General features: G+C 64.0%; 53 protein-coding genes and 1 pseudogene. 20 read left to right on the forward strand and 34 right to left on the reverse strand.

Annotated elements, in window-relative coordinates; translation table 11 throughout:
- The 3 genes from CVM52_RS07170 to hslO form a co-directional block, all read right to left on the reverse strand.
- The coding region (locus CVM52_RS07170; RefSeq protein ID WP_100161827.1) for a CCA tRNA nucleotidyltransferase at nt 1-864 on the reverse strand (864 nt) is incomplete at its 3' end.
- Nucleotides 864-1,457 (reverse strand): CoA pyrophosphatase, encoded by a 594-nt coding sequence (locus tag CVM52_RS07175; protein WP_100161874.1) that lies wholly within the window; start codon nt 1,455-1,457, stop codon nt 864-866. The genes CVM52_RS07170 and CVM52_RS07175, both read right to left, overlap by 1 nt.
- Complete coding sequence (gene hslO, locus CVM52_RS07180) at nt 1,450-2,436, reverse strand: Hsp33 family molecular chaperone HslO (protein ID WP_100161828.1); 987 nt, start codon at nt 2,434-2,436, stop codon at nt 1,450-1,452. Before hslO ends, CVM52_RS07175 begins: the two co-directional genes overlap by 8 nt.
- Before the next feature lie 77 nt (nt 2,437-2,513).
- Here hslO and CVM52_RS07185 point away from each other — a divergent pair, with 77 nt between their 5' ends.
- Nucleotides 2,514-2,969 (forward strand): NUDIX domain-containing protein, encoded by a 456-nt coding sequence (locus tag CVM52_RS07185; protein ID WP_100161829.1) that lies wholly within the window; start codon nt 2,514-2,516, stop codon nt 2,967-2,969.
- Here CVM52_RS07185 and CVM52_RS07190 read toward each other — a convergent pair.
- Complete coding sequence (locus CVM52_RS07190) at nt 2,956-4,227, reverse strand: PP2C family protein-serine/threonine phosphatase (RefSeq protein ID WP_100161830.1); 1,272 nt, start codon at nt 4,225-4,227, stop codon at nt 2,956-2,958. The genes CVM52_RS07185 and CVM52_RS07190 overlap by 14 nt on opposite strands.
- Before the next feature lie 157 nt (nt 4,228-4,384).
- Between CVM52_RS07190 and CVM52_RS07195 the strand changes: the two genes are divergently transcribed.
- Nucleotides 4,385-4,717 (forward strand): Hpt domain-containing protein, encoded by a 333-nt coding sequence (locus CVM52_RS07195; RefSeq protein ID WP_100161831.1) that lies wholly within the window; start codon nt 4,385-4,387, stop codon nt 4,715-4,717.
- 65 nt (nt 4,718-4,782) lie between these two features.
- Nucleotides 4,783-6,006, forward strand: coding sequence for an argininosuccinate synthase (locus CVM52_RS07200; RefSeq protein ID WP_100161832.1), 1,224 nt, complete (start codon nt 4,783-4,785; stop codon nt 6,004-6,006).
- Between the two features lie 44 nt (nt 6,007-6,050).
- Here the strand turns inward: CVM52_RS07200 and CVM52_RS07205 are convergent, their stop codons facing one another.
- The gene (locus tag CVM52_RS07205; protein ID WP_100161875.1) at nt 6,051-6,764 is read right to left on the reverse strand and encodes a sulfotransferase-like domain-containing protein; all 714 of its coding nucleotides are present in this window, start codon (nt 6,762-6,764) and stop codon (nt 6,051-6,053) included.
- Nucleotides 6,764-7,672 carry a D-amino acid aminotransferase gene (locus CVM52_RS07210; protein WP_100161833.1) on the reverse strand — a complete coding sequence of 303 codons (909 nt, stop codon included), beginning with the start codon at nt 7,670-7,672 and terminating at the stop codon, nt 6,764-6,766. Before CVM52_RS07210 ends, CVM52_RS07205 begins: the two co-directional genes overlap by 1 nt.
- 144 nt (nt 7,673-7,816) lie before the next feature.
- On the opposite strand from CVM52_RS07210, the gene CVM52_RS07215 reads away from it, so the two are divergent.
- The gene (locus CVM52_RS07215) at nt 7,817-8,008 is read left to right on the forward strand and encodes a hypothetical protein (protein WP_133119806.1); all 192 of its coding nucleotides are present in this window, start codon (nt 7,817-7,819) and stop codon (nt 8,006-8,008) included.
- Between the two features lie 73 nt (nt 8,009-8,081).
- Here the strand turns inward: CVM52_RS07215 and CVM52_RS07220 are convergent, their stop codons facing one another.
- Entirely contained in the window at nt 8,082-10,337 is a 2,256-nt protein-coding gene (locus tag CVM52_RS07220; RefSeq protein WP_100161835.1) for an NADP-dependent malic enzyme, read from the reverse strand.
- A 154-nt stretch (nt 10,338-10,491) separates the two neighbouring features.
- On the opposite strand from CVM52_RS07220, the gene mutS reads away from it, so the two are divergent.
- A complete protein-coding gene (gene mutS / locus CVM52_RS07225) occupies nt 10,492-13,101 on the forward strand; it encodes a DNA mismatch repair protein MutS (RefSeq protein WP_205964906.1) in 2,610 nt (869 codons plus the stop codon).
- Between the two features lie 31 nt (nt 13,102-13,132).
- Here mutS and CVM52_RS07230 read toward each other — a convergent pair whose 3' ends face one another.
- Both CVM52_RS07230 and hrcA read right to left on the reverse strand, forming a co-directional pair.
- Nucleotides 13,133-13,696 (reverse strand): nucleotide exchange factor GrpE, encoded by a 564-nt coding sequence (locus CVM52_RS07230; protein WP_100161837.1) that lies wholly within the window; start codon nt 13,694-13,696, stop codon nt 13,133-13,135.
- 9 nt (nt 13,697-13,705) lie between these two features.
- Nucleotides 13,706-14,770: a heat-inducible transcriptional repressor HrcA gene (hrcA, locus tag CVM52_RS07235; protein WP_100161876.1), complete on the reverse strand. Its 1,065-nt coding sequence runs from the start codon at nt 14,768-14,770 to the stop codon at nt 13,706-13,708.
- A 113-nt stretch (nt 14,771-14,883) separates the two neighbouring features.
- On the opposite strand from hrcA, the gene rph reads away from it, so the two are divergent.
- Genes rph through hemW form a run of 3 tightly spaced genes read left to right on the forward strand, consistent with a single transcriptional unit; the run spans nt 14,884 to nt 17,361 of the window.
- The gene (gene rph, locus CVM52_RS07240) at nt 14,884-15,597 is read left to right on the forward strand and encodes a ribonuclease PH (RefSeq protein ID WP_100161838.1); all 714 of its coding nucleotides are present in this window, start codon (nt 14,884-14,886) and stop codon (nt 15,595-15,597) included.
- Nucleotides 15,594-16,205, forward strand: coding sequence for an RdgB/HAM1 family non-canonical purine NTP pyrophosphatase (rdgB, locus tag CVM52_RS07245; RefSeq protein WP_100161839.1), 612 nt, complete (start codon nt 15,594-15,596; stop codon nt 16,203-16,205). Before rph ends, rdgB begins: the two co-directional genes overlap by 4 nt.
- Nucleotides 16,198-17,361, forward strand: coding sequence for a radical SAM family heme chaperone HemW (gene hemW / locus CVM52_RS07250; RefSeq protein WP_100161840.1), 1,164 nt, complete (start codon nt 16,198-16,200; stop codon nt 17,359-17,361). Before rdgB ends, hemW begins: the two co-directional genes overlap by 8 nt.
- Before the next feature lie 70 nt (nt 17,362-17,431).
- On the opposite strand, the gene CVM52_RS07255 is transcribed toward hemW, so the two are convergent.
- The 7 genes from CVM52_RS07255 to hemJ form a co-directional block, all read right to left on the reverse strand.
- On the reverse strand, nt 17,432-18,328 hold the full coding sequence (locus tag CVM52_RS07255; RefSeq protein ID WP_100161841.1) for a ParB/RepB/Spo0J family partition protein: 897 nt from the start codon (nt 18,326-18,328) through the stop codon (nt 17,432-17,434).
- 17 nt (nt 18,329-18,345) lie between these two features.
- Nucleotides 18,346-19,155 carry a ParA family protein gene (locus CVM52_RS07260; RefSeq protein ID WP_100161842.1) on the reverse strand — a complete coding sequence of 270 codons (810 nt, stop codon included), beginning with the start codon at nt 19,153-19,155 and terminating at the stop codon, nt 18,346-18,348.
- Complete coding sequence (gene rsmG, locus CVM52_RS07265) at nt 19,148-19,762, reverse strand: 16S rRNA (guanine(527)-N(7))-methyltransferase RsmG (protein ID WP_100161843.1); 615 nt, start codon at nt 19,760-19,762, stop codon at nt 19,148-19,150. The genes CVM52_RS07260 and rsmG overlap by 8 nt, the downstream gene beginning before the upstream one ends.
- Nucleotides 19,759-21,627 carry a tRNA uridine-5-carboxymethylaminomethyl(34) synthesis enzyme MnmG gene (gene mnmG, locus CVM52_RS07270; protein ID WP_100161877.1) on the reverse strand — a complete coding sequence of 623 codons (1,869 nt, stop codon included), beginning with the start codon at nt 21,625-21,627 and terminating at the stop codon, nt 19,759-19,761. Before mnmG ends, rsmG begins: the two co-directional genes overlap by 4 nt.
- An 11-nt stretch (nt 21,628-21,638) precedes the next feature.
- Nucleotides 21,639-22,925: a tRNA uridine-5-carboxymethylaminomethyl(34) synthesis GTPase MnmE gene (gene mnmE, locus CVM52_RS07275; RefSeq protein ID WP_100161844.1), complete on the reverse strand. Its 1,287-nt coding sequence runs from the start codon at nt 22,923-22,925 to the stop codon at nt 21,639-21,641.
- A gap of 28 nt (nt 22,926-22,953) precedes the next feature.
- The gene (rho, locus tag CVM52_RS07280; RefSeq protein WP_100161845.1) at nt 22,954-24,225 is read right to left on the reverse strand and encodes a transcription termination factor Rho; all 1,272 of its coding nucleotides are present in this window, start codon (nt 24,223-24,225) and stop codon (nt 22,954-22,956) included.
- Nucleotides 24,226-24,353: 128 nt separating this feature from the next.
- Nucleotides 24,354-24,800, reverse strand: coding sequence for a protoporphyrinogen oxidase HemJ (gene hemJ / locus CVM52_RS07285; RefSeq protein WP_100161846.1), 447 nt, complete (start codon nt 24,798-24,800; stop codon nt 24,354-24,356).
- 406 nt (nt 24,801-25,206) lie between these two features.
- Here hemJ and CVM52_RS07290 point away from each other — a divergent pair, with 406 nt between their 5' ends.
- The 4 genes from CVM52_RS07290 to dnaQ are packed head-to-tail and all read left to right on the forward strand — an operon-like array spanning nt 25,207 to nt 27,905.
- Entirely contained in the window at nt 25,207-25,806 is a 600-nt protein-coding gene (locus tag CVM52_RS07290; protein ID WP_100161847.1) for a Maf family protein, read from the forward strand.
- Nucleotides 25,803-26,636, forward strand: a complete 834-nt coding sequence (locus CVM52_RS07295) for a shikimate dehydrogenase (RefSeq protein WP_100161848.1) — start codon at nt 25,803-25,805, stop codon at nt 26,634-26,636. The genes CVM52_RS07290 and CVM52_RS07295 overlap by 4 nt, the downstream gene beginning before the upstream one ends.
- A complete protein-coding gene (coaE, locus tag CVM52_RS07300; RefSeq protein WP_100161849.1) occupies nt 26,633-27,226 on the forward strand; it encodes a dephospho-CoA kinase in 594 nt (197 codons plus the stop codon). Before CVM52_RS07295 ends, coaE begins: the two co-directional genes overlap by 4 nt.
- Complete coding sequence (gene dnaQ / locus CVM52_RS07305; RefSeq protein WP_100161850.1) at nt 27,219-27,905, forward strand: DNA polymerase III subunit epsilon; 687 nt, start codon at nt 27,219-27,221, stop codon at nt 27,903-27,905. Before coaE ends, dnaQ begins: the two co-directional genes overlap by 8 nt.
- 46 nt (nt 27,906-27,951) lie before the next feature.
- Here the strand turns inward: dnaQ and secB are convergent, their stop codons facing one another.
- Together secB and CVM52_RS07315 are read right to left on the reverse strand one after the other, a co-directional pair.
- Complete coding sequence (secB, locus tag CVM52_RS07310) at nt 27,952-28,455, reverse strand: protein-export chaperone SecB (protein ID WP_100161851.1); 504 nt, start codon at nt 28,453-28,455, stop codon at nt 27,952-27,954.
- 57 nt (nt 28,456-28,512) lie between these two features.
- The gene (locus CVM52_RS07315; protein WP_100161852.1) at nt 28,513-29,007 is read right to left on the reverse strand and encodes an FxsA family protein; all 495 of its coding nucleotides are present in this window, start codon (nt 29,005-29,007) and stop codon (nt 28,513-28,515) included.
- A 108-nt stretch (nt 29,008-29,115) separates the two neighbouring features.
- Between CVM52_RS07315 and CVM52_RS07320 the strand changes: the two genes are divergently transcribed.
- Genes CVM52_RS07320 through CVM52_RS07330 form a run of 3 tightly spaced genes read left to right on the forward strand, consistent with a single transcriptional unit; the run spans nt 29,116 to nt 31,363 of the window.
- Entirely contained in the window at nt 29,116-29,775 is a 660-nt protein-coding gene (locus CVM52_RS07320) for a Tim44/TimA family putative adaptor protein (RefSeq protein WP_100161853.1), read from the forward strand.
- Entirely contained in the window at nt 29,772-30,812 is a 1,041-nt protein-coding gene (mltA, locus tag CVM52_RS07325) for a murein transglycosylase A (RefSeq protein ID WP_100161854.1), read from the forward strand. Before CVM52_RS07320 ends, mltA begins: the two co-directional genes overlap by 4 nt.
- Nucleotides 30,812-31,363, forward strand: a complete 552-nt coding sequence (locus CVM52_RS07330) for a Smr/MutS family protein (protein ID WP_100161855.1) — start codon at nt 30,812-30,814, stop codon at nt 31,361-31,363. The genes mltA and CVM52_RS07330 overlap by 1 nt, the downstream gene beginning before the upstream one ends.
- Here the strand turns inward: CVM52_RS07330 and hslU are convergent.
- From hslU to regB, 10 genes are all read right to left on the reverse strand, one after another.
- The gene (hslU, locus tag CVM52_RS07335; RefSeq protein WP_100161856.1) at nt 31,360-32,667 is read right to left on the reverse strand and encodes an ATP-dependent protease ATPase subunit HslU; all 1,308 of its coding nucleotides are present in this window, start codon (nt 32,665-32,667) and stop codon (nt 31,360-31,362) included. The two genes, CVM52_RS07330 and hslU, sit on opposite strands and share 4 nt — an antisense overlap.
- Before the next feature lie 62 nt (nt 32,668-32,729).
- Nucleotides 32,730-33,287 (reverse strand): ATP-dependent protease subunit HslV, encoded by a 558-nt coding sequence (gene hslV / locus CVM52_RS07340; protein ID WP_100161857.1) that lies wholly within the window; start codon nt 33,285-33,287, stop codon nt 32,730-32,732.
- Between the two features lie 123 nt (nt 33,288-33,410).
- Nucleotides 33,411-33,731, reverse strand: coding sequence for a thioredoxin (trxA, locus tag CVM52_RS07345; protein WP_100161858.1), 321 nt, complete (start codon nt 33,729-33,731; stop codon nt 33,411-33,413).
- A gap of 38 nt (nt 33,732-33,769) precedes the next feature.
- The gene (gene addA / locus CVM52_RS07350) at nt 33,770-37,138 is read right to left on the reverse strand and encodes a double-strand break repair helicase AddA (protein ID WP_100161859.1); all 3,369 of its coding nucleotides are present in this window, start codon (nt 37,136-37,138) and stop codon (nt 33,770-33,772) included.
- Nucleotides 37,135-40,068: a double-strand break repair protein AddB gene (addB, locus tag CVM52_RS07355; protein ID WP_100161860.1), complete on the reverse strand. Its 2,934-nt coding sequence runs from the start codon at nt 40,066-40,068 to the stop codon at nt 37,135-37,137. The genes addA and addB overlap by 4 nt, the downstream gene beginning before the upstream one ends.
- Nucleotides 40,061-40,744, reverse strand: coding sequence for a nucleotidyltransferase family protein (locus tag CVM52_RS07360; RefSeq protein ID WP_100161861.1), 684 nt, complete (start codon nt 40,742-40,744; stop codon nt 40,061-40,063). The genes addB and CVM52_RS07360 overlap by 8 nt, the downstream gene beginning before the upstream one ends.
- Nucleotides 40,738-41,745: an aminoglycoside phosphotransferase family protein gene (locus CVM52_RS07365; protein ID WP_100161862.1), complete on the reverse strand. Its 1,008-nt coding sequence runs from the start codon at nt 41,743-41,745 to the stop codon at nt 40,738-40,740. The genes CVM52_RS07360 and CVM52_RS07365 overlap by 7 nt, the downstream gene beginning before the upstream one ends.
- Nucleotides 41,738-42,217 carry a tRNA (adenosine(37)-N6)-threonylcarbamoyltransferase complex ATPase subunit type 1 TsaE gene (tsaE, locus tag CVM52_RS07370; RefSeq protein ID WP_100161863.1) on the reverse strand — a complete coding sequence of 160 codons (480 nt, stop codon included), beginning with the start codon at nt 42,215-42,217 and terminating at the stop codon, nt 41,738-41,740. The genes CVM52_RS07365 and tsaE overlap by 8 nt, the downstream gene beginning before the upstream one ends.
- Before the next feature lie 41 nt (nt 42,218-42,258).
- Nucleotides 42,259-43,833: a PAS-domain containing protein gene (locus tag CVM52_RS07375; protein ID WP_240620891.1), complete on the reverse strand. Its 1,575-nt coding sequence runs from the start codon at nt 43,831-43,833 to the stop codon at nt 42,259-42,261.
- 87 nt (nt 43,834-43,920) lie between these two features.
- Nucleotides 43,921-45,324, reverse strand: coding sequence for a sensor histidine kinase RegB (gene regB / locus CVM52_RS07380; RefSeq protein ID WP_100161864.1), 1,404 nt, complete (start codon nt 45,322-45,324; stop codon nt 43,921-43,923).
- Between the two features lie 91 nt (nt 45,325-45,415).
- Here regB and CVM52_RS07385 point away from each other — a divergent pair, with 91 nt between their 5' ends.
- Nucleotides 45,416-46,033: an SCO family protein gene (locus tag CVM52_RS07385; protein ID WP_100161865.1), complete on the forward strand. Its 618-nt coding sequence runs from the start codon at nt 45,416-45,418 to the stop codon at nt 46,031-46,033.
- Nucleotides 46,034-46,108: 75 nt separating this feature from the next.
- Nucleotides 46,109-46,663, forward strand: coding sequence for an ActR/PrrA/RegA family redox response regulator transcription factor (locus tag CVM52_RS07390; RefSeq protein ID WP_100161866.1), 555 nt, complete (start codon nt 46,109-46,111; stop codon nt 46,661-46,663).
- Nucleotides 46,664-46,691: 28 nt separating this feature from the next.
- On the opposite strand, the gene CVM52_RS07395 is transcribed toward CVM52_RS07390, so the two are convergent.
- A complete protein-coding gene (locus CVM52_RS07395; protein WP_100161879.1) occupies nt 46,692-47,285 on the reverse strand; it encodes an HD domain-containing protein in 594 nt (197 codons plus the stop codon).
- Nucleotides 47,286-47,468: 183 nt separating this feature from the next.
- On the opposite strand from CVM52_RS07395, the gene ahcY reads away from it, so the two are divergent.
- The 3 genes from ahcY (at nt 47,469) to CVM52_RS07410 (ending at nt 50,934) form a co-directional block, all read left to right on the forward strand.
- Entirely contained in the window at nt 47,469-48,860 is a 1,392-nt protein-coding gene (gene ahcY / locus CVM52_RS07400) for an adenosylhomocysteinase (protein ID WP_100161867.1), read from the forward strand.
- Between the two features lie 170 nt (nt 48,861-49,030).
- Nucleotides 49,031-50,380, forward strand: coding sequence for an esterase-like activity of phytase family protein (locus tag CVM52_RS07405; protein ID WP_100161868.1), 1,350 nt, complete (start codon nt 49,031-49,033; stop codon nt 50,378-50,380).
- A gap of 212 nt (nt 50,381-50,592) precedes the next feature.
- A complete protein-coding gene (locus CVM52_RS07410) occupies nt 50,593-50,934 on the forward strand; it encodes a DUF2853 family protein (RefSeq protein ID WP_100161869.1) in 342 nt (113 codons plus the stop codon).
- 191 nt (nt 50,935-51,125) lie between these two features.
- Here CVM52_RS07410 and CVM52_RS07415 read toward each other — a convergent pair whose 3' ends face one another.
- From CVM52_RS07415 to CVM52_RS07435, 5 genes and pseudogenes are all read right to left on the reverse strand, one after another.
- Nucleotides 51,126-51,521 carry a DUF1761 domain-containing protein gene (locus CVM52_RS07415; protein WP_100161870.1) on the reverse strand — a complete coding sequence of 132 codons (396 nt, stop codon included), beginning with the start codon at nt 51,519-51,521 and terminating at the stop codon, nt 51,126-51,128.
- A gap of 57 nt (nt 51,522-51,578) precedes the next feature.
- Nucleotides 51,579-51,998 carry an EVE domain-containing protein gene (locus CVM52_RS07420; protein ID WP_100161871.1) on the reverse strand — a complete coding sequence of 140 codons (420 nt, stop codon included), beginning with the start codon at nt 51,996-51,998 and terminating at the stop codon, nt 51,579-51,581.
- Nucleotides 51,998-52,270, reverse strand: a complete 273-nt coding sequence (locus tag CVM52_RS07425) for a YciI family protein (protein WP_100161872.1) — start codon at nt 52,268-52,270, stop codon at nt 51,998-52,000. Before CVM52_RS07425 ends, CVM52_RS07420 begins: the two co-directional genes overlap by 1 nt.
- A 3-nt stretch (nt 52,271-52,273) precedes the next feature.
- Nucleotides 52,274-53,236, reverse strand: coding sequence for an NAD(P)H-dependent glycerol-3-phosphate dehydrogenase (locus tag CVM52_RS07430; RefSeq protein ID WP_100161873.1), 963 nt, complete (start codon nt 53,234-53,236; stop codon nt 52,274-52,276).
- A pseudogene (locus CVM52_RS07435) lies at nt 53,233-53,610 on the reverse strand (tRNA (adenosine(37)-N6)-threonylcarbamoyltransferase complex transferase subunit TsaD); the annotation flags it as partial. The pseudogene CVM52_RS07435 and the gene CVM52_RS07430, both read right to left, overlap by 4 nt.

The following is a 53,610-nucleotide window of genomic DNA, read 5'->3' on the forward strand; positions in this document are numbered from 1 at the left end:
CAGGTCCTGAACCTGCCGCGCCTGCGCGCGGCTCAGCCGCAGCGCATCCGACAGGTCACCACCGCCCAGCGCCGCCAGTCGCCGCAGCGCATCGGGGGCGAATCCCAGCTGCTCTTCAGTTGCGATCAGCGGCCCCAGCGCCCGATCATCGGTGCCCGGCAGGATCTGCGCCAGCAGCCCGGTGCTGCGCATGCCGGCCACGGCAGGCGCCGGATCGGGCGCCGCCAGCAGCTTCAGCATCTCGGCCCCGATGCGTTCGCGCGACACCTTGCCGACGCCGTCCAGATTGCCGGCAATTGCCGCCAGCGCCTCGGCATCCATGCCTTCCATCGGGTCGCCATACCAGGCGTGAAACCGGAAGAACCGCAGCGAACGCAGATAGTCCTCGCGGATCCGCGCCGTGGCATCGCCGATAAAGCGCACCCGCCGCGCGCGCAGGTCCGGCAACCCACCTATAGGGTCTAACAAGGTGCCATCGGGGCGGGCATAAAGCGCATTCATGGTAAAATCGCGCCGCGCCGCATCCTCTTCCACGCGGGTGGAAAAGGCGACAACCGCTCGCCGGCCATCGGTTTCCACATCACGGCGAAAGGTGGTCACCTCATGCGCAATGCCGTCATTGACCAATGTGACGGTCCCGTGATCAATCCCGGTCGGCACCGCCTTGATCCCGGCGGAACGCGCCAGCGCCACCACCGTGTCCGGCGGGGCATCGGTGGCGATGTCGATATCGCTGACCTGTTCCTGCAACAGCGCGTTGCGCACGCAACCGCCGACAAACAGCGCCTGCGCGCCCTCCCGCATGATCGCGGCGCAGACCGCCTGCGTGGCCGGGTTGTGCAACCAGGTGCCGGTAACCTTCATCACGCCATCCGTGCCGCCAGCGCCCGCAACATCCGGGCCGTCGCCCCCCAGATGTAATAGGGGCCGTAGGGCACCGTGAAATAGTACCGCCGGTCGCCCCGCCAACGCCGCGATTCGATGATGAAATTGGCTGGATTGGTGACATGGGCCAGCGGGACCGAAAACACCTCTTCCACCTCACCCGGTTCCGCCACCGGGGTAAACGGCGTGTCCACCACCGCCACAACCGGGGTCACGAAAAATCCGGTCACCGTTTCATGCCCTGGCATCTCGCCCAGCACCTGCGGCAGATCCTCGGGCAGGCCGATCTCTTCCCGCGCCTCGCGCAGCGCCGCGGCGGTGACCGATCCATCACCCTCGTCCTGCTTGCCCCCCGGAAAGGCGATCTGCCCCGGATGGTGTTTCAGGGCCGAAGACCGCTTGGTCAGCAGCACCCGCGGCGCACCGCCATACAGCGTCACCGCGATCAGAACACCCGCCGGGCGCAGCTTGCGCCCTTCGGGCAGCACGGTTTCCGGGTTCAGGTCGAAATCGGACGAGGTGTCGCCCGGTTTCGCCAAAGCCGCGCGCAGCGCGGCGATGGTGTCACTCACCTTGGGCCTGCGCGGCTTCGAACCCAACCGTCGCCGGGTCGAGGTCGTAATGCGCGCCGCAGAACTGGCAATCGGCGGTCACGCGGCCATCATCGGTTGTCATTTTCTCGATATCGCTGGCCGAATAGATCGACAGCGTCTGGCGCACCCGGTCCTCGGAACAGGTACAGCCAAAGCGCACCGCCTGGGCGTCATAGACGCGCGGCGATTCCTCGTGGAACAGCCGCACCAGCAGGTCGGTGGGCGGCAAGGCCGGACCGATCAGTTCCAGCTCGTCCACGGTGTCGAGCAGGATGTTCACGCGGTTCCAGTTTTCCTCTTCGCTGCCATCCACCAGGTCCGGAGCGCGCAGCACATCGCCGGATCCGGTCTGCTCGGCGACAAAGGGCGACGCCTTGGGCATATGCTGCAACATGATGCCACCGGCGCGCCAATGCTCGGCCGCACCCGGTTCCGTCGACAGGCCAAAGCTCAGCGAGAACCGCGTCGGCAATTGCTCGGACTGGGCGAAATAGGCCTCGGCGCAGTCACTCAGCGTGCCGCCGGTCAGCGGGGTGATGCCCTGGTAGGGCGCGGTGCCCTTGCCCTGGTCGATCAGGATGGCGAAATATCCCTCGCCGATCTGCTCCATCGCCGGCGCCCCGGTCAGCCGCTCGCGGTCAAAGCTCGCATAGGCTCTGATCCGGGCCGGCTCGCCCTCGACCTGGGGGGCAAAATAATCGGTGGCGATCATCCGCACCGCGCCTTTGGACTGCACCTGCAGGGACAGTTTCCAGCGCAGCTTGATGGTCTGGCCGATCAGCGCGGTCAGCAGCGTCATCTCGGCCACCAGCGCCTCGACCTGCGGCGGGTAATCGTGCTGGCTCAGGATTCCGTCCAGCACGCCGTCAAGCCGCGCCACCCGGCCCCGCATATCGGGAACGTCCAGTTGGAAGGGCAGGACAGAATCGTCCCACGCAAGTTTAGGTCCGAAGGTCATGGGGTTTCCTTATACGCCGTAACTTGGCATAGGCGCGAATATAGGGGCAAAACGCCGGGTTAAAAAGGGGCTGGAAGATGATCAGACGTTTCGGAGCGGCGCCCGAGGCCGGGCGGCGCTATCACCGCCGGCCCGGCGCCTATGCGATTCTGCCGCTGGATGGCGGTCTGGTCATGACCCATCAAAGCGCCCCCGAGCCCGAAATCCAGCTGCCCGGCGGCGGCATCGATCCCGGCGAATCGCCGGTCTCGGCGCTGCATCGCGAGGTGTTCGAAGAAACCGGCTGGCATATCGGCACGCCGCGCTGGCTGGGCACCTTCCGCCGCTTTGCCTATATGCCGGAATATGACCTCTGGGCCGAAAAGATCTGCATGATCTTTGTTGCCCGGCCTACCGTGTGCATCGGGCAACCCACCGAGCCCGGCCATATCAGCCTGTGGCTGCCATCGGATCTCGCCGCCGACGCGCCGGGCAATCCCGGCGACCGTTTCTTTGTCAGCCAGTTCCTGGGCCGGGGTTCTACGGGCCGTTGAATTCGAACAGCGTGGCCGAAACGTCATCTTCCATGCCGTGATCCGGGCTCATCACCTGGGTCAGGTTCCAGAACAGATCATCCAGAAATTCCGGGCCGGATTGCCCCGGCGGGCAGCCGGCCACCATCTCCAGCAATCCCGCCGTCTCCAGCATCGCGCCGCTGCGCAGGCGGCATTCGGTGAACCCGTCGGAATACAGCAGCAGCCGGTCACCCGGTTGCAGGCTGGTTTCAAACTGGCTGAACGTCACATCGGCCAGCAGGCCGATCGGCACGCTGCCCTCGCCGGCAAGCTCCACCTGCCCGTCCCGGCGCAGGATCAGCGGGTGCGGATGGCCGGCCTGCACCAGTTTCAGCCGGCCGCTGGCCAGGTCGGCGGTGGCAAAGGCCATGGTGTAATATTCGTCGATCCCGGTGTCCTCGACCTGCCGTTCGTTCAGCAGCAGCGCCGCCTCGGCCGGATCGCGCAAACGGTATTGACCTTCGCCACAGCGCTGCAGCGCCAGGTTTTCATCCGGGTGACTGCCGCTGAGATAGCCGCCGATGCGCGCCGTCATCATGGCCGAGGTGATGCCGTGGCCCGAGACGTCGATGGAATAGAACCCGACCTGATTGGCACCCGGAGAAAACATGCCCACCAGATCGCCGCCGATATGGCCGCAGGGTTTCAGCAACAGGCTGACCCGCGAGGCGCCGAATTTGCGCACCCGGTCGGGCACCAGCGATTCCTGGATCTTGCGCGCCTGCATCAGATCGCGGTCAATCGAGTCATAGGCCGCCTGCAGCCGGTCCAGCGTGTCGCGGATCACCCGGTTCTTGTCCGACAGTTCGCGTTGCATCGCGATGATGCGTTCGCCGGCCGAGATCCGGGCGCGCAATTCGCTGGGATTGACCGGCTTGGTCAGGAAATCATCCGCCCCCGCATCCAGCCCGCGGGCGATTTCGACCTTTTCGCTTTTGGCGGTCAGCAGGATGAAATAGCCGTAATCTTCTCCTGGCAGCGCCCTAAAGGCGCGGCAAAACTCCAACCCGTCCATACCCGGCATCATCCAGTCGCTCAGCACCAGATCGGGGTGCAGGGCGCGGCAAACGTCGATGGCCTCATCGCCACTTTCGGCCTCGACCACCTCGAATCCCCAGGATTTCAGCGATTGCGACAGGATGCGCCGCTGCAGCCGGCTGTCATCGACCACCAGAACCCGCCTGATCGAACCCGCCTCTGGCCCGCCGGGCGACCAGCTTTGGTCATTGGACAGCATCACCCGCCCTTTCACTGACGGTTGCAACATTGCGGGCAGTATTCCAGCACCGGCTTAACACCGCGTGAAGCTGACAATTCTTCCATGCCCTCTGGGATTAACCGGAGATTCACCCGCATCGTCCACGCTGGGCCCCGGTGTCATAGGATGGTGCGGCATGATCGACTGGTCGCGCGTCAAAATTTTGTGCGAGGAGGTGGGCAAGGACGATTTTGCAGAAGTCGTCGAGCTGTTTTTCGAAGAAATGGGCGCGGCGCTGGCCCGGCTTGACCAGAACCCCGATCTGTCGCGGCTGGCGGCCGATCTGCATTTTCTGAAAGGCAGCGCGCTGAACCTCGGGTTTCGCCAGGTGGCAGAATTATGCGGCGAAGGTGAGCAATTGGCCGCCCAGCGCCGCGCGGCAGAGGTGCGGCTGGATCGAATCCAGACCGCCTATCGCCAGTCTCGCGCGGAATTTGAACGGGATTGCCCCCTGCACCTGCCGCGCTGATCCGGCAATCTTGCCCCTTTCGGCAAAACCGGATAACCCGCTGCGGACGCTAAAAGGGGAACCAAATGTCCGCGCCAAAGAAAGTCGTTCTGGCCTATTCCGGTGGGCTCGACACGTCGATCATCCTGAAGTGGCTGCAAACCGAATACGGCTGCGAGGTTGTCACCTTCACCGCCGATCTCGGCCAGGGGGAAGAACTGGAGCCGGCCCGAAAAAAGGCCGAGTTGCTGGGCGTCAAGGAGATCTTCATCGAAGACGTGCGCGAGGAATTCGTGCGCGATTTCGTGTTCCCCATGTTCCGCGCCAACACGCTCTATGAGGGCCTGTACCTGCTGGGCACCTCGATTGCGCGGCCGCTGATCTCCAAGCGCCTGGTCGAGATCGCCGCCGAAACCGGCGCCGACGCGGTGGCGCATGGTGCCACCGGCAAGGGCAATGACCAGGTGCGGTTCGAACTGGCCGCCTATGCGTTGAACCCCGATATCAAGGTGATCGCGCCCTGGCGGCTGTGGGACCTGACCTCGCGCACCCGGTTGCTGGAATTTGCCGAAAAGAACCAGATTCCCATCGCCAAGGACAAGCGCGGCGAAGCGCCGTTTTCGGTGGATGCCAACCTGCTGCACACCTCGTCCGAGGGCAAGGTTCTGGAAAACCCCGGCGAACCGGCGCCCGACTATGTCTATCAGCGCACCGTCGACCCCGAAAAGGCCCCGGACGAGCCGCAGATCGTCGAAATCGGCTTTGAACGCGGTGACGCGGTCAGCATCGACGGCGTCGCCATGAGCCCGGCGGAAATTCTGACCAAGCTGAACGAACTGGGTGGAAAACACGGCATCGGGCGGCTGGACCTGGTGGAAAACCGCTTTGTCGGGATGAAATCGCGCGGCATTTACGAAACCCCCGGCGGCACCATCCTGCTCGAGGCGCATCGCGGCATCGAACAGATCACGCTCGATTCCGGCGCGGGGCATCTGAAAGATTCGATCATGCCGCGCTATGCCGAGCTGATCTATAACGGCTTCTGGTTCTCGCCCGAACGCGAGATGCTGCAGGCGCTGATCGACAAAAGCCAGGAACATGTCACCGGCAGCGTCACGCTGAAACTTTACAAAGGCGCGGCCCGGACCATCGCCCGCACCTCCGAACATTCGCTGTATTCCGAGGCGCATGTGACTTTCGAGGAAGATGCCGGCGCCTATGATCAGAAAGACGCCAAGGGGTTCATCCAGTTGAACGCGCTGCGGCTGAAACTGCTGGCCGCGCGCAACCGGCGCCTGGCCGGCAAGTAACCGCCATTGCCAAGGTGGCCCCGGCGCATGGGGCCACCGCGGTGTTAAATGCGCTCTGCGTAGAGGCGCTGGTAATGCGGCATCGCCGCTTCGGCCAGCTTGGCCAAGGCACCGGAGAGATGCGGCAGTTCGCCTTCCGGTCCGGCAAACCCGGTGGAGCGGTGCACCGCGCCGTACCAATGCGGCGCCCACACGCCGTCATCCTTGTGCCCACCGGCGGGCCAGCACAGCATCGCCGGATCCCATTCCAGGCTCAGCGCGGCACACAGCCTGCGTAACATGGCTTCGGGATCCTGACGGATGTCATAGCTGTCGATCACCAGCGGCGCGGCACCTTCGGATCGCATCTGGTCATATAATTCCGTCTGCTGGGCAAAGCCGATATCGGACAGGGTCAGCCCGTCATATTTGGCGGCAAAACTGGCGATCACCCGCGCCGGATGGCGGATCAGGAAAACGTGGCGCATCTGGGCCAGCCAATCACGCGGGATCAAGGGCAGCATATGCTGGGTCATATGTTTCTGGTAGAAATGCGGCTTTCCGCCTGGAACAGGCCCTAACAGGGCGGAAATCACCGTTTGGGGATCCTGCGGCTGCGCCGCCAGGATCGCGTCGCGCATCGGGTGCGCCAGCCCGGTCTGCGCCAGGTAAGCGGCATAAAACGGTTCGTCAACCACGGCGAAATCGGCGCGGTTGCCAAAGGCATACATCATCGCCGTGCTCAGGTTGCGCGGCCCCGACCACATCGCAATCCGCATCAGGCACATTCCCGCGCGATCAGGTCGCGATACAGGCTGCGGATAAGCTCGGTCACCGGCCCCAGCGCGCCGCTGCCGATCACCCGGCCATCGATCTCGCCCACCGGGGTTTGCGCCCCGAAGGTACCGGTCAGGAACGCCTCGTCGGCGTCATAGGTCTCCACCAGGCTGAAGTTCTTTTCAAACACCGGAATGTCATTGGCGCGGCACAGGTCGAGCACTTTTTGCCGGGTGATGCCGTTCATGCAGTAATCCCCGGTCGAGGTCCAAACCGCCCCCTTGCGCACGATAAAGAAATTGCAGGCATTGGTGGTGTTCACGAAGCCATGCACATCCAGCATCAGCGCCTCGTCGGCACCGGCCTTTTCCGCCGCGATACAGGCCAGGATGCAGTTCAGCTTGGAATGCGAGTTGAGTTTCGGATCCTGCGTCATCGGCAGCCCGCGCAGATGCGGCACCGTGGCCAGCCGCACCGGCCGCGGCAGCAGCGGCTTGGAATGTTCCATGATGATCACCACCGTCGGGCCGCTGCGGCTGAGTGACGGATGCTGAAACGGCCGTGTTTTTACCCCGCGGGTCACCATCAGCCGGGCATGGGCATCGGTTGTCATCGCGTTGGCCGCCTGGGTTTCGGCCAGCGCGGCCATCACCTCGGCCCGGTCCATCCCGATATCCAGGTCGATGGCCTTCAGCGCCTGAAACAGCCGGTCCATATGCTCTGCGGCAAAGGCCCAGGTTCCGTTATACAGCCGCAGCCCCTCCCACACGCCATCGCCCAACATGAAACCGCTGTCATAGACGCTGACCACCGCCTCGGCCTTGGGCAGGATGCGACCGTTGACATAGATTTTCAGATCCGCGTTGCGGGCGTCTTCCTCGGCCTGATGCGTGGTGACTTTTTGGTTCATGCGCCGTCTCCTTTGCCCGCAAGCTAGGCTGCGGCGACAGTGCCGGTAAAGCGATAAACGCCCATCACCACCGCGTGAATTTGGATGTCAGGGACTTGCCCGAACGCCCAAACAGGCGCAGCGTCAGATCAAAGGAGTCCCGCGATGATTTCATTGAATGCAATCAAATCCTTTACCTTGATGACGCTGATCGGCATCGCCCTGGTCCTGCAATGTGGGCCGGGTCATGACAAGATGACCGAGTCCATCGACCTGCCGCAACCTGCGGATACGGCGCAGGAGATGCCGGATGTGACGGCGGGGGCCCCGGCCAAACCGGTTGCAGGCCAGGCTTAGGCACACGCGGGCCATGGTCCTGAAACCGAAGCCGGTTTCAGGCTCTAACCTAACGCTATCACCCTGATCAGCCTCAGCCGATCTTGCAGGAGGCCAGGACTGCCATGTTCAGGATGTCATTGGCGGTCGACACCGTGGAGCAGATCTGAATCGGCTTGTCGACGCCGGTCAGGATCGGCCCGATCACCGTGGCGCCGGCCATTTCCTGCATCAGCTTGACCGAAATGCTGGCCGAGTGACGGGCCGGAACCACCAGGATATTGGCCGGGCCGGTCAGGCGGGAAAACGGGTAGTGTTTCTGCGCCTGCACGTTCAGCGCCACATCCACCGTCATTTCGCCCTCGAATTCGAAATCGACGCCGCGCTTTTCCAGAACGGTCGGAGCCCGGTGCATTTTCTCGGCCCGTTCCGAGACCGGATAGCCAAAGGTGGAAAAGCTGACAAAAGCCACCCTTGGTTCCAGCCCCATATGCCGGGCGACACCGGCGGCCTTTTCGGCGATGGTGGCCAGATCCTCGGATTCCGGCCATTCATGCACCAGGGTATCGGCAATCAGAACGATCCGGCCGCGATATAGCAGCGCGGTTACCCCGACCGAGCCATGCTCTGCATCCGCGTCGAACACGTGGTTGATCCGGTCCAGCGCATGGGCCGATTTGCGCGTGGCGCCGGTGATCATGCCATCGCCATGGCCATGCGCCAGCATCAGCGCGGCAAAGACATGCCGGTCGCGCGCGGCCAGCCGGTGTACGTCCTGCGCGTCGAACCCTTTGCGCTGCAACCGGTCATACAGGAATTCCTTATAAACCGGCAGATGCTGGGTATTGGCCGCATTCACGATCTCCAGCTCGCGCGCCGCGTCGCCCAGGCCGGCCTTTTCCAGCTTTTCCTTCACATCATCCTCGCGCCCGACCACCAGCGCCTTGCCGAAGCCCGACCGCTGATAGGTCACCGCGGCACGCAGCACGCGGGGGTCGTCGCCCTCGGCAAAGATCATCCGCGACTGGGCTGCGCGCGCCCGCGAGTTCAGCCCGCGCAGGATGCTGGCGGTCGGATCCATCCGCGACTTCAGGCTCAGCTCGTAGGCATCCATGTCGATGATCGGCCGCCGCGCCGCGCCGGTATCCATCCCGGCCCGCGCCACGGCGGGCGGGATACGGTGGATCAGCCGGGGATCAAACGGGGTGGGAATGATATAGTCGCGGCCAAAGGCCAGGTTCTTGCCATAGGCCAGCGCCACCTCGTCCGGCACATCCTCGCGCGCCAGCGCGGCCAGCGCCTCGGCGCAGGCGATCTTCATCTCGTCATTGATGGCGCGGGCATGGATATCCAGCGCCCCGCGAAACAGATAGGGAAAGCCCAACACGTTATTGACCTGGTTGGGATAATCGCTGCGCCCGGTGGCGACGATGGCGTCGGGCCGCACCTCATGCGCCTCTTCCGGGGTGATCTCGGGATCCGGGTTGGCCATGGCGAAGATCACCGGGTTGTCGGCCATCGACTGGACCATCGCCTGGGTCACCGCACCCTTTACCGACACGCCAAGGAACACGTCGGCCCCCTTCATCGCCTCGTCCAGCGTACGCAGCTCGGTCTTTACCGCATGGGCCGATTTCCACTGGTTCATGCCCTCGGTCCGGCCCTGCCATAACACCCCCTTGGTGTCGCAGACGATGCAGTTCTCGTGCCGAGCACCCATCGATTTCAGCAGCTCGATACAGGCGATACCAGCGGCACCGGCCCCGTTCAGCACGATTTTCACATCCTCGATCTTCTTGCCGCTGATATGCAGCGCGTTGATCAGCCCGGCGGCGCAGATCACCGCAGTGCCATGCTGGTCATCGTGGAAGACGGGAATATCCATCTCTTCCTTCAGGCGCTGTTCGATGATGAAACATTCCGGCGCCTTGATATCTTCCAGGTTGATGCCGCCGAAGGTGGGCCCCATCAGCTTGACCGCCTGGCAGAACGCGTCCGGATCTTCGGTATCCAGCTCGATATCGATCGAATTCACATCGGCGAAGCGTTTGAACAGGACCGATTTGCCCTCCATCACCGGCTTGCTGCCCAGCGCCCCCAGATTCCCCAGGCCCAGCACCGCGGTGCCGTTCGAGATCACCGCAACAAGGTTGCCCTTGTTGGTATAGTCATAGGCCAGTTCCGGCTTTGCCGCGATCTCTTCGCAGGGCACCGCCACGCCCGGGGAATAGGCCAGGCTGAGATCGCGCTGCGTGGTCATCGGCACGGTGGCCCGGATCTCGAACTTGCCGGGGGTTGGCTCCAGATGGAAGGCCAGCGCCTCTTCGCGCGTGATTTTCGACTTGGTCATCCGGATGCCCCTCCTCCTGCGATCAATTCGCTCTTAGCGCAGCGCAGGCCCGGCCTCAACGGCAATACGTTTTCGCCTTTCGCAGCCCAGCCCGGATTTGTAAGGTCGCCGCCGATCCGACGATCCGGGGGACATCTTGTCGAACGTCACGCCGATGATGGCGCAATATCTTGAGATCAAGGCGGCGCATGAAGGTGCGCTGCTGTTCTACCGCATGGGCGATTTCTACGAGATGTTCTTTGACGACGCGGTTGCCGCCGCCGAGGCGCTGGACATCGCGCTGACCAAGCGGGGCAAACATGACGGCGACGACATCCCGATGTGCGGCGTGCCGGTCCATGCCGCCGAAGGCTATCTGCTGACACTGATCCGCAAGGGCTTCCGCGTGGCCGTCTGCGAACAGTTGGAAAGCCCGGCCGAGGCGAAAAAGCGCGGTTATAAGGCGGTGGTCAAACGCGACGTGGTGCGCCTGGTTACCCCCGGAACCCTGACCGAAGACGCGCTGCTGGAGGCACGGCGGCATAACTTTCTGGCCGCTTTTGCCCGTGTCAGAGACACATCCGCCCTGGCCTGGGCGGATATTTCCACCGGCGCGTTTCACGTCATGGAATTGCCCGAGGTGCGGCTGGGCCCCGAACTGGCCCGGCTGGCGCCCTCGGAACTGATCGTCTCCGAAGGCGGCGAGGCGCCGTTTGATCTGGCCGAGGATATGGGCGTGGCCCTGACCCCGCTGGCCCGGTCCAGTTTTGACAGCACCGCGGCGGAAAAACGGCTGTGCGAGCTGTTCGGCGTTACCACGCTGGAGGCCTTTGGCAGCTTTGGCCGCGCCGAGATCTCGGCCATGGGCGCGGTGATCGACTACCTGGAGATCACCCAGAAAGGCAAATTGCCCCTGTTGCAGCCGCCGGTGCGCGATGCGCAGGACCGGGTGGTGCAGATTGATGCCGCAACCCGCCGCAACCTGGAACTGACCCGGTCTTTGGCCGGTGGGCGCGACGGATCGCTGCTGGCGGTGATCGACCGAACCGTGACGCCCGGCGGCGCCCGCCTGCTAGATCAGCGTCTGTCCAGCCCCTCGCGCAACCTGGGGGTGATACATGCGCGGTTGGCGGCGCTGGATTTTGCCATCGACTCCCCGCGGATCGGCCAGGATCTGCGCGCCGCGCTGCGCAAGACGCCCGACCTGGACCGCGCCCTGTCGCGCCTGTCGCTCGATCGCGGCGGCCCGCGCGACCTGGCCGCAGTGCGCACCGCCCTGGCGCAGGCCGAAATTCTGTCCGACCTGTTGCCAGCCGCCGATCTGCCCGACCTGCTGGCCGCGGCGGCGCGCGATCTGGTCGGGTTCGAGGATCTCGCCGCGCTGCTGGACACCGCCTTGGTTGCCGACCCGCCGCTGCTGACCCGCGACGGTGGCTTTATCGCCCGGGGCTTTGACGCCGATCTGGACGAGGCGGTGTCACTGCGGGACGAGGGGCGCTCGGTCATTGCCGGGCTGCAACAGAAATATGCCGACCATACCGGCATTGCGTCGCTGAAGATCAAGCATAACAACGTGCTGGGCTATTTCATCGAAACCACCGCGACCCACGCGCAGAAGATGCTGAACCCGCCGCTGAGCGAGGCCTATATCCACCGCCAGACCACCGCCAACCAGGTGCGGTTCACCACCGTGGAGCTGAGCGAGATGGAAACCCGTATCCTGAATGCAGGCAACCGGGCGCTGGAGCTGGAAAAGCGGCTCTACGAACGTCTGCGGAGGGAAGTTCTGGACCGCGCTGCGCGCATCCACACCGCCGCGCGGGCGCTGTCCGAAATCGACCTGACCACCGCGCTGGCCGATCTGGCCCAGGATGAGAACTGGTGCCGCCCCGAGGTGGATGACAGCCGCGCCTTCGACATCACCGGCGGCCGCCACCCGGTGGTGGAACGTGCGCTGCGGCGCGAGGGCGACAGCTTTGTGGCTAATGATTGCGATCTCAGCGCCGGCCAGGGCGCGGCGATCTGGTTGCTGACCGGGCCCAACATGGCCGGGAAATCCACCTTTCTGCGACAGAACGCCCTGATCGCCCTGCTGGCGCAAATGGGCAGCTATGTGCCGGCCGACCGCGCCCGTATCGGGCTGATCAGCCAGCTGTTCAGCCGCGTCGGCGCCTCGGACGACCTGGCGCGCGGGCGTTCGACCTTCATGGTCGAAATGGTGGAAACCGCGGCGATCCTGAACCAGGCCGATGACCGGGCACTGGTGATCCTGGACGAGATCGGCCGCGGCACCGCCACCTATGACGGGTTGTCGATTGCCTGGGCGACGCTGGAACATCTGCACGAAAGCAACCGGTCGCGCGCGTTGTTCGCCACCCATTACCACGAATTGACCGCCCTGGCGGGCAAGCTGGAGGGCGTCGAAAACGCCACCGTCTCGGTCAAGGAATGGGAAGGCGAGGTGATTTTCCTGCACGAGGTCCGCAGGGGCGCCGCCGACCGGTCTTATGGGGTGCAGGTGGCGCAGCTGGCCGGGCTGCCGAAATCGGTGGTGGCGCGGGCGCGGGTGGTGCTGGATGCGCTGGAACAAGGCGAACGCGAAGGCGGCTCGCAAAAGGCGCTGATCGATGATCTGCCGCTCTTTGCCGCCGCTCCGCCGCCGCCGCCCGCCCCGGCGCAGACTTCGCCGGTGGTACAGATGCTGTCCGAGATACATCCCGACGAGCTGTCCCCCCGCGACGCGCTGGACCTGATCTATCGCCTGAAGGACGCGGCGGAAACGTGAAACATCCCGGCGCAACCGCCGGGATGTGAGATCAGCTGGCCGGGGTCGACGACACGCCCACCTGCGCCGGGCGCAGCAGCCGGTCGTGCAGCTGGAACCCTTCGGCTGAAACCTGGATGATTTCACCCGCGGTGGTGCCGGGCACCGGCGCCTCGAACATCGCCTGGTGCAGCTGCGGATCGAACCGGTCGCCGACCTGCGGGGTGATCACCTGGATGCCGTGTTTGGCAAACACGTTGCGCAGCTCGCGCATGGTCAGCTCGATGCCTTCAATCAGCGCCGCCGCCACCTGTTTCTGCTCTTCGCTGGCGGCCTCCAGCGCGCGTTTCATGTTGTCATAGACCGGCAGCATGTCGCGGGCCAGTTTCGACCCGCCGTATTGCTCGGCTTCGCGCCGGTCTTTATCCGACCGCTTGCGCGCGTTTTCGGCATCGGCCAGCGCCCGCATGAAACGGTCTTTCAGCTCGTCGCGCTCGGCGCGCAGGGCGTCGATTTCGGCGGCTTCGGGTTCGATCTCGGTCAATTCCTCGATCAGTTCTTCGGCTTCGGCCTGGGCAATATCGTCCAGGAATTCGTCTTTCTTCGGCTCTGCCATTCTTCACCTCTAACTCCGGTCGGACACCAGCCGCCCCAGCAGCTGGGCCGTGTAATCCACGATCGGTACGATCCGGCCGTAATTCAGGCGCGTGGGGCCAATGACCCCCACCGCGCCAATGATCTTCCGGTCAGCGTTCATATATGGAGAGACCACCAGAGAGGAACCCGAAAGTGAGAAAAGTTTGTTTTCCGACCCGATAAAAATGCGCACCCCGTCGCCCTGTTCGGCCAATTCGAGGAATTCGGCGATATCACGCTTGCGCTCAAGGTCGTCAAACAGCGACCGGATGCGCTCCAGCTCGTGATCCGAGTCATCTTCGGTCAGCAGATTCGCCCGGCCGCGCACGATCAACCGGGTGGTTTCATCGCCCCAACCGTCCCAGACCGCCAGCCCGCTTTCCACCATCTGCTGCGCCAGCGCGTCGATCTCTTGCCGGCGGGCGGCGATCTCGGTCTGGATCACCTGGCGCAGGTCGCCGAGGGTGCGGCCCTGGATCAACGCGTTGAGGAAATTCGCCGCCTCGCGCATCGAGCTGGGGGTCTGCCCCGGAGGCGGCGTGAACAGGCGGTTTTCCACATGGCCGTCGGTAAACACCAGCACAACCAGCGCCTTGTCCTGGTTCAGCGACACGAATTCGATATGTTTGACCGCCGCCTCGTGTTTCGGGGTCAGCACCAGCGAGGCGCCCTGCGTCACCCCGGACAGGGCCGACCCGATGCGGTCCAGCACGCTTTCCACATTGGCCGAATTGCTGTCCAGCGTGGCGTCGATCTTCTGCCGGTCGGAAGCGTCCATATCGCCGATTTCAAGCAGCCCGTCGACAAACATCCGCAGCCCCAGCTGCGTCGGAATCCGCCCGGCACTGACATGCGGGCTGTCGAGCAGGCCGAGATATTCCAGGTCCTGCATCACGTTGCGCACGGTGGCGGCGCTGATTTTCTCGTTCAGCCGGCGGGTCAGCGTGCGGCTGCCCACCGGATCGCCGCTGGCCAGGTACGCCTCGACCACCGACCGGAACACCTCGCGCGATCGGTCGTTCATCTCGTCCAGAAGTTTTGTGGCCTCGTTCATCTGCATTTCCCTGAACGTCCTGTAATAAATGTGCTGGCGCGGCAAAGGTCAATCGGGCTTGCATCGGGAGAGGCCCCGAAGGTATCCCGTGAGAACCAAGCACAGGACCTGATATGCGACCTTCCGGACGAGAACTGAACGAATTGCGCCCCGTTACGATCGAACCGGGCTTTACCCGACATGCCGAAGGGTCCTGCCTGATCAAGGTTGGCGACACCCAGGTGCTGTGCACCGCCACCATCGAAGAGCGGGTGCCGCCCTTTATCAAGGGCAGCGGGCTGGGCTGGGTCACCGCCGAATACGGCATGCTGCCCCGCGCCACCAACACCCGGATGCGGCGCGAGGCCGCCGCCGGCAAACAGGGCGGGCGCACGGTGGAGATTCAGCGGCTGATCGGCCGGGCCCTGCGCGCCGGGGTCGATCGGGTTGCGCTGGGCGAACGGCAGATCACCGTCGATTGCGACGTCATCCAGGCCGATGGCGGCACCCGCTGCGCCTCGATCACCGGCGGCTGGGTGGCGCTGCGCCTGGCGGTCAACAAGCTGATGAAAACCGGCGAGGTGATCAGCGATCCGCTGGTCGATCCGGTTGCCGCGGTCAGCTGCGGCATCTATGCCGGCCAGCCGGTGCTGGACCTGGATTATCCCGAGGACAGCGAAGCCGGGGTTGATGGCAATTTCATCATCACCGGTTCGGGCAAGCTGATCGAGGTACAGATGTCGGCCGAAGGCTCGGTGTTTTCTCGCGACCAGATGAACACGTTGCTGGACCTGGCGGAAAAGGGCGTGAGCGAATTGGTGGCCGCGCAAAAGGCCGCCACCGCATGACACGCCGGTTCGAAGGCGACAAGCTCTTGGTCGCCACACATAATGCCGGCAAGCTGGAAGAGATGCGCCAGCTGCTGACGCCGTTTGGCGTCAGCGTGACCGGCGCTGCCGAGTTGAGCCTGCCGGAACCCGAGGAAACCGAAACCACCTTTGTCGGCAACGCGCGGATCAAGGCCCATGCCGCGGTTGCCGCCACCGGCCTGCCGGCCCTGTCCGACGATTCCGGCATCGAGATCGACGCGCTGGATGGCGCCCCCGGGGTTTATACCGCCGATTGGGCGGAAACCCCGACGGGACGTGATTTTACCCTGGCAATGGAACGCACCCATCGCGAGTTGGAGGCGCGCAACGCCGCATCGCCACGCACCGCAAGGTTCTGTTGCACCCTGGTCCTGGCCTGGCCCGATGGTCATGACGAGGTGTTCACCGGCACTGCCGAAGGCCAGGTGGTCTGGCCGATGCGCGGTGTTGGTGGCCATGGCTATGACCCGATCTTCCAACCCGACGGCCATGCCATCACCTTTGGCGAGATGAGTGCCGAGGAAAAGAACCGCCTGAGCCACCGCGCCGCCGCGGTGGCCAAGCTGGTGCAGGGGTGTTTTGCCTGAAGATTGGCAGACTGGCGGCTTTGGCCTCTATGTGCATTGGCCGTTCTGCGCGGCGAAATGCCCCTATTGCGATTTCAACAGCCATGTCGCCCAACGGATCGACCACGCGGCCTGGTCCCGCGCCTATCTCGCCGAACTGGAACGTGTCGCCGCCGACACATCCGGCCGGGTTCTGAACACCATCTATTTTGGCGGCGGCACGCCCAGCCTGATGACCCCCGACACCGTGGCCGAGGTGATTGCCGCCGCGCGACGGCTGTGGATCCCGGCCAATGACCTCGAGATCACCCTGGAGGCCAATCCCGGATCGGTCGAGGCCGGCCGCTTTGCCGGCTATCGCGATGCCGGGGTCAACCGCATCTCGATGGGCATCCAGGCGCTGAACGATACCGACCTGCGCCGGCTGGGGCGTCTTCACACGCTGGCCGAGGCGCGCGCCGCTTTCGACGTGGCGCGGCAGGCCTTCGACCGGGTGAGTTTCGATCTGATCTATGCCCGCCAGGACCAGACGCTGGCGCAATGGCGCGCCGAATTGCGCGAGGCTTTGGCCATGGCGGCCGATCACCTGTCGCTGTACCAGCTGACCATCGAAGACGGCACCGCCTTTGGCGACCGCTATCGGCGCGGGACCCTGCGCGGGCTGCCCGATGACGATCTGGGCGCCGATATGTACGAGGCGACACAGGAGATCTGTGACGCCCACGGATTGCCGCGCTACGAGGTGTCAAATCACGCGCGGCCCGGATCGGAATCGCGGCACAACCTGATCTATTGGCGCTATGGCGATTACGCCGGCATCGGGCCCGGCGCGCATGGCCGGCTGAGCGTGAACGGGGTGAAATACGCCACCGAAAGCCGCCGCAATCCACAGGCCTGGCTGGCCGATGTTGCTGCCGGCACCGGAGAGCGGCCGCGCGTGGCGCTGAACGGCCGGGTACAGGCCGAGGAATATCTGATGATGGGTCTGCGCGTTAACGACGGGATCGAGCCCAATCGGTTCCAGGCGCTGGCCGGCCAGGCATTGGATGAGACCGCGCGGCAGCGTCTGGTGGAACTGGGGATGATCGAAGACCTTGGGACGCGAATTCGCGTTACGAATCAAGGTGTTAAGGTGTTAAACGCGGTAATTTCCGAGTTTCTGAGCGGCGAAGGCTGAAATCTCCGGAGATGGACCCGGACGCGAAGATCCCGGAGCGAGGTCCGGGATCATCGTGGCGCCGGGCGGGTCAGCTGGCGCTCAGCAGGTTGCACAGCGTGTCGAGCTGTTCGAGGCTTTCATACTGAATGGTCAGCACCCCGCGTTCGCCGCCCGGCTCGTGATTGATTGACACCTTCATCCGCAGGTTGGCGGCAAGGTCGCCCTCCAGCGCGCGGGTATCGGCATCTTTTTCCTCTTTCGGCGGCCGCAGGTTTTGCACCGGCGCCGTGCCCTTGTCCTGCTGCTTTTTCGTCAGCATCTCGGTGGCCCGCACCGACAACCCGCCCTTGACCACGGCCTGCGCCAGCTCGGACGGGTTCTCCGAGGTGATCAGGGCGCGGGCGTGACCGGCGGTCAGCCGGCCGTCGCGCAGCATATCCTGCACATCATCCGGCAAGGACAGCAGGCGCATCAGGTTGGCAATGTGGCTGCGGCTTTTGCCCAGCGCTTCGGCCAGTTTTTCCTGCGTGTGTCCGAACCGATCCATCAGCTGTCGATACCCCGCCGCCTCTTCGATGGCGTTCAGGTCGGCGCGCTGGATGTTTTCGATGATGGCGATTTCCAGGACTTCGGTATCGTCCAGGTCGCGCACCAACACCGGCACATTGTGCAGCTGCGCCTGCTGCGCGGCGCGCCAGCGGCGTTCCCCGGCCACGATCTCGAACTGGCTGTCGCCCTTGCGGCGCACGATCAGCGGCTGGATGATACCCTTTTCGCGGATCGATGAGGCCAGCTCGTCCAGCGCCTCTTGGGTGAAGCGGCGGCGCGGCTGGTCGGGATTGGCAACCAGCTGTTCGATCGGCACGGTCATGTCGGGCCGCCGTGCCGGCGCTTCGGCGGTGGTTTCGGCCGCTGGCGAGACATCGGCCATCAGGGCAGACAGGCCGCGGCCAAGCCCCCGGGGTTTCACTTTCTTGTCCTGCATCCTGTCCTCCCGGTCCGTCACGCGGCCTCTCTGCTTGTCTTGTTCATCAGCTCATCCGCCAGCGCGCGATAGGCCTCGGCCCCCTGCGATTTCGGATCGTAATTCAGCACCGGCATCGCGTAGGACGGCGCCTCGCTGACCCGGACGTTGCGCGGAATGATGGTGCGGAACACCAGATCACCCAGATTGTCGCGCGCGTCCTGTTCGACCTGTTGCGACAAGTTGTTGCGGCGATCGAACATGGTCAACACAATACCTTCGATGCGCAGCTCGGGATTGGCGCTTTGGCGTACCTCGCGGACGGTCAGCATCAGCTGCGACAGGCCTTCCAGCGCGAAGAACTCGCTTTGCAGCGGCACCAGCACCGAATGTGCCGCCACCATCGCGTTGACCGTCAGGATGTTCAGCGAGGGTGGGCAATCAATCAGGATGTAATCCCAGCCATATTGGTCCATCGCCACCTGGCGCAGCGAATCATGTAGCAGGAAGCTGCGCTTTTCATTCGAGATCAGCTCGATATCGGCCGAGCTGAGATCGACGGTGGCGGGCACGATCGACAGCCCGTCGATCCCGGTGGGATGGATCACATCGGTCAGCGGCGCGTCGTCCAGCAGCAGATCATAGGTGGTATAGCTGCGCTCGTCCCGTTCGACGCCCAGCCCGGTCGAGGCATTGCCCTGCGGATCGAGATCCACCACCAGGACCCGACAGCCCAGCTCGACAAGGGCGGCGGCAAGATTGATGGCGGTGGTGGTCTTGCCCACCCCGCCTTTCTGATTGGCCACTGCGATGATTCGCGGCCCCGCGGGACGAGAAAGGTCAGACACGCGCCACTCCTTGGATTTTCAGGATCGCTGCTTCGGGTTCGGTGAAACTTGTAATCGCCTCAAGGTTAAAAGACCATTGCGCGCGGGCGGGCTCAAGCTCATTTTTCCAGCTGGCACCCTTCGGGAACAGCGCCAGGCCCGACTCGCTCAAGTGCCGCTCGGCAAAGGCGAGCAAACCGCTCAGATCGGTCAGGGCGCGGGCCGAGAGAATATCAGCCCGTTGCGGTTCCGCCGCCTCGATCCGTTCCGCCAGCACCTGCGCCGACAGGCCCAGCTCGCGAATCGCGGTGCGCAGGAAGGTGGCTTTGCGGGTATCACTTTCGATCAGCGTGACCTGGCGGTCCGGGTGCAGGTCCGTGGCGAGGATCGCGACCACCAATCCCGGAAATCCACCGCCACTACCGAGGTCCAGCCAGTTCGGGGCATCGCCGGCCAGGTGATAGATCTGCGCGGAATCGGCGATATGCCGTTCCCACAACGCGTCGAGGCTTTTGCGCGAGACCAGGTTTATGCGCGGATTCCACTTGCGGACCAGCGCGGCATAGGCTTCCAGCCGTGCCATTGTTTCACGTGAAACATCCAGCCCGGCGAGTTTGCCCGGCGTCATGCGCGCCGCGCGTCGGGCCGACGCCGCAGATGGAACAACAGCAAGGCCAGCGCCGAGGGGGTCATGCCCTCCACCTTCCCGGCCTGCGCCAGGTTGCCCGGGCGCGCGGTTGTCAGCTTTTGCTTCAATTCGTTGGACAGCCCCGAGATCAACCCGAAATCGAAATCCTCCGGGATCACATGCTGTTCATCCCGCTTCACCGCTTCGACATCCTGCTTTTGCCGCTCGATATAGCTGGCATACATCGCGTCACGTTCGACCTGGGTGAGAATGTCGCCATCCATCTCGGCCAGGCCGGGCAGCAGCGGGTGGAGATCTACAGCCGATACGTCCGGGAAGGCGAGAATCTCCATCCCGTTGCGCCGGGTGCCATCCTGATTGACACGGATACCAGCGCCGGCGATCTGCTTGGGCGTAAAGGTATCCCCGGTCAACAGCGCCTTGGCCTGATGCAGCCGGCGCGCCTTGTCGGTAAACACCGCCTTGCGCTCCTCGGACACACAGCCCAGCTCCAGCGCCAGGGGCGTCAGCCGCTGATCGGCATTGTCCGCCCGCAAGGACAGACGAAATTCGGCGCGCGAAGTGAACATGCGATAGGGTTCGCTGACTCCACGGGTGATCAGGTCATCGATCATCACGCCGATATAGCTGTTGGCCCGGCTAAAGCTCAGCGGGGGCCGCCCCTGCCCTGCCAGCGCGGCGTTCAACCCGGCAACCAAACCCTGCGCCGCCGCCTCTTCATAGCCGGTGGTGCCATTGATCTGCCCGGCAAGGTACAATCCCTTGACCGATTTCACCTCCAATTGCACGTTCAGCGCCCGCGGATCGACATAGTCATATTCGATGGCATAGCCCGGTTGCAGGATCACTGCCTGTTCCAGCCCGGCGATGGAATGCACATAGTCGGCCTGCACCTCTTCGGGCAGCGAGGTGGAAATCCCGTTGGGATAAATCGTGTGATCATCCGCCCCCTCCGGTTCCAGGAAGATCTGATGCGCGCTTTTATCGGCAAAACGTACCACCTTATCCTCGATCGACGGGCAATAGCGCGGGCCAACCCCGCTGATATGGCCCCCGTACATCGCGGACCGCGACAGGTTGTCCTGAATGATCTGATGCGTGCGCGCATTGGTATGGGTGATGCCACAGCTGATCTGGGGCGCGGTTACCCCATCTGACAGGAAAGAGAACAAGACCGGATCGTCATCGCCCGGCTGCAATTCCAACCCCGACCAATCAATGGTACGGCCATCTAGCCGCGGTGGCGTACCGGTTTTCAGCCGGCCCAGCGGCAGGCCGAAACTGTCGATGCGCTCGGCCAGCCGGATCGAGGGCCGGTCACCCATCCGCCCGCCCGGGCGCGAGACGTCGCCGATATGGATCACCCCGCGCAGAAAGGTGCCGGTGGTCAGAACCACGGCGCCGGCAGAGATCTCGCTCCCGTCCTCCATCACCACGCCGGCAATCGCACCCGCCTCCAGCAGCAGATCAACCACCTCGCCCTCGACAATCGATAGCTGCGCGCGCGCTTCGGTTTCAGCCAGCATCGCGTTGCGATACAGCTTTCGATCGGCCTGCGCCCGGGGCCCCTGCACCGCCGGGCCTTTGCGCCGATTCAACAGACGGAACTGGATGCCGGCAGCATCCGCCACCCGCCCCATCACCCCGTCCATCGCGTCGATCTCGCGCACCAGGTGGCCTTTGCCCAGGCCGCCAATTGCCGGGTTGCAGGACATCACGCCAATTCCGGCGCGGTTCAGCGTGACCAGGGCGGTATTTGCCTCCAGCCGCGCCGCCGCATGGGCGGCTTCCACGCCGGCATGGCCGCCGCCGATCACCACAACGTCGAAATCACGATGTTTCACGTGAAACACTCCTACTTGCCGATGCAGAAACTTGCGAAGATCTCGTCCAGCAGGTTTTCAACATCGATCCGTCCAACCAATGATTCAAGCGCAAGGATGGCATGGCGCAGATCATCCGCGGCAATATCATAATTTTCCGTCCCTTGCGACAACAGCGCGCGCGCTGTCGCAATCGACTCCCCTGCCCGCAACATCGCGTTTCGGTGCCGTTCCCGCGTCGCCAGCCCGGCCGAGGCCGAGCGCTGCCGCAGTTCGTCGGTCAACCGACGCACCAAATCGTCCACCCCCTGCCCGGTGACCCCGGATATTGCGCCCTTCGGATTCGCCAGCAAATCCGCCTTGGGCCGCAGAGTGATATCGCCCGGCCGCACCGTGACATCCGGCTGCGCACCGTCCTCAGTCAGAAACACCCGGATATCCGCCTGCTCGGCCCGGTCCCGCGCCAATTCCACACCCAGTCGTTCAACATGATCGCTGGTCTCGCGCAGCCCGGCGGTGTCCAGCAACGTCACTGCCAACCCGCCCAGGTCCATTCTCACCTCGATCACGTCACGGGTGGTCCCGGCGATCTCGGACGTGATCGCCGCCTTCCGCCCCGCCAACGCGTTCAACAAGGTGGATTTCCCGACATTTGGCGCGCCGACAATCGCCACTTCAAACCCGGATCGAATCCGCTCGGACATGCCGACGCCGGCGATCAGACGGTTCAGATCCAACTGCACCCGGTTCAGCAATTCGGTCACCTCGGGCGTCACATCCACCGGCACATCTTCATCGGCAAAATCGATCACCGCCTCGATCAGCGCCGCCGCCCGGATCAGATCGCTGCGCCAGCCCTCGGCCTTGCGCCCCAGATCGCCGGACAGCACTTTGACCGCCTGCCGCCGCTGCGCCTCGGTTTCGGCCTCGATCAGATCGGCCAAACCTTCGACCTGCGCCAGGTCCATCCGCCCGTTTTCCAAGGCGCGGCGGGTAAATTCTCCCGGCTCGGCCTGGCGCAGCCCGTCAATGCCGGACAGCGTCCGCAACAGCGCGGCGATCACCGCCGAACTGCCATGCACGTGCAGCTCGGCCACATCCTCGCCGGTAAAACTCGCCGGTCCAGTAAAGGTCAGGACCAGCGCCTGGTCAATCCGATGTCCATCGCCATCACGCAGCACCCGCAGCGTTCGTCCGGCCGCAGGCAGGGTGCAACCCGCCAGCCGGCCCGCGGCGGCACGCGCCTCGGATCCGGACAGCCGCACCACCGCAACGCCGGCTTTCCCCGGCGCGCTTGCCAACGCGAAGATCGTGTCCATTTCCACATCTCCGCCGCCAAAGGCGGGATCAGGTGTTCATCGAATCGAAGAATTCCGAATTGGTCTTCGTCTGCTTCAGCTTCGAGATCAGGAACTCGATCGCATCCGTGGTGCCCATCGGGTTCAGGATGCGCCGCAGCACAAAGGTTTTCTGCAGATCGACCTTGTCGACCAGCAGGTCCTCTTTCCGGGTGCCCGACTTCAGAATGTCGATGGCCGGGAACACCCGCTTGTCGGCGATCTTGCGATCCAACACCAATTCCGAGTTGCCGGTGCCCTTGAACTCTTCAAAGATCACCTCATCCATCCGCGACCCGGTGTCGATCAGCGCGGTGGCGATGATGGTCAGCGACCCGCCTTCCTCGATATTCCGCGCCGCGCCGAAGAACCGCTTGGGCCGCTGCAGCGCGTTGGCATCCACACCACCGGTCAGAACCTTCCCCGAGGAGGGCACAACCGTGTTGAACGCTCTACCAAGTCTTGTGATCGAATCCAGAAGGATCACAACATCTCGCTTGTGTTCGACCAGGCGCTTCGCCTTTTCGATCACCATTTCCGACACCGCCACATGCCGCGTCGCCGGTTCGTCAAAGGTCGAGGACACCACCTCGCCCTTAACCGAGCGCTGCATGTCGGTCACCTCTTCCGGCCGTTCGTCGATCAGCAGGACGATCAGGTAGCATTCCGGGTGGTTCCGCTCGATCGAATGGGCGATGTTCTGCAGGATCACCGTTTTACCGGTGCGCGGCGGCGCCACGATCAGCGACCGCTGGCCCTTGCCGATCGGTGCCACCAGGTCGATGATCCGCGCGGTGCGGTCCTTGATCGTCGGATCCTCGATCTCCATGGTCAGCCGCTCGTCCGGATAAAGCGGCGTCAGGTTGTCAAAGGCGATCTTGTGCCGCGCCTTTTCCGGATCCTCGAAATTGATCCGGGTCACGTTCATCAGCGCAAAGTAACGCTCGTTCTCGTCCGGCGCCTTGATCACACCCTCGATGGTGTCGCCGGTGCGCAGCGAAAACTGTCGGATCATGTCGGGCGACACATAGATATCGTCCGGACCGGGCAGGTAATTCGCCTCGGGCGAGCGCAGAAACCCGAATCCGTCCTGCAGCACTTCCAGCACGCCATCGCCAGAGACTTCCCAGCCCTCATCGGCCCGCTCGCGCAGGATCTGGAACATCATCTCGCCCTTCCGCATGGTCGAGGCGTTTTCGATCTCCAGGTCCTCGGCCATGGCCAACAGGTCCTTGGGGCTCTTGGCCTTGAGGTCGGACAGGTTCAGCGATTCGATGTTCATGATGGTGCAGCCTTTGCGCAGCCCGGCAGAACCGGGGGGCGGAGTGGTCTTGAACGGGAAATGCCCTGGCCCGGACGGGCAGGTTGGCAGCGTATGTAGTGAGTCACACCGCCCGAGTCAAATCCCGGTTAAAAGCGCACCACCACCGAGATCACGATGATAATCATCAGAACCGTCGGAACCTCATTCATCATCCGGTAGTGGCGCCCGCTCAATTGGTTGTTCCCTTCGGCAAAGGCCTTGCGCCGCCGGCCCAGCCAGTGATGAAACCAGGTCATCGCCAGAACCGCCGCGCCCTTGGTCCAGGGCCAGACCGCCGTCCAGTCCACCAGCCCCGGCGTGAACACCAGCGCCAGACCAAACAGCCAGGTGGCTATCATCGCCGGGTTCATGATTGCCCGCAGCAGGCGAAGCTCCATCACCTCGAAGGTCGCGCTCAACTCGGCCACTTCGCCCTTCTCAGCATGATAGACGAACAGCCTGGGCAGGTAGAACAGCCCGGCCATCCAGGCAATCACCACCATGATGTGCAGTGCCTTCGTCCAGGGATAAAGGAAAATCAGGAAATCGGTCATGTCACGCGTCGCCCAGGGCCCGTGCCTCTCTATTCATAAATATAGAAAGAAGAAAAGATGATGGTTTAGATGGCAGCGGTGAAACCGTGGATAACTCTGCCCTCCCGCTGTTTTCCCCAGTTAAGCGCCCGGTAGACAAAATTTCTCCCTCCCGCGGGGAAAGCTATGAAAAATGTTCTAAAACAAATACATAACGAAGGTTAGTCCGGTTTAAGCCAGTGGATAAGTCAGGAATAACCGCGCGCGCGGCGTCTTTCGCACAGCTTTCCGGTTATCCTTGTCCCGAAAGGATGAAACCCGGCGAATCTGGGCATGGAATGCGGGTTGGACCACAAGCTTGCCAAGATCAGGGAAACTCCTAGAAAGGGTCCAACCCTGTTCTGCTGTTTTACGTCATCTTATCCCCATGCCTGTCCCCATCATTCTCGCCTCCGGTTCCGCCATCCGGGCACAGATGCTTGCCAATGCGCGCGTCGCGGCCCAGGTCGTGCGCCCCCGTGTTGATGAGGAAGCGGTCAAAAATGCCCTGCTGGCCGAGGCGGCGACGCCCCGCAACATCGCCGACGCCCTGGCCGAGCTGAAGGCCAGGAAGATCAGCGAAAAACACCCCGGCGCCATGGTGATCGGCTGCGACCAGGTGCTCGATTTTGCCGGCACCCTGCTGTCCAAGCCGGAAACGCCGGATCAGGCGCTTGACCAGCTGACCCAGATGTGCGGCAAGCGGCACAGCCTGTATTCGGCCGCGGTGATCGCCGAAAACGGCCGCCCCGTCTGGCGCCATATCGGCCAGGTACGCCTGCATATGCGTGACCTCTCCGATGCCTATCTGCAGGATTATGTCCGTCGCAACTGGGACAGCATCCGCCACGCGGTGGGCGCCTATAAGCTCGAAGAAGAAGGCGTGCGGCTGTTCTCGGTCATTGACGGCGATTATTTTAGCGTTTTGGGTATGCCGCTGACGGACCTGTTGAATTACCTGGCGGTGAGAGGAGCAATCGAGACATGACCGAGGCAAAAATTCCCCTGGCCGGAGTCATCGGATCGCCCATCGCCCATTCCCGTTCGCCCCGGCTGCACCGCCACTGGCTGAAACAGTTTGGCATTGCCGGGCATTACATTCCCATGGATGTCAGCCATCACAACCTCGAAGAGGTCATACGCGCCCTGCCCAAGGCCGGCTTTGTCGGTGTCAACGTCACCGTCCCGCATAAAGAGGCGGTGATGGGCATCGCCGATCTGATCACCGACCGGGCAACCCTGATCGGGGCGGCCAACACACTGATCTTTCGCAAGGATGGCAAGATCCACGCCGATAACACCGATGGCTATGGCTTTATCGAAAACCTGCGCAACGGCGCGCCGCACTGGCAGCCGAAATCCGGCCCCGCCGTGGTGTTCGGCGCCGGCGGCGCCGCGCGGGCGGTGGTGGCTTCCTTGGCCGATGCCGGGGTGCCGGAAATCATCCTGTCCAACCGCACTCGCATCCGGGCCGAAAAGCTGAAGGATGATTTCGGCAAACGCGTTCGCGTGGTCGATTGGGTGCAGGCCGGCAATATGATCGACGAGGCGACGCTGGTGGTGAACTCGACCGCGCTCGGCATGACCGGGAAACCGGCGCTGCGAGTGCCGCTCGACGGGTTGCAGCCGCATATGGTGGTGACCGATCTGGTATATGCGCCGTTGAAAACGCCGCTGCTTCAGGCCGCCGAGGCAGCGGGATGTACCGCGGTCGACGGGTTGGGGATGTTGATCTACCAGGCCATCCCCGCCTTCGAACGTTGGTTCGGCCAGCGCCCCAAGGCCGATTCCGCAACCCGCGCGATGCTGCTGGGATGAGCTTTCTCCTCGGTCTCACCGGGTCGATCGGCATGGGCAAAAGCACCACGGCCAAGCTGTTCGCCGACGAAGGCTGCGCCATCTGGGATGCCGATGCCGCCGTGCACAGGCTCTATTCTGCCGGTGGGGCGGCGGTTGAGCCGCTGGGTGCGGAATTTCCCGATGCGCTGCGCCAGGGCGCCATCGATCGCAACGCGCTGAAACAGATCATCGCGGCGGATGCCACCGCGTTGAAACGCATCGAAGCCATCGTGCACCCGCTGGTGGCGCGGGATCGCGAGATGTTCAAGGCCCAGGCCAGCGCCGATATCATCGTGCTGGACATCCCGCTGTTGTTTGAAACCGGCGGCGAGAAACATGTCGACGCGGTGGCCTGTGTTTCGGTCGATGCCGATACGCAGGAACGGCGGGTGCTGGCCCGCAACACCATGACCCGCGACCAGTTTCTGATGATCCGGTCCAAACAGATGCCGGATGCGGAAAAGCGCGCGCGCGCCGATTATGTCATCATCACCGACACATTGGATCACGCGCGCAAACAGGTTAGACAGGTGGTCGACGATATCAGGGCGGGACTGGCTGATGCGTGAAATCGTGCTCGACACCGAAACCACCGGATTCGATCCGGAATCTGGCGACCGGATCGTCGAAATTGGCGGTGTCGAACTGCACAATCACGTCGCCACCGGCCGCACCTATCACCAATATATCAATCCCGAGCGCGACATGCCGCAGGAGGCCTACGAGGTGCACGGGCTGAGCATCGAATTCCTGTCCGACAAGCCCAAATTCGCCGAGATCGGCCAGGCCTTCCTGGATTTCGTCGGCGACGCCAAACTGGTCATCCACAATGCCAGCTTCGACATGAAGTTCCTGAATGCCGAACTAAAATGGATGAAGCTGCCACCCCTGCCCTTCGACCGTGCCATCGACACCCTGGCGATTGCCCGCAAGAAATTTCCCGGCTCGCCCGCCTCGCTCGACGCGCTGTGCCGCCGCTTCGGCATCGACAATTCCTCGCGCACCCTGCACGGCGCCCTGCTCGATTCCGAGATCCTGGCCGATGTCTATCTGGAGCTGATCGGCGGCCGGCAGCCCGATTTCGGTCTGTCCGAAACCACCGGCGGCGATGCCGCGGGGGTGCAGGACAATTGGCGCCCGGCCCCCCGGCCACACCCATTGCCACCGCGCATTTCGGCCGATGAACGGGCGGCGCATGAGGCCTTCGTCAAGACATTGGGAGACAACGCGCTGTGGCTGCGCGGCTGAGCTGAAACGTCCCGGCCATTGGCCGGGACAGACCAAGCGCCGTTGATCAGGCGGTGGTCGGTGTTTCGGCTTTTGCGGCCTGCCGGCGGGCCAGTTCGGCGCGATAGATCTGAAGAAAGTCGATATTCTCCAGGTTCAGCGGCGGATAGCCGCCATCGCGGGTCACGTCGCTGACGATGCGGCGCAGATAGGGGAACAGCATCCGCGGGCATTCGATCAGCAGGAAGGGATGCAGCTGCTCTTCCGGGACACCGGCAATCCGGAATACGCCCATATATTCGATCTCAAGCAGGAAGAACTGTTCGCCGCCTTCCTTGGCCTTGGATTCGACATTCAGCTTGATCATCACCTCGTACTGGTTTTCGGCCTGCCGCTTCTTGGCATCCAGATTGACCTGTACGCTGATGTCCGGGTTCACCTCGCCCGTGGCGCCTTTTTGCGCCATGATGTTCTCGAAAGACAGGTCGCGCACGAACTGCCCCAGAATATTCATCTGAACCTGTGGTTGCTGCGCAGGTTGCGCGCCGTCAACGGCACCGTTTTCCGACATGTCCGATACTCCCCGGAAGCTGATTTGCGCGCTGCTTACCAGCTTGGTTCCATCATCTCAATGCCGGTGCGGCCCTTCGACCCAGCCCGAGGTGCCGGGTTTCTTCCCGGATTTGGGCCGCACTTCCTCGTAATCGCCATCGATGATGTCGCCTTCGCCGGGATGTGGCTGGCGCCGCGGTGGTTCTCCCATCTGAAACCTCTGCACCTTCACCCGCGCTGCGACAAAATGGAAGACGGCCACCCGCACCGGCGGCATCAGCAGGGCAAAGCCCAACGCATCGGTAAAAAACCCCGGAGTCAGCAATAAAATCCCTGAAACCAGGATCATCGCGCCATGTGCCAGCGGTTCGGTCGGGTCGTTCAGTTCGGAAAAAGACCGCTGAAGCCGATGCAGCGCGATCCGCCCCTGCGTGCGCACCAGCCAGGTGCCGATCACGGCGGTCAGCACCACAATGGCCAGCGTCGGCCACAGCCCGATAAAGCTACCGACCTGAATAAAAAGTGCAATTTCGACGATTGGCACCATCAGAAATGCCAGGAAAAGATACATGTAAGACGTACTCCTATCGGGTGCTGAGCGGTGGACTCGGCCTGCCTCGTCACCTACATAAGAGTTCGGGGATAAGCTTACAAAGTCCCGGGCTGCAAAGAGGTTCAAATGAATTCGCCATTGATCCAGCTTCTGGTGCTGGCCGGCATCGCAATTTTCCTTATTTTGCGCCTGAAAAGCGTCTTGGGCACGCGTGAGGGTTTCGAAAAACCGCCGGTGCCGAAGGGGCCTTCGGCCAAATCGTCGCGCACCGGGTTCGAGGTGATCGAAGGTGGCCCCGATCCCGACATCACCGACCATGTCGAAAAAGACAGCGAGGCGGCGCAGGAACTGGCCGCGATGAAGCGGATCGAACCCAGCTTTTCGGTGACCGAGTTCATCCAGGGCGCCCGCGGCGCGTATGAGATGATCGTGATGGGGTTTGAACGTGGCGAGCTGGACGAGATTCAGCCCTATCTCGCCGAAGACGTGTTCGAGGCCTTTGTCGATGGTGTGGCCGCCCGTGAAGACAAGGGCCTGAAGGTCGAGGCCGAGTTCATCGGCATCCGCGAAACCCGGATCCAGGACGTGCATTTCGACAAGGACACCAATCGCGCCGACATCACCATGCGTTTCGTTGCCGAGTTGACCTCGGTTGTGCGCGACAAGGGCGGCGATATCGTCGAAGGCAGCGCCACCTCGGCCAAGCGTCAGAAAGACAGCTGGACCTTCTCCCGCGTCATGGGTGAAAACGATCCCAACTGGTTGCTTGTCGCAACGGACGCATGATTGCCCGGCTGTGCGCGACATTGCTGGCCGCCGCGGTGATGGCCAGTTCAGAGGCGCAGGCCGAAACCACCTATGACATCCTGCAGTTTCAGGATCTGGATGGCTGGGATAACGACGATCATGCTGCCGCGCTGTCGGTTTTCGTCAATACCTGCCCGGATCTGCCCGATCCCGACTGGCAATCGCTCTGCGCCGTGGCGCAGAGCCAGAAACCGGACAGCGCCCGCGCCTTTTTCGAACTGTTCTTTCGCCCGGTCCTGATCCGCGACGGAAAAGACGCGTTGTTCACCGGCTATTTCGAACCCGAACTGGACGGGTCGCGCTTTCCCACGGCGCGGTTCCGCTATCCCTTGTTCCGCATGCCGCCCGAGGCGCGCAATGCCGCGCCCTGGTTGACGCGCGAACAGATCCTGACCAGCGGCGTGTTGGCCAATCGCGGATTGGAAATCGCCTGGGTCGAAGATCCTGTGGAGCTGTTCTTCCTCCAGATCCAGGGCTCGGGCCGCATCCGCCTGCAAGACGGCCAATTCCTGCGCGTCGGCTATGGCGGGGCCAACGGCCAGCCCTATCGCTCGGTCGGAGTGGAGCTTGTGCGGCGCGGTATCTACCCGCTGCACAAGGTCAGCGCCCAGGTGATCAAGAATTGGGTCCGGCGCAATCCCGAGGCCGGGCAAGAGTTGCTGTTCCACAACCCTTCTTACGTTTTCTTTCGGGAAATCAAACACGTAACCGATCGCGACGGGCCGCTTGGCGCGATGAACCGACCGGTGACCGCCGGGCGCAGCATTGCCGTCGATCCCGGATTCACCCCGCTGGGTGCCCCGGTCTGGCTGGAAAAGGACGGCGCCACGCCGATCCGCCGGCTGATGATCGCGCAGGACACCGGATCGGCGATCAAGGGCGCGCAGCGGGCCGACATCTTCTTTGGCACCGGCGATGCCGCGGGCCAGGCCGCCGGTATGTTGCGGGATCGCGGCCGCATGGTGGTGCTGTTGCCGATTCAACGGGCCTACGCGCTTGTGCCGGACGGGGTCTGATGACCCGACGCAGGTTGACAGCGGAAGAGATCGAGTTGTGGCAGCGGGTGGTGGAAAAGGCAGAACGCCTGAATCCCGGCAGCCACCCTGCCCCGGCACCGCTGCCCAAACCGAAACCCACCAAACCGGTCACCGCACGGCTGACCGCACCGCCGCCGCCGCGCAAACCCCCGCCACCGAAACCCAATGATCTGAACATGGATCACAAGACTTTCGGCAAGCTGAAACGCGGCAGGCTGGATCCCGAGGGCCGCATAGACCTGCATGGCATGACGCTGGATCAGGCGCATCCGGCGCTGACCCGGTTCATCCTGTCGGCGCAGGCTTCGGGGAAGCGGCTGGTGCTGGTCATCACCGGCAAGGGCAAAAAAAGCGACGAGACCGGGCCAATCCCCCGCCCTCGCGGGGTGATCCGGCGCGAAGTGCCGCTGTGGCTGTCCGCGCCGCCGCTGGCCCAGGCGGTGTTGCAAATCAGCCCCGCGCATCTGCGCCATGGCGGCAGCGGCGCGTTTTACGTCTATCTGCGTCGCAACCGGCCCGGCGCGGGTTAAAGCACGTAGCGGCTCAGATCGGCCGATTGCGTCAGTTCACCCAGATTGGTTTTGACAAATTCCGCATCGACCACCACCGCTTCGCCCGGCCGGTCCGGCGCGGTAAAGGACAGCTCTTCGAACACCCGTTCCATCACGGTGTAGAGCCTGCGTGCGCCGATATTTTCGACCGTCTGGTTCACCTCGGCGGCGATCCGCGCCAGTTCCGCGATGCCGTCATCGGTAAAGCTGACTGCAACCTCCTCGGTTCCCATCAGGGCGGTATATTGCCGGGTCAGCGCATTGTCCGTCTCGGTCAGGATGCGCACGAAATCTTCCTCGGTCAGCGCCCGCAGGTTCACCCGGATCGGCAACCGCCCCTGCAGTTCCGGCAACAGGTCCGACGGCTTGGCGATGTGAAACGCGCCCGAGGCGATGAACAGGATATGATCGGTTTTGACCGGCCCGTGCTTGGTGCTGACGGTGGTGCCCTCGATCAGCGGCAGCAGGTCACGCTGCACCCCCTCGCGACTGACATCGCCGCCGCGGGTTTCCGCCCGCGCGCAGACCTTGTCGATCTCGTCCAGAAAAACGATGCCGTTCTGTTCCACAGCCTCCAGCGCGGCGCGGTTCACGGTTTCATCGTCCAGCAGCTTGTCGGCCTCTTCGCCGATCAGCACCTCGTAGCTTTCAGCCACCGTCATCCGCCGCTTCACCGTGCGGCCGCCAAAGGCCTTGCCGAACATGTCGCCGATATTGAGCATGCCCATATTGGCGCCCGGCTGGCCAGGGATGTCGAACATCGCCATCGGGTTGGAATGATCGGCCAGGTCCAGCTCGATCATGGTATCGTCCAGTTCGCCGGCCTTCAGCTTTTTGCGGAACATCTCGCGGGTGCCGTCACGGGCGTCCTGGCCGGCCAGCGCCTCGATCACCCGGTCCTCGGCCGCCTTATGGGCCTGCGCCTTGACGTCCTCGCGCATATAATCGCGCGTCATCGCGATGGCGCTATCGACCAGATCGCGAACGATCTGTTCGACATCGCGCCCGACATAGCCGACCTCGGTGAACTTTGTCGCTTCGACCTTGATGAAGGGCGCGCGCGCCAGTTTGGCCAGGCGGCGGGAAATCTCGGTCTTGCCGACGCCGGTGGGCCCGATCATCAGGATGTTCTTCGGATAGACCTCGTCGCGCAGGTCATCCGACAGCTGCTTGCGCCGCCAGCGGTTCCTCAGCGCCACGGCAACCGCGCGCTTGGCGTCCTTCTGGCCGATGATATAGCGATCCAGCTCGCTGACAATTTCGCGTGGGGTGAGGTCGGTCATGTCATGTCCTTTGGGGCAACCAAATCTCGTCTTTGACCTTCGATGCGAGATCTCAAAACGCCTTAGCGGCTGATCTTCTCAACCGTCAGGTTGCCGTTGGTGTAAACGCAGATATCGGCGGCGATGGCCATGGCGGCGCGGGCGATGTCTTCGGCGGATTTGTCGCTGTCCATCATCGCGCGGGCGGCTGCCAGCGCATAATTGCCACCCGAGCCGATGGCGGTGACGTTATGTTCAGGTTCCAGCACATCGCCGGCGCCGGTGATCACGAATATCTCGGACCCATCCGAGACGATCAGCATCGCTTCCAGCTTTTGCAGGTACTTGTCGGTGCGCCAGTCCTTGGCCAGCTCGACACAGGCGCGGGCCAACTGGCCGGGCGCGGATTCCAGCTTGCCTTCCAGCCGCTCCAGCAAGGCAAAGGCATCGGCGGTGGAACCGGCGAATCCGGCCACCACCTCAAAACCACCGGGCGACAGCCGGCGAACCTTGCGGGCGGTGCCCTTGATCACGGTCTGGCCCAGCGACACCTGGCCATCCCCGGCGATCACCACCTCGCCGTCCTTTTTCACGCCGATGATGGTCGTGCCGTGCCAGCCGGGAAATTCGTCCTTGCTCATGCTACCTCCACGCATCTGCGGGGCTATATGGCGGTCTTGCTCCAAAGGCACAAGGGCGCGAGGCCGGAAAGAAAAAGGGCGTCCCAGCCGGGACGCCCCAAATTTCCGTTTTTCAACAGGAATTTAGATGGATTCATCGATCCAGCTTTGCAGCGCGGCCTTGGGCGCTGCGCCGGCGCGGTTGGACACCACCTGGCCATCCTTGAAGATGAACAGCGCGGGAATGCCGCGCACACCCATGGCGGCGGCCGAGTTCGGGTTGCTGTCCACGTCCACCTTGGCAACCTTGATCTTGCCTTCGTATTCCTTGGACAGTTCTTCCAGCGCCGGGCCAATCTGTTTACATGGGCCGCACCATTCGGCCCAGAAATCGACCACGACGGGGATGTCTGAATTCTTAACTTCGGCGTCGAATGTCGCGTCAGTTACGGCAACTGTGGACATTGGGATGTCTCCTGCAAGGGTGCGTCAGGTTTGGGAACCTAGGAACCGATCGGCCCGGCGTCAAGATGTGGTGTGCGACCCAAGGCAGCTGTCACAAGATCGTGCGGAAGTGACATAAGTGCTGCCGTTTTGGTCCACAGAATGGCGGTTTTTACCGCATGGTCGGGATAAATCTGTTCCAATGCACGGGCATAGGCGCCCATCTGCCGCAGCAGGCCTTCGGGGCACTCCGCCGGCGCAGCGGGCACCGTGGCGTTCGATTTGAAATCGACGGCCAGCACCTCAGCTTCGGTGATGATCAGCCGGTCGATCACCCCTTGGATGCGCCGCGCGCCGATCTGCGCGGTGATCGGCACCTCGGCCAGGGCCTCGGCACCGAATAGCGGCGCCAGCGCCGCTGTGGTCAGCACGGATTGCGCCTCGGCCCGGGCCAGGTCGCGCTCGGCCTGCGTGGTATCGCCCAGAATTATCGCCGTGGCGGCGCCCCATTCGGATTCCGGCAACAGGGGCAGATGTTCCAGAAGCTGGTGAATGCGGGTGCCGCGCGCCTTGGCCAGTTCTTCCTCTTCACCGGCGGCACCCGGCATCGCCTTGGCGCCACCCAGGTTCGACGGCGACAGCACATCGGGCAGATGCACCGGCAGCGGCGCGGGGCGGTTGAACAAGGTGGGCAGATTGGCGCCGGCCCGCACCGGGCGTTCTTCGGTTTCAATCGGCGGCACCGACCAGTCGGGATGTTCCAGCGTCAGCCCCTCGCCGCCCGGAAAGGCACGAGGCACCGCGCCGGCGCGTTCCATCGCGCGGCCGACGGTCTGGAACCAATCTTCGCCCTGCTTGTCCAGATCACCCGCCGCGGCCACGATCAGCCACTTTTCCGCCCGTGTCAGAGCCACATAGAGCAGTCGTTGCCGTTCATTCAGATCGCGTTCGCGCGCCGCATCGCGCAGCGCAGCCAGCTGTTCGGGCATTTCGGCGGCGGCGGGGCGCCAGACCGGCACTTCGCCGGACACCATGATCTCGCCCGCCCCGCGCACCTGCCGCTTGCCGGTGTCGGGCAGGATGACGATGGGCGATTCCAGCCCCTTGGAGCCATGCACCGTCATCACCCGGATCATGTCGCCGGCGCTGCCCATCTGGCGTTTGATCTCGAAATCGTCGGTCTCCATCCAGGTGAGAAAGCCGGTGAGGCTGGGAATATCCGACTTTTCATAGGCCAGCGCCTGCGCCAGCAGCGCATCGATGCCGTCCTGCGCCTCGGTTCCCAGCCGGCCCAGCAGGCGGCGGCGGCCGTCGTGGCGGGTCAGCACCCGTTCGATCAAGTCGAAGGGGCGCAGGAAATCGGTTTGATTGCGCAGATCGTGCAGCATGGCGACGGTTTCGGGATGCTGCGCCTCGTCTTCGCGCAGTGCCTGCCACAGATAGCTGCGCCCCCGCCCCTGGGCCAGCTGGAACAGCTGTTTCTCGCTCCAGCTGAACAGCGGCGATTTCAGCGCGGCGGCCAGCGACAGGTCATCCTCGGGCGTGGCGAGAAACCGCAGCAGCGCACCCAGATCCTTGACCGCCAGTTCGGCGCCAACCTTCAACCGGTCGGCGCCGGCAATAGGCAATCCCGCGGCTTTGCAGGCACGGATGATCTCGGCGAACAGGTCTGACCGGCGCTGTACCAGGATCATCACGTCGCCGGCGCGCACCGGACGGCGGATCAGCTTGCCGTTCTGTTCGTCGGGCAGCGTGGCGCTGGCGATCATCTGCTTGATCGCGGCGGCGATCTGTTCGGCCAGGATCACCGTATGATGCCGGGGGCTGGGCCGGTCGACCGGGTCGGTCCAGTGGCCGTCTTCCTCGTCTTCGACCTTGGGCACCAGCGGCCACAGATCCACCCGGCCGGGAAGGTCGGATTTGAAGGCGATATGTTTGCCGCCGCCGAATCCGGCAGCGCCGCGCCCTTCGAACACCAGGTCGACCAGCCCCAGTATGGTGGCGGAGGAGCGGAAGGAATGTTCCAACTCGGTCGATTCCAGGTGCTGGCCCGAGGCGGTCAGCCGCTGGCCGAATTCGGCCTGCATCCGGTCAAACGCATCCGGGTCGGCGCCCTGGAAGGAATAGATCGACTGTTTCTTGTCGCCGACGACGAAGATGGTGCGCTCGACATCCGGCCGCGCGCCCTCGCCGCTGGTGAATTCCTGGGTCAGCTTTTCGATCACGTCCCATTGTTCCGGGCTGGTATCCTGCGCCTCGTCCACCAGGATATGATCGATCCCGCCATCCAGCCGGAACAGCACCCAGGCGGCCACCGCCGGCGCCGACAGCAGCTGCCGTGCCTTCAGGATCTGGTCGTCGAAATCCAGCCAGCCGCGCAATTGCTTGCGGCGCTCGTATTCCGGCAGGAAAGCCCCGGCAAAGGCATGCAGCGCCTGCGCCTTGCGTGCCGCCATCAGCCCGATCCGGCGCGGGCGGGCGGCCTCGACGCGCAGCATCAGCGGTTCGATCTTGGCCATCAGGTCGGCATGGGCGATGCGCAGCGCCTTGGTGGGAAAAGACCCTATCTTAACCGAAAACGGTTCTTTTGCCCCCGGCCCGGTCAGGAACACGTTTTCCAGAACCGGCAGCGCCCCGGCATCGGCAGCGGTGATCGACCCCAGGGTGGCGGCAGCGGCCTGATCGGTTTTGCCCCCCGATTTCAGCGCCGTGGCCAGATCGCCCAGCAGGCAGAGCTCGCCGCCCAGAAACACCTCGGCCGCCAACTTGTCTTCGTCAAAATCCGACGGCAACCCGAAATGGGTCAGCAGATCGGGCAGATCCAGCGCGGTGCGGAAGGCCTCGCGCTGGCCCAGGATGGCCTGCAGCAGATCCTCCAGCGTGGAATCCGATACATAGCGCGCGATGCCGTCGATCAGTCGGGCCTGCGGACCGGCGGCAAAATCTTCCAGGATCTCGGCACGCAGCAACCGGGCGGCCCGGTCTTCCATCTCGGCAAAATTGGGGCTGACCCCGGCCTCCAGCGGAAAGCGGCGCAGCAGCGAGGCGCAGAAGGAATGGATGGTCTGGATTTTCAACCCGCCCGGCGCCTCGATCGCACGGGCAAACAGGGTACGGGCATGGCGCATGCGCGCAGCATCGATCGCGCCTTCCGCGCCCAGCTGGTCCAGCGCGCGCGCCAGGGCGGCATCGTCCAGCATCGCCCATTCGCCCAGCCGTTTGAACAGCCGGTTCTGCATCTCGCTGGCGGCGGCCTTGGTATAGGTCAGGCACAGGATGTTCTGCGGCTCGACCCCGGCCAGCAGCAGACGCGCCACCCGGTCGGTCAGCACCCGGGTCTTGCCCGAGCCGGCATTGGCGGCCAGCCAGGTGGAACTGTCCGGGCGCGCGGCCTGAACCTGGCGTTCGCTGGCGGCGTCGCGGCTCATTCCAGATCCTCCGGCGTGGCAACGGTGCTGCGGTCCCATTCGCCGAACCGCGCCAGATGGTCGTAATCGCCGGTATCGGCGTCTTTCTGCACCGCGCGGCGCGCCGTAAAGCCCTGGGCGGCGTCGAAATAGCGCCCGATCAGCTTGCGCAATTCGGCCAGCACCTTGGCCGGTGGCTCGGTCTCGATCGGCGCGGCGACCTCGGTCATGCTGCTGCCGAGGCTCAGGAACAGGGCGCGGGCCACCGGGGCGGCGTCCAGCGTGGTGAATCCGCCCTGTTCGGCGATGGCGGTTTCGATCAGCAATTGCTTGTCGAACGCGGCCTGTTCCTTGGCCGAAGGCGCGCGGCCGGTCTTGTAGTCGTAGATATGCAGCGCGCCGGTTTCGTCGCGGTCGATCCGGTCGGCGCGGCCGGTGATGGTGAAGTCCAGCGGGCTCAGCGACAACCTGGCGGTGGCTTCATATTCCACCGGCCGGGCAATCGCCTGGCGCTGTGCCTCGGAGGCAACGAAACCGTCGGCCACCTTGGCCAGCCGCGCCAGCCACAGCCGCCGTGCCATTGGCCAGGGCACCTCGGCCTCCAGCATCGCGCGGCAGCGCTGCAGGAATTCCGGCGTGGACAGCAGGGAAGGGGTGCTGGTGATGTCCTTGATATAGGTTTCCAGGATGCCGTGGATCACGATGCCCCGCAGCAGCGCGTCGGGTTCGCGCGCCAGCGGATTCAGCGGCGACAGGCCCAGCACATGTTTGGCATAGATCGCGTAGGGATCGCGGATCAGCCGCTTGATCTCGGTCACCGACAATTGCCTTGGCCGCGCGGAGATTGGCGGGCGGGGCGACGGGCGCGGCGCAGGAGGCAGCACGGGCGCGTCTTCCAGCGCTTCGGCCAGGTCCAGCCAATATGCGCCGCGCTGGCGCATTTGCGCCAGCGCCGGAGCGCCCTCGGGCAGGCCGGTCAACAGGTTGGTCAGCCGGTTCAGCCAGCGCGAGGCCACCGTTTCTGCCTCGTCCGACCGTTCCGGCCGGGTCAGCCAGACCTCGGGCGCGGCGGCGGCCTGCTGGAAATCATGCGCCGAAAGGCCGATGCGCCGTTCCGGCAGCAACAACCCGGCTTCCAGCCGCAGCCGTCGGTTCAACCAGGGGTCGGGGCGGGCGGCCTCGGGCCAGGTGCCTTCGTTCAACCCGCCCAGGATCAGCAGGTCGGCGCCCTGCACCCGCGCCTCCAGCGTGCCCCAGATCAGAATATCGGGATGCGGCGCGTCGCGGTCGGTGACACCCTCATCCTCGGACAGCAGCGAACCCAGCAGGTCGCCAAAGTCGTGCGCCGTCATCCTGCCGCCATGCGCGGCCTCGGATTCGAGACTAACAAGTAGAGACAGCGCCTTTTGCCCGGCATTGCGTTCCCATAGCGCTCCGCTGCCCGGCGCGGTGCTGCCGGCGGCGATCGCCTCGGCAACGCGGCGCAGACGGGCGGTCCACTCGGCCAGGGGCAGGGGGCCGGAAACCTCCTGGCCGCAGAACGTGTCGGCCAGCCAGCGGGTCCAGTCCTCGGGCGGCGGCGGATCCTGTTCGGCGCGCCATACCGCCAGGCTGTCGGTATCGGGAAACGGCGGCCCCTTGCGCCGCAGCCGCAGCTCGAGATCGCGGGTGTGGCGCAGATGCTCGCCCCGGCCCCCGCCGCTGTGACACAGCGGATGTTTCAGCAGCGTCACCAACCGCTCGGCGCTCAGCTGCTGGGTGAACAGCTGCGCGACATGACGCAGAAACCGGCCCGGCGGCGAAAGTTGCAGCGGTTGCCCGGCGCTGTCATCGGGCACAAGGCCCCATCGGTCCAGCGCCGCAGTCACCCGCCGCGACAGCATCCGGTCCGGCGTGATCAGCGCCGCGGTCTGCCCGTCCTCGGCCGCCTGGCGCAGCCGTAGCGCGATCGCCAGCGCCTCTTCCCTCGGGCCCGGCGCCTCGACCAGCGTCAGGTCGCGCGTGGCCTCGGAGATACCGGACAGGGTCGGCCCTTCCTCCAGCCAGGCATCGGTAAACGGTGCCGGGCGCAGCGCAAGCGAAATCAGCCGATTGCGCGCGGGCGAGGGGGGCGCGGCCCCGGTCCAGGGGCGGATATCGCCGGGCGCAAGGTTCAGCGCCTGCATGATCCGCGAAAACCGGAATTGCGGATGATCCTCCGACACCAGCGCATCGCCCATATCCTGCCAGACGCTGTCGGGCTGGTCGAAATCGAAACCGGGCAGCACAACCGCCCCCTGCGGCAGCCGCGCCACCGCCTGAAGCAGCATCAGCGTGGTCCCGCGCGAACCGGTGGAGCCGGCCACGATCACCGGATGTTCCGGCGGATCGGTTTCCCAGCACGCGATCAGCGCCTCGACAATCGCGCGTTGCCGCGCCTGCACATCGCGCTTGGCCTGATCGCCGCCCAGATAGTCATCGACGATGCCGATAAAATTCTGCGCCCGCGCCCAGTGGCCGGACATGTCCGACACGTCCAGATCGCGAATGGTCTGGGTGCCGACACCTTCGGCCTGCATCTCGTCCATCAGGGTGGCAAGGCTGTCGGCCAGGCCATAAGCGCTGGACCTTGCGGCCAGATCCGGCTGCGCCTCCAGCAGGCGGGTGACCAGCTGCGCCAGTTCCAGGCGGCGGCGCAGCGGCGGCACCGCCGGCGGGATTGCCGCGGTTTGCCAGTTGTCGACCGGGTCGGTCACCAGCGAAATCCGCGGCAACAGCCGCGGCGGCCCGGCGTCGAAGATATCGCGGATGCGCCGCGCCATGCGCCGCGTGTTCACCACCAGATGGGCCCGCGCCAGCGCCTCGGGCGGTTGCCCGTCCAGCCGCGCGGTCAGCCCGGCAATCAGCTGAGCGGGGAAATCCACCCCCGGCGGCAGCGCAAAAACGCGCGGCGTGTCCGACGGGTCAAACATGCGGCTCGGACAACAGGGCTTCGGCCAGCCTGATCCCCTCGGGATGGCCGATATCGCACCAGCGTCCGGGATAGACCGCGCCAAACAGCCGACCGCGCGCCGCCAGAACGTCCCAGATCGCGTTCAGGGAAAACACCGTCTCGTCATGACGGGCCACGTCTTGGGTTTTCAGGATCTGCAACCCGCCATAAACCAGATCGCCGCCGCGCGTGATCTTCCCGGCGCGGTCCAGCGCAAAATCACCCGGCGCCTTGCGGCCGATGGTGTTCTCCAGAGGGACACACATCAGCAGCGCATCCATGCTGTCGGGCTGCCAGGTCGCGCGCAGCAGATCCAGCGGGTTGGGTCCCGACCAGATTACATCGGTGTTCATGGTGAACAGTGGCCCCGGCCCGGTCAGCGGCAGCGCCGCCTTCAGCCCGCCGCCGGTATCGAGGATCTGCGGCGACTCCAGCGACAGATTTACGCCACGCGGTTGCAGATGCGCGGCCAGCATCTCGGCCTTGTAATGCAGGTTCGCAACCCGGTTGGGCACGCCTGCCGCCTCGACCAGTTCCAGCGCATGGTCGATCAGCGGCTGGCCCGCCACCTCGATCAGCGGCTTGGGCCGGTCGCGGGTCAGTACGCCCATGCGGGTGCCGAACCCGGCGGCGAACAGCATTACAGTGTCTAACATGGCTGTTTCAGCGCCTCCAGCACGCGCGGCGCCGGCTTGGGCAAGCTGTTCAACACCAGGTCGGCCACCGGGGCCAGGGCGGGATGTTCCAGGTTGCGCACCACCGTATCCCAGACCTTGGGGATCATGTCGACGTAATGCGGTTTGCCATAGTCCCGGCCCAACCGGCCGAACACGCCGAGAATGCGCAGCCCGCGCTGGGCGCCCAGCACCATGTAAGCGGTGCGGAACAGGTGGTCGTCCACGCCGGTGGCGGTAATATAGCGGTCGATCATCGCCGCCTCGATCGCGGCGGGCACGTCGCGGCGCACATCCTGCAACAGCGAGACAAGGTCATAGGCCGGATGCGCCGCCATCGCGTCCTGGAAATCCAGCAACCCGACCCGCGCAACCCCCTGGCGCGCCGGCAGCCACAGCAGGTTGTCGGCGTGATAGTCGCGCTGTGCCAGAACCGGGGCAATACCGCCGGTGGTCTGGATCAGCACATCTTCGAACCGGTCGGCAAAGCGGCGCTGCGCCTCGGCATCGGGGCGGCCGATCACCGGATCGCGGTACTTGCTGAAGGCCAGCGTCGCCAGTTCAGTCATTCGGCCGGCGCCATAGGGCTCCAGCCGCGGCATCGGTGCGTCGCGCAACAGCACCAGAACATCGGTGGCGGCCTCGTAAAGGCGGCGTTCCAGTTCGGGCTGGCGCGGGATCACCCGCGAATACAGGTCATCGCCCAGATCCTCGATCAGCAAAAAGCCCTGCTCGCTGTCTTCAGCGAAGATCTCCGGCGCACTCAGGCCCAGCCCATGCAGATGCCGGGCGATGCGCACGAAGGGGCGCACATCCTCGCCCTTCTCCGGCGGGGCATCCATCAGAACCGCGGTTTCGCCACCCGGCAGGTGCAGCCGTTCGTATCGGCGGTTCGAGGCATCGCCGGCCAGCGGCGCGCGGCGCGCCGAGGCCCAGCGCGTGCCGGCAAGGAAATGGTTGGCCAGGGCGGCACGGTCAGTCATCGGCAAAAGGGTCCAGTTTTTCGGCCCATTTCGGCGCGGTCCAAGTGAGCGTTGCAATACGGCTATCGTCATTTCCCGGATCGGCGGCAAGTGCAACCGTCAGCGCATCGGCGGGGGCATCGCCCCCCAGGCGGTCGGGCCATTCCACCAGGCAGATGGCGTGGTCGAAGGCCTCGAACAGGCCCAGCTCGTCCACCTCGCCGGCATGGGTCAAGCGATACAGATCGGCATGCCACAGCTCGCCCGCGCGGGTGGCGTAGGTCTGCACCAGGGTGAAGGTGGGCGAGGGCACATCCTCGGGGTGGTCCAGCAGCGACTGGATCAGGTGGCGGCAGATATGGGTCTTGCCCGCGCCGATCGGGCCGGACAGCAGCAGGCAGTCGCCAGGCGCCAGCCGCGCGCCCAACTGGGCGGCGAAACGGGCGCTGGCATCGGCACAGGTCAGCGAAAGGGTCAGCGGTGGCCGGATCATCCGGCCACAATGGCGCTGGCCCTTGCCCGGTGCAAGCGGGTTCAGCGCCCCGCCATCAGCCGCGATTCGGCGGGCTGATCCAGATGCGGCTGCATCATCGCGCTGGCCATTACATCGGTGGTGATCCGCGAGAATACCACCATGGCGGCACCGCTTTGAATCGGATGAACGTGGCAGGCCAGCGATTCACCGGATTTCAACTGAACTTGCGCCCACCAGTCGCTGCGGTTTTCGCGCAGCTCGACAAAATCGCGGATTTCGCCCCAGACCGGCGAGGCGCGGCATTTCTTCTGCCAGCAGCGGGTCGCCTCGATCACCGAGGTTTCGGCAAAGGACATCTCCGGATCGACCGACCACAGCTTGCGATAGGCGGCATTGGTCACCGTTAGGTGGCCATCGGCCGAAAACACCGCGATGGCATCGTCCAGCCGGTCCAGAATCGCCTGGCCCTGTTCCAGGTCGGAACGGAAGCGCCGGGTCAAAGTGATTTCGGCGGTGATATCCTCGATCAGGAAGGCAATGGCGCCGTCGGGATGCGGCCGCCCGCTGACCGAAAACACCGAGCCCGATGGCAGCGACCAGGTCTCGTGATAGCGCCCGTCCGAGGCCGCAGCGACCAGATCGGCCATCTGGTGGCGCCACGAGCTGTAATTTTTCGGCTCCGGCATGATCCGCTGGTCGCGCAGCCGGTCGAAAAAGGTCAGCAAGGTGGGTCGCGCGCTGAGGAACTCGGCCGGCAGCGCGGTCAGATCCACCAGCGCCGGATTGAACAGGGCCAGTTGCCGCCTACGGTCGAAAATCGCCAACCCGATCGAAAGCTGCGCAAAGGTCTTGGCCAGGGTCTGCACGAAATTGCGCTGGGCGTTTTCGGCCTCGATCACCGCGTCGACATTGGTGGCGAAATAAAGCCGCCCGTGTTCGTCAGGGATCGCGGTGACATCGAACCACCTTTTGGGGCCGGCGTCGGGTCTGCCAGCGGCGACCCGACGGGTCGAATCCCGTTCCGGCATCAGGGCAGGGGTGGGGAACAGCGGCGCCTGCACCTCGCCCTCGCGATGCATCTCGCGACCCAGCCGGTTATAGGCGGCGTTGCTCCACGTCACCTGGCCCGCGTCATCGGTGCGCCAGATGGGATAGGGCAATCGATTGACCGTGTTGCGCAGGTTCGCCAGTTCGTCGCGCAGCGCGCGGGTCAGGTTGGCTTCGATCTTGCGCCGGCGATCATCGATCAGCCGGACCCGCAGCAGGCTGTCCAGCCATTCGAATTCCAAAACGCCGGGATCGCCCGGCGTTTTTGCCGTCAGGCGAAGCCCGCGGCTGGTTGAAACCTGGTCCTGGCTGTCGGGAAAGTCGGGAAACCGCGCCACCAGCGCGGAACGCAGCGAGTCCCAGCTGTCCGGCAGTTCCCCAGCGCCCGCCTGATGGCGTGACGATGGCGTCGCTTGTATCAGCTGCGCGCCGTCGAACAGCCAGGTCTGGTCATCCTCGATCAGCGGCGGCTGTGGTGGCGGCGCATCCGGTTTCCTGCGGTTGCCCAGCGTCAAAAGCGTTACGGCACCCAGGGCCGCAGCAAAGCAAATAAAACTTAGAAGAATCCATTCGAAAAGTCCGATCACCACAAATTTCCTCAACTCAAGGCGCGTTCCCAGTGGGGAGTTTTCCTTGAATTGGTTAACGGCCTGTTAATCGCTGCAAGATGCAGCTCAGATGCTGATTGGCTGGTTCGCGCCGGCGGGAATCGCGTTTTCGTCGGCCCGCGCATCGATGGATTTGCGGCGCCAGACCACCTCGACAATTGCGCCGGGCGGGGCGGAGTCTTTGCGGTCTCGGTCGCGGGCCATGCCGTCGCTGCCATTGGCAAAGCGCAGTTCGGCGCCCGACCGTTCCAGCAACGTCTTGGCGATGAACAGACCCAGCCCCATCCCCTCGTATTCCGGGCGCAGCAGGCGTTCGCTTTCGCCGCGCCGCCGTCGCATGAACGGGTCGCCGATCCGGCCGAGGATGTAAGGGGGGAAGCCGCGCCCGTCATCCATGATGCGGATCCAGATCCGCTCGTCATCCCACCGCGTTTCGATCCACACCGTGGTGCGGGCAAAATCCACCGCGTTCTGGATCAGGTTGCGCAGCCCGTGGATCACCTCGGGTTTGCGCAGGATCGAGGGCTGCTGCTGGCGCCCACCCTTGGCCGGGCCTTCTTCGATCAGGATGATCTTGCCGCGGTCGCGATGCGGTTCCGCGGCCTCGTTGATCACCGCGATTAACGGCGCCTGGCGCAGGTGCAGGTCGTCTTTCCCGGCGCGGCCCATGTCGCGCAGGATGTCGCGGCAGCGGTCGGCCTGTTCGCGGATCAGCGCCGCGTCTTCGCGCAGGTCGGGCCGGTCGTCCAGCTCTTCGATCAGCTCCGAACTGGTCAGCTTGATCGTGGCCAGCGGCGTGCCCAGTTCATGCGCCGCCGCCGCCACCACGCCGCCCAGATCGGTCAGCTTCTGTTCGCGGGCCAGCGCCATCTGGGTTGCTGCCAGTGCCTCGGACATCGAATGCATTTCGGAACTGACCCGGCGCGAATAGGCGCCCATGAACACGGTGGCGATGGTGATCGCCGCCCAGTTGCCAAAGACGAAGATATCGGGCACCCGCAGGATAAACCCCTGATCGGTGCGCAAAGGCAGGTGATAATTCGCCAGCAAGGTCACCAGGATAATCGCCGTGCCGCCGATAATCAGCGTTGATCGCAGCCCAAGCACGCTGGCTGAAATCGTCACCGGCCCCAGCAGCAGCATGGCAAAGGGGTTGTGCAGACCGCCGGTCAGGTACAGCAGGAAGGCCAGCTGCAGCAGGTCGAACAGCACCATCAGGAAGTTTTCCGGCTCGGTCAGGCGCTTGTTTTCCGGAAAGACAAATATCGCGATCAGGTTGCCGGTGACCGAAACGCCGATGGCGAGATAGCACAGCCCGACCTCCAGCTGCAGGCTGTACATGCGCTGGGCGACGGTGATCGCCGCCAGCTGGCCGGCGATGGCCACCCAGCGCAGCAGGATCAGCGTGCGCAGCCGGATCCAGTTGCTGCGCTCCTGGCCGTGAAGAAGGGCGCTGTTGGCCTCGGGCATTGCGACCCTATGTCAGTTGCATCCGCTGTTCCCGTTGATAGGTCTCCGAACGGGCGCAATCAACTGCCTTGCCCGAGAAGGAGTGTGGGTGATGATACGTATCTATGCCATAGCCGCTGCCGGTTTTCTGCTGACGCTGCTGGCCGGTATCTGGATCTGGACGCTGTATGCCCGTCCGGACAATGTCTTTGCCACATGCACCGCCGGCCAGGTGGCCGGCGATATCGGCGGCCCCTTCGAACTGGTCGATGCCAGCGGCGCCACCGTGACCGACCAGCAGGTGATCACCGAACCGACGCTGATCTATTTCGGCTATACCTTCTGCCCCGATGTCTGCCCGCTGGACATGTCACGCACCGCCGATGCGGTCGATCTTCTGGAAGAACGCGGGATGTCGGTGACGCCGGTCTTCATCACGGTCGACCCCAAGCGCGACACGCCCGAAGTGGTTGGCGATTTTGCCGGCAACCTGCATGACAAGATGATCGGGCTGACCGGTTCGCCGGAACAGGTCAAGGCGGCCAGCACCGCTTACAAGACGTATTTCAAGTCCCATGAAGGCGCGGGCGATGACCCCTATTACCTGGTCGATCACTCCACCTTTACCTACCTGATGCTGCCCGAACATGGCTTTGTCGATTTCTTCCGCCATGAAACAAGCGCCGAAGAAATGGCCGAGCGGGTCGCCTGTTTCGTGGATAAGGTATGACACAACTCAGTTTGACGACCGCGCCCGGCCTGTTCATACTTTCACGACCGGGACTGGGGCGGTGGAGGACACGGCATGGCTGATACGACCCTGGACGAAATCGGGCAGGACAAGACGCTGCTGCTGGTCGATGACGATGAGCCGTTTCTGCGCCGACTGGCCAAGGCGATGGAAAAACGCGGCTTCGAGATCGAAACCGCCGGGTCGGTGGCCGCTGGCCGCGCCATCGCCACCGCGCGGCCGCCCGCCTATGCGGTGGTGGATCTGCGGCTGGAGGATGGCAACGGGCTGGACGTGGTCGAGGTGCTGCGCGAAAAACGCCCGGACAGCCGGATCGTCGTGCTGACCGGCTATGGCGCCATCGCCACCGCGGTGGCGGCGGTCAAGATCGGCGCCACCGACTACCTGTCGAAACCCGCCGATGCCACCGACATCACCAATGCGCTGCTGGCGCGGTCGGACGAATTGCCGCCGCCGCCGGAAAACCCGATGAGCGCCGACCGAGTGCGCTGGGAACATATCCAGCGGGTTTACGAGCTGTGCGACCGCAATGTCAGCGAAACGGCGCGGCGGCTGAACATGCACCGCCGCACGCTGCAGCGGATATTGGCGAAACGCAGTCCACGCTAAATTAGAGCCTGATTTTCACGCGCGCCGCTCAGCCCATCGCCTGCATCAGGTCGGCATGGCGGCGGGTGAATTCGTCGCGCGCCTCTTTCGGCGGCCGCAGGCGGATCGTCAGCCCCTCCATCAGCCCGGCATCGGGACGGCCGAAGAACTTGGTCGCCTCGGCTTCGGAAAATCCGGCAATCTGCACCGCCTCCATCCAGGCGCTGACCTTGTCGGCACGCTTGATCTGCCGCTTGATCGTGGCGGGCAGCACCGCGGGCAGGCCAAAGCGCAGATGCACCGCGGCGGTCAGCCGGTCATCCAGCGCGCCATAGCCCGAACCCACCGCCGCTTTCACTGGCGAGATCATGTCGCCGATGACATATTCCGGCGCATCATGCAGCAGTGCCGCCAATTGCCATTTCACCGGGGCACTGGGCGCGATGCGGGAAAACAGCGTTTCCACCAGCAGCGAATGTTCGGCCACCGAATAGGCATAGTCGCCGCGGGTCTGCCCGTTCCAGCGCGCCACGAAGGCCAGGCCGTGGGCGATGTCGGCAATCTCGATATCCACGGGGGTTGGGTCCAGCAGGTCCAGCCTGCGGCCGGACAGCATACGTTGCCATGCGCGTTTGGGGGCCATCGGTTCGGTCTTGCTCCTTCCGGTTCCTGTTTGGTGCCCGATCATCCTAAACAAGCGGCATTGTGTCGGTAATCCGTGACCGGGCGGTGCGCGCAGGGGTACGCCGCCGGCGCCAGCATTGCCAGTCAGAACGCGCGATGCTAGCTACCACGCCAAATGTGAAAGCCGAAGGAGACCCACGGGGTGACTCAGGACTATATTGTCAAGGATATTTCTCTCGCCGAATTTGGCCGCAAGGAACTTGATATCGCGGAAACCGAAATGCCGGGCCTGATGGCCCTGCGCGAGGAATATGGCGGTTCCAAACCGCTGAAAGGTGCCCGCATCGCCGGGTCGCTGCACATGACCATCCAGACCGCCTGCCTGATCGAGACGCTGGTCGCGCTGGGCGCCGATGTGCGCTGGGCCTCGTGCAACATCTTCTCGACCCAGGACCACGCCGCCGCCGCCATCGCGCAAAGCGGTACGCCGGTCTTTGCCGTCAAGGGCGAGTCGCTGGAGGAGTACTGGTCTTATACCGACAAGATCTTCCAGTTCGAGGACGGCGCCAACATGATCCTCGACGATGGCGGCGATGCGACCATGTATATCCTGATCGGCGCCCGTGTCGAAGAAGGCGAAACCGACCTGATCGAGACGCCGACCAGCGAAGAAGAGATCTATTTCTTCAAGCAGATCAAGAAGCGTATGGCCGAAACCCCCGGCTGGTTCGTCAAGCAGCGCCACAAGATACAGGGCGTCAGCGAAGAAACCACCACCGGCGTCCACCGCCTGTACCAGCTGATGGACAAGGGCCACCTGCCGTTCCCGGCGATCAACGTGAATGACAGCGTGACCAAGTCGAAATTCGACAACAAATACGGCTGCAAGGAAAGCCTCGTCGACGGTATCCGCCGCGCCACCGACGTGATGATGGCCGGCAAGGTCGCCGTGGTCTGCGGGTATGGCGATGTGGGCAAGGGCTCGGCCGCGTCGCTGGCCGGTGCCGGCGCCCGGGTGAAGGTGACCGAGATCGATCCGATCTGCGCGCTTCAGGCGGCGATGGACGGGTTCGAGGTGGTCACGCTGGAAGATGTGGTCTCGACCGCCGACATCTTCATCACCACCACCGGCAACAAGGACGTGATCCGCATCGAGCATATGCGCGAGATGAAGGACATGGCCATCGTCGGCAATATCGGCCATTTCGATAACGAAATTCAGGTCGCAAGCCTGAAGAACCACAAATGGACCAATATCAAGGACCAGGTGGACATGATCGAGATGCCCTCGGGCAACCGGATCATCCTGCTCTCCGAAGGCCGCCTGCTGAACCTGGGCAACGCCACCGGCCATCCGTCTTTCGTGATGTCGGCCTCGTTCACCAACCAGGTCCTGGCGCAGATCGAACTGTTCACCAAGGGCGACCAGTACGAAAACAAAGTCTATATCCTGCCCAAGCATCTGGATGAAAAGGTCGCGCGCCTGCATCTGGGCCGGATCGGTGTGAAACTGTCCACGCTCAGCGGCGAACAGGCGGCCTATATCGGTGTCAAACCGGAAGGCCCGTTCAAGCCCGAGCATTACCGCTACTGATCCCGCCCCATCCGGGTGAGATTCAATGCCAGCCTGTCATGGGCTGGCATTTTTCGTTTCTCCCGGCCCTGTCAAAATAGCTTTATCAATCCGACACCGGACCGAAATACCAGTGTCACAGTCAGGCCCTAGCAGCGGCGATATCCTCTCAACCCGCAAGGACCCGACTGATGCGTCTTTCCTTTTCCGCCGTTGCGCTGTTTGCCGCGTTGGCCACCCCGGCCATTGCCGAAGACAGCTTTCCCGCCACGCTGGCCGGCCATGCCGTGCTGCCCGCCCTGTCGCTGGTGGCGCCGCCCGCCGATGCACCCGCCGATGCCTGGATCTCGGGCAAATTCACCGGAGCCTCGCGGAACGAGGTGCCGATGTCGGTGATGGGCAATGTGGGCAAGAGGTATGGCGGTCACGACACCGGCATCGCGCTGCCCTTTATCGGCCAGCCGGTCCAGGGCATGTCCGGCTTTGCGATGAACCGCGCCGAGGACGGCAGCTTTTATGTGCTGACCGACAACGGCTTTGGCAGCAAGCGCAACAGCCCCGACGCGCTGCTGTTCTTCCACAAGATGGCGCCGGATTTCGAAGCCGGCATGGTCGAGCGCAAAGAGACCATCTTTCTGCACGACCCCGACCGCAAGGTGCCCTTCCGCATCGCCTATGAAGGCACCGACAGCCGCTATCTGACCGGCGCCGATTTCGACCTCGAAAGCCTTCAGGTGCTGGGCGATACCGTCTGGATCGGCGACGAATTCGGTCCCTACCTGATCAAGGCCGACCTGACCGGACGGGTGCTGGAGGTGGTCCAGACCGTGCTGGACGGCAAGGTTCTGACCAGCCCGGACACCGCCGGTGTCTTCGTTCCGGCCGAGGCGGGCAAGGATTACCAGGTTCAGCGTTCGGGCGGGTATGAAGGCATGGCCTTGCAGCCTGGCAGAAACCTGCTGTGGGCGATGCTGGAAAAGCCGATCCTGCTGGAAAGCGGCGCCACCGAGGGCAACTTCCTGCGCGTTATGCTGTTTGATCCGGCCCGGGGCGACTGGACCGGCGACAGCCTGAAATTCGCCCTCAGCGAGGGTGCCACCGCGATCGGCGATTTCAACTTCATCGATGAAACCCGCGCGCTGGTCATCGAACGCGACAACGGCGAAGGCGATGTCGCGCTGGGCTGCGCCGAGGGCGCCACCGATCTGTCCGGCTGCTATCCGCACCCGGCCAAGGTGAAAAACGTGGTGCTGATCGACACCACCGATGTCGACGAGGACGGGTTCGTGCGCCGCATCGGCCATATCGACCTGATGAACATCGCCGATCCCGACGGGCTGGCCCTGGACGGCTTGAAACCCGCCGAGGGCCCGTTCACCTTCCCGTTCTTCACCATCGAGGATGTGGTGCGTGTCGACGAGACCCACATCATGGTGGCCAATGACAACAATCTGCCCTTCTCGGGCGGTCGCGAGATCGGCAAGGCGGCGCATAACGAATTCATCCTGCTGTCGGTGCCGGAACTGCTGTCGGCCGAATAAGCCGCTAGGTTAAATTCATGCGCGGCCCGGGCGACCGGGCCGTTTGCATTTTTCGCGCCGAACCGGTCTGCGCCGGGGCAGCGACGGCAACCGCAGGTATTCCCCGCCCAAATTTTAACTTCTGAAATGGGGATCGGGGCGCTAGGCTCGCCGGTGAAAACGGGGAATACCCTGTTTTCGCTTTGATATTAAAAAGGGACAGGAAGAAAGCCATGGGTAAGCGCGACGAATTGATCGCTAAATACGCTGAGGATCTGAAGGTGAAATGCGGTGTATCGCCGGATATGGATCTGCTGACCAAAGTGACAATCGGCTGTGGTCCGTCGATCTATGATGCCGATGCCGAAACCGTTGCATCCAGTCAGCCTTCCGAGCTGGAAACCGTGAAAACCAATTTCCTGATCAAGAAGCTGGGCCTTGCCGACGGCCCCGAACTGGACGCCGCCATCGCCTCGGTGATTGACACCTACGGCCAGTCCGAGCGCAACAAGTACCGCCCGGTGATCTATTACCTGCTGACCAAACATTTCGGCAAAGAGGCGGTCTACGGCTGAGTTCGCTGCCGTGATCCGGGGCAATTGATTCAGATGCCCCGGGCAATTTATTTGCCCGCGATCCGCAAGGCGGCTAACGTCCGCCTTGTGGCCAGGATGGCCGGAACCTGTTTAGTTTCACGTGTGGTGCGTAGGGAGCACGTGGGTGAGGGAGGGTTCCGGCCTTGCGCCGGGCCCTCCGACTCGCGCCTTCAGAACAGCCCCAGCACCAGGCCGATCACGCCACAGCCCAGGATCGCATAACCGCCATCGATCGCGATCAGCCGCGGATTGCGCATCGAATAGGCATAGTTCATCGCAATCCAGGGGGTGATGAAAAACGCCCCGACGCCCAGCCCGGTCACCAGCCCTTTCCCCGCGGTGTCGATTCCCGTCATTGCGAAAGTGTGCCGCATCATGCCGGCCACCAGCAACATGGTCACGCCCGAGATCACGAAGGGCAGCGCGCCGGCCTTGTTCACCGGCTGGCCCTGGGCATCCAGCTCCATCCCCGTCGCACGCAGCCAAGGGCCGGACAGGCTCATATACCAGACCGCCCCAAAGGCGAATCCCGCCACCGCCGCCACGATCACTGCCACAATGCCCATTGCCGACCTCCATCTCGGGTTGGATAGGGACACTATGTACCCAAGTGGTTCATGCGCCTAGGGTTTTGTATCGCCCAGCGCACAGACCACCTGCCATTCCGCCTCGGTCACCGGCTGCACCGACAGGCGCGAATTCTTCACCAGCACCATTTCGGACAGCCGCGCTTCGGCCTTGATCTGGTCCAGCGTCACCGGGGTTTCGAAGGGGCGCACCGCCTTGATGTCGACGCAGTCCCAGCGGGTGTCATCGGTGGTGCTGTCGGGATGGGACTCGGCGCAGACCTCGACAATGCCGACCACCGCCTTTTCGCTCTGCGAATGGTAAAAGAAGCCGCGATCGCCGAGCTTCATCTCGCGCATGAAATTGCGGGCTTGGTAATTGCGCACACCATCCCATTCTTCGCCGGCCTCGCCCTTGGCCACCTGGTTGTCCCAGCTCCAGGTCGAAGGTTCGGATTTGAACAGCCAATAGGCCATCAGCCGACCACCTTCTTCCATTCGCTCAGCACCACGGTTTCAAACAGCCCGGCCTTGGCATAGGGGTCGTTTTCGGCCCAGTTGCGCGCCGCGTCCATATCAGCCACGTCGAGAATGACCAGCGAGCCGGTCATGCTGCCGTTTTCGTCCAGGAACGGCCCCGCCATGCTGACCACGCCGGTGGCTTCGATATAGTCCAGATGCGCGGCCCGGTTGGCCTTGCGGATATCCAGAGACTTGGGTTTGTCCCGCGCCATCAGTGCAACAAGCATGGTCTATTCCTCCTTGAGTGAACGGGTCAAAAGCTGGCTCACCAGCTCGGTTAGGGTCTGTTTCTTGTCCAGCAACGCCACCACGCTTTTGGTGATCGGCATGTCGATGCCGCGCGCCTGTGCGCTGGCCGCCACCGCGCGGGCGGTGGCCGCCCCTTCGACGGTGATGGACGGATCAAAGTCATCGCCACGCCCGATCGACAGGCCCAGCCGGTAGTTGCGCGACTGTTCCGAGGTACAGGTCAGCGTGAGATCGCCAAAGCCAGACAGCCCGGCCAGCGTGTCCGGCCGCGCACCCAGCGCCGCTGCCATTCGCAGCATCTCGGCATAGCCGCGCGTCATCAGCGCGGCGCGCGCGCTATTGCCCAGACCGGCGCCGATCACCGCGCCGCAGGCGATGGCGATCACGTTTTTCAGCGCGCCGCCCAGCTCGGCGCCGGTGGTATCGGTGGTGCGGTACAGGCGCAGGCTGGGGGTGGACAGCTGCTGTTGCAGCATCTCGCCCGCATCCGCGTCGGCGCAGGCCAGCGTCAGCGCGGTTGGCAGGCCGCGCGCGATCTCGGCGGCAAAGCTGGGCCCGGTCAACAGCGCGGCTGTGGCCGCGGGCAGCGTTTCGGCGATCACCGCAACCGGGCCCAGCCCGGTGTTCAGCTCGATCCCCTTGCAACAGGCCACCAGCCGGCGATCCATGAGCAGATCGCCATGTTGCGTCAGCAGGTGGCGCAGTTGCTGCATCGGCACCGCCAGCAGGATAACTTCGGCCGTCCGCAGCGCGGCGAAATCGGCAGTGGCCGACAGCCCCTCGGGCAGGTCGATTCCGGGCAGGCGGGCGCTGTTGCACCGGTTGGCCTGAATATCCGCCACTTGGTCGGCGGAACGCGACCACAAGATCACCGGCCCTTTGCGCGCTAGTGCCGCCGCCATGGCGGTGCCGAAGGCGCCCGAGCCGGCCACTGCCACGGTCATGCCTTGGCCCCCTTGCGCCCGCCGCCCACCAGCGCCGGGCGGCTTTGGTCCAGCGGCCAGCGCGGCCGGGCCGATAGGGTCAGATCATCGCGCTGCCCGGCCGCGAACAGTTCCAGCCCGGCATAGGCGATCATCGCCGCATTGTCGGTACACAGCGCCAGCGGCGGCGCGACAAACAGCGCGCCAAGATCGGCGCAAACCGTCTCTAACCGGGCGCGAATGGCGGCATTTGCCGCCACGCCCCCGGCGACGGCCACGGTCGGGCGCCCCGGCGCTTCGTCCAGATAAGCCGTCAGCGCGCGGCGCAGCTTGGCGCTCAGCACATCGGCGACCGCCTGCTGGAACCCGGCGCACAGGTCGGCGCGGTCCTGCCG

It is taken from the genome of Pseudooceanicola lipolyticus, assembly GCF_002786325.1.
In the GTDB taxonomy this organism is placed as follows: Bacteria; Pseudomonadota; Alphaproteobacteria; order Rhodobacterales; family Rhodobacteraceae; genus Pseudooceanicola_C; species Pseudooceanicola_C lipolyticus.

What these genes read in the sequence shown, in the direction of transcription:
- CVM52_RS07410 (WP_100161869.1), top strand. Translation starts at nt 50,593, where the DNA reads ATGGGTAAGCGCGACGAATTGATCGCTAAATACGCTGAGGATCTGAAG.
- regB (WP_100161864.1), bottom strand. Translation starts at nt 45,324, where the DNA reads ATGCCCGAGGCCAACAGCGCCCTTCTTCACGGCCAGGAGCGCAGCAAC.
- CVM52_RS07390 (WP_100161866.1), top strand. Translation starts at nt 46,109, where the DNA reads ATGGCTGATACGACCCTGGACGAAATCGGGCAGGACAAGACGCTGCTG.
- CVM52_RS07405 (WP_100161868.1), top strand. Translation starts at nt 49,031, where the DNA reads ATGCGTCTTTCCTTTTCCGCCGTTGCGCTGTTTGCCGCGTTGGCCACC.
- CVM52_RS07230 (WP_100161837.1), bottom strand. Translation starts at nt 13,696, where the DNA reads ATGGCAGAGCCGAAGAAAGACGAATTCCTGGACGATATTGCCCAGGCC.
- CVM52_RS07220 (WP_100161835.1), bottom strand. Translation starts at nt 10,337, where the DNA reads ATGACCAAGTCGAAAATCACGCGCGAAGAGGCGCTGGCCTTCCATCTG.
- rdgB (WP_100161839.1), top strand. Translation starts at nt 15,594, where the DNA reads ATGACACGCCGGTTCGAAGGCGACAAGCTCTTGGTCGCCACACATAAT.
- CVM52_RS07205 (WP_100161875.1), bottom strand. Translation starts at nt 6,764, where the DNA reads ATGCGGATTGCGATGTGGTCGGGGCCGCGCAACCTGAGCACGGCGATG.
- CVM52_RS07255 (WP_100161841.1), bottom strand. Translation starts at nt 18,328, where the DNA reads ATGCAGGACAAGAAAGTGAAACCCCGGGGGCTTGGCCGCGGCCTGTCT.
- CVM52_RS07385 (WP_100161865.1), top strand. Translation starts at nt 45,416, where the DNA reads ATGATACGTATCTATGCCATAGCCGCTGCCGGTTTTCTGCTGACGCTG.
- addA (WP_100161859.1), bottom strand. Translation starts at nt 37,138, where the DNA reads ATGAGCCGCGACGCCGCCAGCGAACGCCAGGTTCAGGCCGCGCGCCCG.
- CVM52_RS07425 (WP_100161872.1), bottom strand. Translation starts at nt 52,270, where the DNA reads ATGCTTGTTGCACTGATGGCGCGGGACAAACCCAAGTCTCTGGATATC.
- CVM52_RS07315 (WP_100161852.1), bottom strand. Translation starts at nt 29,007, where the DNA reads ATGTATCTTTTCCTGGCATTTCTGATGGTGCCAATCGTCGAAATTGCA.
- CVM52_RS07215 (WP_133119806.1), top strand. Translation starts at nt 7,817, where the DNA reads ATGATTTCATTGAATGCAATCAAATCCTTTACCTTGATGACGCTGATC.
- CVM52_RS07195 (WP_100161831.1), top strand. Translation starts at nt 4,385, where the DNA reads ATGATCGACTGGTCGCGCGTCAAAATTTTGTGCGAGGAGGTGGGCAAG.
- coaE (WP_100161849.1), top strand. Translation starts at nt 26,633, where the DNA reads ATGAGCTTTCTCCTCGGTCTCACCGGGTCGATCGGCATGGGCAAAAGC.
- rsmG (WP_100161843.1), bottom strand. Translation starts at nt 19,762, where the DNA reads ATGACGCCGGGCAAACTCGCCGGGCTGGATGTTTCACGTGAAACAATG.
- CVM52_RS07210 (WP_100161833.1), bottom strand. Translation starts at nt 7,672, where the DNA reads ATGAACCAAAAAGTCACCACGCATCAGGCCGAGGAAGACGCCCGCAAC.
- CVM52_RS07185 (WP_100161829.1), top strand. Translation starts at nt 2,514, where the DNA reads ATGATCAGACGTTTCGGAGCGGCGCCCGAGGCCGGGCGGCGCTATCAC.
- CVM52_RS07200 (WP_100161832.1), top strand. Translation starts at nt 4,783, where the DNA reads ATGTCCGCGCCAAAGAAAGTCGTTCTGGCCTATTCCGGTGGGCTCGAC.
- secB (WP_100161851.1), bottom strand. Translation starts at nt 28,455, where the DNA reads ATGTCGGAAAACGGTGCCGTTGACGGCGCGCAACCTGCGCAGCAACCA.
- rho (WP_100161845.1), bottom strand. Translation starts at nt 24,225, where the DNA reads ATGAACATCGAATCGCTGAACCTGTCCGACCTCAAGGCCAAGAGCCCC.
- hrcA (WP_100161876.1), bottom strand. Translation starts at nt 14,770, where the DNA reads ATGAACGAGGCCACAAAACTTCTGGACGAGATGAACGACCGATCGCGC.
- mutS (WP_205964906.1), top strand. Translation starts at nt 10,492, where the DNA reads ATGATGGCGCAATATCTTGAGATCAAGGCGGCGCATGAAGGTGCGCTG.
- CVM52_RS07360 (WP_100161861.1), bottom strand. Translation starts at nt 40,744, where the DNA reads ATGTTAGACACTGTAATGCTGTTCGCCGCCGGGTTCGGCACCCGCATG.
- CVM52_RS07420 (WP_100161871.1), bottom strand. Translation starts at nt 51,998, where the DNA reads ATGGCCTATTGGCTGTTCAAATCCGAACCTTCGACCTGGAGCTGGGAC.
- CVM52_RS07365 (WP_100161862.1), bottom strand. Translation starts at nt 41,745, where the DNA reads ATGACTGACCGTGCCGCCCTGGCCAACCATTTCCTTGCCGGCACGCGC.
- CVM52_RS07320 (WP_100161853.1), top strand. Translation starts at nt 29,116, where the DNA reads ATGAATTCGCCATTGATCCAGCTTCTGGTGCTGGCCGGCATCGCAATT.
- addB (WP_100161860.1), bottom strand. Translation starts at nt 40,068, where the DNA reads ATGTTTGACCCGTCGGACACGCCGCGCGTTTTTGCGCTGCCGCCGGGG.
- CVM52_RS07330 (WP_100161855.1), top strand. Translation starts at nt 30,812, where the DNA reads ATGACCCGACGCAGGTTGACAGCGGAAGAGATCGAGTTGTGGCAGCGG.
- CVM52_RS07395 (WP_100161879.1), bottom strand. Translation starts at nt 47,285, where the DNA reads ATGGCCCCCAAACGCGCATGGCAACGTATGCTGTCCGGCCGCAGGCTG.
- CVM52_RS07430 (WP_100161873.1), bottom strand. Translation starts at nt 53,236, where the DNA reads ATGACCGTGGCAGTGGCCGGCTCGGGCGCCTTCGGCACCGCCATGGCG.
- hslO (WP_100161828.1), bottom strand. Translation starts at nt 2,436, where the DNA reads ATGACCTTCGGACCTAAACTTGCGTGGGACGATTCTGTCCTGCCCTTC.
- hemJ (WP_100161846.1), bottom strand. Translation starts at nt 24,800, where the DNA reads ATGACCGATTTCCTGATTTTCCTTTATCCCTGGACGAAGGCACTGCAC.
- rph (WP_100161838.1), top strand. Translation starts at nt 14,884, where the DNA reads ATGCGACCTTCCGGACGAGAACTGAACGAATTGCGCCCCGTTACGATC.
- trxA (WP_100161858.1), bottom strand. Translation starts at nt 33,731, where the DNA reads ATGTCCACAGTTGCCGTAACTGACGCGACATTCGACGCCGAAGTTAAG.
- mltA (WP_100161854.1), top strand. Translation starts at nt 29,772, where the DNA reads ATGATTGCCCGGCTGTGCGCGACATTGCTGGCCGCCGCGGTGATGGCC.
- CVM52_RS07415 (WP_100161870.1), bottom strand. Translation starts at nt 51,521, where the DNA reads ATGGGCATTGTGGCAGTGATCGTGGCGGCGGTGGCGGGATTCGCCTTT.
- dnaQ (WP_100161850.1), top strand. Translation starts at nt 27,219, where the DNA reads ATGCGTGAAATCGTGCTCGACACCGAAACCACCGGATTCGATCCGGAA.
- CVM52_RS07190 (WP_100161830.1), bottom strand. Translation starts at nt 4,227, where the DNA reads ATGCTGTCCAATGACCAAAGCTGGTCGCCCGGCGGGCCAGAGGCGGGT.
- hslU (WP_100161856.1), bottom strand. Translation starts at nt 32,667, where the DNA reads ATGACCGACCTCACCCCACGCGAAATTGTCAGCGAGCTGGATCGCTAT.
- tsaE (WP_100161863.1), bottom strand. Translation starts at nt 42,217, where the DNA reads ATGATCCGGCCACCGCTGACCCTTTCGCTGACCTGTGCCGATGCCAGC.
- CVM52_RS07295 (WP_100161848.1), top strand. Translation starts at nt 25,803, where the DNA reads ATGACCGAGGCAAAAATTCCCCTGGCCGGAGTCATCGGATCGCCCATC.
- hslV (WP_100161857.1), bottom strand. Translation starts at nt 33,287, where the DNA reads ATGAGCAAGGACGAATTTCCCGGCTGGCACGGCACGACCATCATCGGC.
- CVM52_RS07290 (WP_100161847.1), top strand. Translation starts at nt 25,207, where the DNA reads ATGCCTGTCCCCATCATTCTCGCCTCCGGTTCCGCCATCCGGGCACAG.
- mnmE (WP_100161844.1), bottom strand. Translation starts at nt 22,925, where the DNA reads ATGGACACGATCTTCGCGTTGGCAAGCGCGCCGGGGAAAGCCGGCGTT.